The following is a 56,783-nucleotide window of genomic DNA, read 5'->3' on the forward strand; positions in this document are numbered from 1 at the left end:
AGAAAATCGCTGAGGCGGTCAAACTCTAACCATAGCGCCGCCAGCGTAAACAACATAAGCATGAACAAATCAAAAACTCTTTCGGCAATTACAGCGCCGAAGGATATTTGAAAGGGTATGCCTCTCATGCGTTGCAACACGGCGCTGCGGCTGACTTCACCCATGCGCGGCACTACAAGATTTGCCAAGTAGCCAATCATTACGGCGGCAAAGGCAGGTACAGCGCCTGCATGATAGCCCAATGGTTTGAGCATAATTGCCCAGCGAATGCCTCTGCTTAGGTGAGCTACGAGCGATAAGATAATGGATGCCGCAATCCATTCCCAACGGGCTTGCGATAGATTGCGCCAGAGTTCGCCAAAATCTTGGTTGCGGTAAAGTATCCAAAAAAGCCCAAGGGCTACGGCAAGCGTCAGGATGTATTTAAGCGTCGAGATAATCTTTGCGTTCATGTGCCTGTTTGTGTAAGGGCAACAAAGTTCGTTGTTTTTGCATCGCTACCAAATCCCAAGTACCGCAAGTACCGGGAAAAATCAATCGAAAAATTAGTTTTTTTAATTTTTTATTTGTATTTTAACAACATTCAACCGCTTTGTTACTTCCCTATCGGATCAACTGTAGCACTCTCGTGCTGCGCATATTTTTTTATATTTTTTCATAAACAGTAAAGACTATGGAAACTATGTTTTTTCCTTCTCCATTCTTGTTGTGGATACTTTTGGCAGCAGGTTTTGGCGCTGTAGTGACGTATTTGTTGTCGCAACAGCGATTAGCAGCTTTAAAGTTGGAGCTAGAGAAAATTCAGATGGAAGCAGATGAAATAGAAGATTTTGCTAATCGGAAAATCAGGGAGTATTCGCATCAACTATCAATCACTAATCGAAAATTAGAGGATTTGCAGCAAGAACTTTCGCTTTGTTCGCTCAATCACGAACAAGACAGGCAACGCCTTACAGATGAGATCCGACAGCTCAACATACAGCTTGCTGCCAGTGAAAACGAAATGAATATTATGCGTATTTATTGGGCGCGCAAAGAAAACGAGTGGAAGGCTGTACAAGAAGGTTTAAACGACTTACTGTCGGAAAAAGAGGCAATTATTGCTGACCTGCACTCATCGCTGGCGCGGCTGGCAGCAGAACAAGCCAACTACGAGTTGCGCCGGCAAGAGGAGCGCCCCATCCGCGAAGATGCCAATACGCACTCTTCTCTGCTGTAAATTGATGCTACTTCCTATAGCACTGCCGGAATGATCTGCCTGCAGCCAGACACTCGCAAAGGGCGAGCAGCCCATCTTGTCCTCGGCTGGCGTACCACTGCAATACTTCGTGGCGCGCAGTAAGGTAATTGAGATATACGTGGTTGGGGTTTTCGAAGAAAAGGCGGTTGGTAGCCAAACTGCTGAGCGGCGGTGCGTATGCGCCGCCATGTGTGATCATTTCCCATTCTTCTTCTGCCTGCGGAAAGCGGTTGTCTAAAAGCATGGCAAGCCCCTCATCGAACCATGCAGGTACCTGAAACGTGCGACTCCACCAGCCTATTCGCGCCATTAGTTCGGCGTGGCAAAGTTCATGTGCCAATACGTCGGGATTGATACCTTCCGGCTCAAGTACGATGTAAGCACCCGTTATGGCAAGGTGTGTGAGTCCTGTACGTGCATTGACTGCGCCAAAGTAACGGATAGCCTGTAGGTTATGTCCTGCAATTACCATAGGGCGCGCCTGCTGCTCGCCAAAAAAATTACTGATGCGCTTTCTCGCTTCCTCTAAGTATAGCAGCAAGGAGTCGCGCATGTCATCGGGCATTTCAGGACTTACATACACATTAGGAGCAATCAATTCTACAGCTTCGCGGCTGATATTCAAGCAGCGAAAATAGCCGGGTTTCAATACCACATAGATGCCCAATGCTACAGTGAGTATCAGCAACATAAACAACCATATGCGAACAAGCCATTTCAATGCTTTGCAGGATCGTTTAAAAGTGATTCTATGCTGTTCATAACCCGTTGGGTAGCGCCAACATTCCGACGGACGTAAGTTTCACAGGCAGTAGCAGCTTGTTGCCACGCTTCCGGCTGGTTGAGCAGATGAGCAGTAAGGGTTAAAAAATCACCTTTCTGCGCAATGGTGAATGCGCCACCCTGCTCTAGCAATTCGACTGCTTCACGAAAGCGCTTGTAGTTGCGGTTACCAAATATCACCGGTATGCCGAAGGCAGCAGGCTCGAGAATGTTATGCAAACCGCTTTTAAAGCCCCCCCCGATGTAGGCAAGCTCTCCGTAAACGTAGAGCCGATTGAGCAAACCTACATTATCTATCAGCAACACGCGAGCGCCGTAGATATGGCTGATCTCCTGCCGCTCGATTTTTGAATAGCGCACAGTTTTGAGTTGATGAAGCGAAGACTCAATTTTTTTCAGTATGTTTTCATCTATTTCATGCGGTGCAATAATGAATTTGCAATGGACTGCTAGTTGCTTAACATCGTTGCAAATCACCTCCCAGTCATCGGGCCAGAGGCTGCCAATGACTATCACTTTTTCTTCATAGGCAAACTTTGCAGCAATGCTTACAGGAGCGGCAACTTCTGCTATTTGCGCTACCCGATCAATGCGCGTATCGCCCGATACTTCTACGTGAGTAATGCCGATCTGTGCGAGCAGTTGGCGCGATGCCTCATCTTGCACGTGTATCTGACGGAAAAAGTACAGCATTTGCCTGTAAAATTTACCATAGGGCTTAAAAAACAACTGCGTTGGGCGGAAGATAGCGGAAATCAGCAGTACGGGGATATTTTGCCTGTGCAACTCGCTCAGGTAATAATACCAAAACTCGTATTTGACGAAGATAACCAACTCGGGGCGCACCAAGCTGATGAGTTGCTGTGCTGTCTGCGGATTATCTAAAGGCAGATACAAAGTCCAATCTGTGTGTTCATAGTTTTTGCGGATCTCATAGCCACTTGGCGAAAAGAAGGTAAGCAGAGTTTTATACTGTGGATATGTTCGCCGGAAGTTTTCGATTACAGGTCGGCCTTGCTCAAACTCGCCAAGAGAAGCACAGTGAAACCAAACAATCCGATGCGGATGTGCAGCAAACAATTGCTTCCAGAGTGAAGCCTGTTCTTTGCGACCGGTCAGGAAAGTTGCTGCCTTAGTGTTAAACCGAGCAGCTACATGCAAACCGATGCGATAAATGAGCAAAAACAAATTGTAAAGCAGCAATACACAAGGTAATTTTGTGGATGTTACAAAGTTAGTACAAGAACGACAACTTGAAAATCGGACTAATCATTATTGCCATGAAAAATAAAGCCCTTATCTGCCTGATTGCAGGAGCAATTACGCTCGCACAGGTAGCCTGCTCACCTAAAACAGAGGGGCAGCAAACAGCAGATACATCCGCAGAGGCAACGATCAGCCAGCCTGTGGCAACTGAAACTACTGCTCCGGCAGCTACCGAACAGCAGCCCGCCGCAGCATTTGCCGCTATCACATTCGACTCGCAAGAGTATAACTTTGGCACGATTACCCCTGGCAAAAAAGTGCGACATGCTTACAAATTCACCAATACAGGACAAGTCCCGCTGGTGATTTCGCAGGTGCAGCCCCAATGTGGCTGTACGGCAGCAGACTATACCAAAGAGCCTGTTCCTCCGGGCGGTCAAGGCGAAATAGTACTCGAATTTGACAGCAACGGCAGAGAAGGTCAGCAAAATAAGCTAACTACTGTGTTTGCTAACATCCCGGGCGGCAGCACGATCTTAGCCATGACTGGCTTCGTAGAGCCGCTCAGCGACGGCCGTCCTATCCGCAGGAATTAATTTCTTTTTTGCTTTGCCATGAAATACCTGATTGCAGGGCTGGGCAATATTGGTTCGGAATACCACGAAACGCGCCATAACATCGGTTTTATGGTTGTAGATGCACTTGCGCAACAGCAAAACGCTACTTTTTCCTTTGAAAAACTTGCGTACACCTGCGAGTTGAAATACAAAGGGCGCAGCATTTACCTCATCAAGCCGACCACCTACATGAACCTAAGCGGAAAGGCAGTTAACTATTGGTTGCAGCAATATAAGATACAGCCTGAAAATCTGCTAGTTATCGTAGACGATCTGGCGCTACCCTTTGGCAAAATGCGGCTGCGTCCTTCGGGCAGTAGTGCCGGACACAATGGTTTGAAGGATATTGAAGCTGTACTGGGTACACAAAACTACGCCCGCCTGCGTTTCGGCATTGGTAATAATTATCCTAAAGGCAGGCAAGCAGATTATGTATTGAGCAAGTTCAACGCAGAAGAAATGGCAGAGATGCCCTTTGCGTTGCAACGGGCGCAGGATGTTGTGCTTTCGTTTTGTACTGTAGGTCTGGCAGCGACTATGAACCAGTACAACCAGTAGCTGCATTGCTATTTTTGCGGAATCAGCACGAAAGTAGTCAGCCCCAGATCTTTTTCGAGTGCTTTATTGATCGCTACTAATTTGGTGCTGTCCAAATACCGGACGATCATTTGTGCCTTGATGATAATATCATTTGCCCCTATAAGTTCGGTTTCAATCGTTTTGCTATCATACCTCCACTTGCCTGTAGTGCCTTCTTTGGCTCCTGCGCCTTTGACCCAAAGCGTACCATCCTCGCGGAATTCGATGGCAAACTGCCCCATGTGATACATAAAAACCTGTAGGCTCTTGATGCGTTTTGCCATACCCGTAGTGTCTTTTAATTGTCCTGAAAGATAGGCGCGAAACACCGAATCTATTAGGCCCATCATCATGATGGTATCGTATCCCCAGCGATGACTGCTCAGCAGGGATTTATCGGCCTTTTCTTCTGCCGTATCGTAATACGAGCAAGAGGGAAACAGCGCAAACAGTAAAGTAGCTGCGACTAAGATAGGAACTATTTTCTTCATAGTACGGACGAATGAGATTGTAATGGCGCAAAATTAGACTAAAAAAAGACTCGCTGCTGCCAAAGGCAACAGCGAGAACCCAAACCTATTAATAAACCTAAACTTACAATCTTCGCCCGGACAAGAACACTTACCTCAGACTGCTAATTGTTTCTTCTAAAACATGTACGAGTAGTAGCCTTTCGTACCGTTTTTACTTACTCCTTTGATGATGACTCTGCCCCGGATGCGTTCGAGAATTTCGGCTAATTCTTCAGGCGATTGGATCGGTCGGTCGTTGATAGAAGTGATGATGAATCCTTCTTCGATACCCATTTGGCGCATCAAACCGCCTGTAATCTTACTGATACGCACCCCGCTTTCAATGCTGAGTCTGGTTCGCTCGGCCTTTGGTACCAATTCCAACTCAGCCCCGATGCGCTCTGCTTTATAGACTTCGCGTTTGAAGACAGAAGTAGAACCGTCTATATTGGTCAACTCTACCTGACGGTCATTTGCCTTCCCCCCGCGCTTGAAACGTACATTTACCTTATCCCCCGGCTTGTAATAGCTCAGTTGTTCGTCGAAACTTACCTTAGAGTCTATTGGCTTGCCGTTAATGCTTACTATTACATCTCCTCTTTGCAGCCCTGCTTTTTCGGCAGCACCTTTGGGTTCTATATACGTAATTACAACACCCGAAATTTCGTCTAAGTTCAAATCTTTGTAAACTTCTTCGGTAACATCAATCACATCTACGCCCAAAAATGCCTTCTGAACTTGTCCGTAACTTTTCAGATCGGAGACAACTTTTACCACAATATCCGAAGGCACGGCGAAGCCATAGCCGGCGTAAGAGCCGGTGCGTGAAAGAATGGCAGTGTTGATACCCACCAGCTCGCCGCGAATATTCACTAAGGCACCGCCGCTATTACCCGGATTGATGGCAGCATCGGTCTGAATAAACGACTCGATCGGGAACTGTGCATTTTCGAGAATGTTAATGCTTCGTCCTTTGGCACTCACAATACCTGCTGTTACGGTAGAGGTAAGGTTGAAAGGATTGCCAACAGCAAGCACCCAATCGCCCACTTGGACGGTTTCAGAAGAAGCAATGCGGATGGCGGGCAGGTTTTTTGCCTCAATTTTGAGCAGCGCAAGGTCTGTCGAAGGATCTGTCCCAACAACTTTAGCTTTGTAAGTGCGCTTGTTGTGCACTACTTCTATGTCCGTAGCCTTTTCAATAACGTGATTGTTGGTTACTATATAGCCGTCTTTGGAAAAAATCACTCCCGAACCCGAACCCATCACGCGGTCATAGCGGGGCTGTACATCGAAAAACAGGTCAAAAAATGTGTAGTTGCGCTGGTTGAGCGATGCTGTCTTGATGTACACCACGCTTTCGGTACTTGCTTTGGCAGCATCTGTAAAGCTCATCTGATCGGCACGCAGGCTGGAAATTTGCGGGCTATAGTCGGTAAAACTTACCGATTCTGTAGCATTAACCGAAGCAGGTTCAGCCCCACCGCTGCTGTTGCTCAGTCCACTCCACTGGAATAAATAAGCGCCCAGAAATCCGGAAAGGGTGCCTATCAGAAGGGTTTTGACAAATTGATTCATAGTAAGTGGCTTTAAAAATGACCTTGTGCATACGAAATTAGCTACCTAAATGTACGCCCCATTGGGGATTGTGTTGTACGGTATGCGTTAAATGTTGTTAAGAGTAATTTGGCATATGCTACAATGATATATGAGCAAAAAAGCGTGCGTTGTCCAAACCTTTCAATGTTCAGACAGCGTGGAAAATATATGATAATACCTGTCAGCATTTGGCATAGATGCTGCTAAAGGGCTATATAAGGAAAGATACAACAAAATCCGCAGATAGCGAAACTTATCATCAAAAGTTAGCAAACGCAAATTATCTCCATGAATTTTAACTTTGCTATGCTCCTCATCTACAGGCATGGAGCAGTGCAACTGTTGATCTATAATACACTAATTCTCTGATGCCCCGCAATTTACTTGCTGCCCTTATGCTGAGCAAGGATTGATCTGCCTACGTGTCTATTGAGCAGAACATTGCTCAATTTTTTGCATTAATTCGTTTTTTATTGCTTCAAAATCAAGGCTTTGCCATGAGGTTTCGATAGCCTCAGTTTGCATAACCCGTTGCATGATTTCGTCCTGAATTTTGCCGATGCGCAGTGCTTGGCTATATGGCAGATCTGAAAAAGTTACCATTGTGTAGAGCGGTAGCCACTCTTGGGGGAAAAGTTGATGCAAATGCGCCTCAATTTTTTTGCGCAGCAGAAACTTCGGATCGGCAACCGAGTCGCGCATTTCCACAAAATTCATCAATGCCAGGTCAGCAATCGCGTTGGCGTTAGCAATACGGGCGTGTTCGTAGTCTTTAAAAGTTGCTGCCCAGTTGCCATGATGCTTGTCTAACAGTTCGGTCAGGATTCGGCAGTCCTCGAAGCCGGCATTCATACCCTGTCCATAAAACGGAACGATTGCGTGGGCGGCATCTCCCACCAGTCCAACCCTGCCTCCGTAAGTCCATGGGCTGCAACGCACTGTAATCAGTGAAGAGGTAGGATTTTGCGCAAATTCTTCCAGCAAATTGGGTATCAAGGGTACAGCATCTGCAAAACTCTGTTGAAAAAAGTTTGTAATTTTTTCATCTGATGTAAGTTGTGCAAATGATGTTTCGCCCTCGAAAGGAAAGAAAAGCGTACAAGTAAAACTACCATCGCCGTTGGGCAGCGCAATCAGCATGTAGCTGCCGCGCGGCCAGATGTGCAGCGCATTTTTTTCGATGCGAAAGCCCCCCGTTTCCGTAGGCGGAATGGTGAGTTCTTTGTAGCCGTAGTCTATGTAGTGTTGCGAATAATTGAAGCGATCGGTACGCATCATTGCCTGCCGCACGGCAGAGAAAGCCCCGTCAGCGCCCAGCAAGATGGCAGACTGCACACTAACTATTTGGCCGCTTTGCGTGTGGCGCAGCGTGATGCGGTTGGTTTTCAGATCTATTTCGGTGCTGCGGTAGCCAAATTTGAATACCGCTCCGTGCTTGATTGCTTCGTTGCAAAGCGAAAGGTTAAGTATTCCGCGTGTAACAGAGTAGATAGCTCTGCCTGTGTTGTCGTAGGGCTGATAGGTCAGTTCGCCACTGGGACTGTGTATCATTCGCCCGTACATGGGGATGGCTATTTCTTTCACTGACTCGGTTATTCCTGCACTTTGGAGCGCTTTCCAGCCTCTGTCGCTAAGCGCGAGGTTAATTGATCTGCCGCGCTCGTAGCCTTTTTCGCGCGGATCGGGTCGTCCTTCAAAAACAGTTACCTGATAGCCGCGCTTTGCCAAAAGCAATGCCAGAAGCGAACCCACTAGCCCACCACCTAAAATTACCACTTCTTCTTTTGTTTGTTGCAACATGCCTTATCAGGATTATGTTAGTCTTTGGTTTCTTCAGTCCGTTGTTGGAAAAAGTTAATCCATGTTTTGGGAATCAGCGGTTTGATCAGCGGGACAAGAACAATGACTGCTAGTCCAATAAATACTAAGGGCAGGTAACGCTGCGGATTAGGCACGACAGCCCCGGCAAAGTAACCCAGCAATAGAAACGGAATTACCCAAAAAGTTGTGCTGATCAGGTTGTAAAAAGTGAAAGTATGATGCTTCATTGCAAAGCTACCCGCAAGAATAGGGGCTAACGTGCGCACAACAGGAATGTATCGTCCAATCAGGATCGTCCATACACCGTATTTGCGGTAATAGGCGCGTGCCAGTGCCAAATGCTTGCGTTTGACGAGATAGCTGTCTTTGTGCCGGAAGAGCCACCGCCCGCTGCGCATCCCGAAATAGTAGCCGAACTGATGACCGCCAAAAGCAGCCGTGTAGATCGCAAGCATCGTAAAAGGCAGCGAATGCGGCAACAGCCCCATCTGACAGAAAACACCTGTGAGAAACACCAGCGACTCGCCGGGTAACAAAAGGGCAAAAAAGACTCCATTCTCGGCAAAAATAATTGCCCAAATCAGTGCCAGTCCGCCATACAAGATAATGTATTCCGGATCGGTCAACCACCTGATAATTTCTGAAGCCCACTCCATAGAAGCTGATTGGAGGAGATGAAATAAAAAAACCTCCTAAACAGTATTAATTACAGCTTAGGAGGGTGCAATACATGCGAAATCCTGCCTGCAAAATTAGCCTCGATTACTTTCTGCAAGCAAAGACTGGCGATAAGCGGCCCGCAGACGCGTAGCACGCCTACGCACAGAAGGCTTTTCGAAGTACGTGCGCGAGCGAAGCTCTTTCATCACGCCTGTTTTCTCAAATTTCTTCTTGAAACGCTTCAGCGCTTTGTCAATAGATTCGTTTTCTTTGATGTTGATAATAATCATACTTTTTATGTCGGTGTAAATGTTTGCCGATGCCAAATGAGGGGCAAATATAGCTAATTAGCGGATTTTCTAAAAACAAAGCGCTACATTTTAAAAAAACTACTATCTTTCAGATTCGATTTTTATTGACCAACAGAAAACCTAAGCGCTACTATATTGGAAACACAAGTTTTACATTTTAGGGAATTAGGCGAACATAATCGTGCAAACGGTACTCTATTTATTTTCCATGGGCTTTTTGGGCTGTTAGACAACTGGCAGACCGTAGCCAAAACACTTGCAGAAGCCTACCATGTCATACTGGCGGATATGCGCAACCACGGGCGGAGTTTTCGCGCCGATAGCCTTCGCTATACCGACATGGCAACTGATATGGTGCAACTGATTGATTTTGTGCAACCCTTGCAAGCAACAGCAATCGGGCATTCGATGGGAGGCAAAGCGGCGATGCAACTGGCTGCCGATTTCCCCGATAAACTGAGCCGACTAGTAGTAGTAGATATAGCCCCACGTGCTTACCCTGTACACCACCAAAGTATCTTAGACGGACTCAATGCTGTACCGCTTGCAACGCTCCAAAGCCGTCAGGAAGCAGAAAATATCCTGAGCCAATACGGCATGGATACAGGCACACGTCAATTTCTGCTTAAAAACCTGTACCGCACCGAAGACAACCGCTTCGGCTGGCGGTTTAACCTGCCCGTAATCACTAAACAAATTGCCGAAGTAGGGCAGCCGCTGAGCTATCGGCATCCCATTGCGATACCGACGTTATTCATCAGAGGCAGTCGCTCCGGCTATATTACCGATGCAGATGCCGCGCAGATACCTGCCATTTTCCCTAACAGCCGCTTGGTAACTATTGCCAACGCAGGACACTGGGTACATGCCGAACAACCCACTGCGCTACTGGAAGCGCTGCTTTCTTTTTTGAAAACCTATGAAAATTGATCTCAAACAGCCTTATTGTATTGTTTACGCACTGCTCCGACACGAGTATCTGGGCTATCTGATAGATCCTTACGCAGTGCAGACAGATGCGGAAGGGCGGCTATCGCTTCGCTACCAGAAGTTGTCTTCTATGAATGTCGGCGAGTTTACCGATCAAACCGATCAAACTGACCGTGCGCTGATTCGCCTTTCGGAGGAGATGCATCCCGACTCGATAGCCAGAAGGTTTGCCACTAAAAAAATGACTACGCAGGACTTTTTCCTCAAAACTTATGACAAGGACAAAGGCAACCGACAACTGCAAGAGACGATCTACGAGGTAATGGAAAAGCACCGTGCTGCTTACCTGTCTAAACTGGCAAATAAGCGATTCTTTATCATGGCAACCGATGGCAACCCTGCACACAAGGAAATTACCTATATACACGAGCCGGTCGAAGTAAAAGCGCACTATCGCCGTCATCAAGAAGGGACAAGTTTTTTTCTCCAACTCTTCCACCAAGGCGAGCGCCTGCAAATGACACCTGCGCAGAGTGGTATCGTGATTTGTACCACCCCCGCATGGCTGCTGATCGGACAACGCCTCTATCATTTCAAGCAGCCTTTAGATGGTAAAAAATTGTACCCTTTTCTCAAAAAAGACGAGTTAAAAATTCCCCGACAGGCAGAAGAACAATACTTTAAAAATGTATTGCCCCAGTTTTTGGGCAACTTCCAAGTTACAGCAGAGGGTTTAGACATTCGCACCTACGAACATCCCCTGCAAACTACGCTGTACTTCGCCGAAATGCCCGAACCGGTGCAGGCAGAACTTTTTCAGGGGAGCGGTCAGGCTGCAACCACCGACTTTAAGATGCAGTTCGATTTGCATTTCCGCTATGGCAGTTTTAAGTTCCGCCCTGGACAGGAGCAAAGCTGCACGGTTTCGGTAGAATGCAAAGCAGGTAATTACATATTCCATAAGATTATCCGTCAACCTGAACAAGAACGCGCTCAACTCAAGTGGCTTGTTCAAAACGGTCTGGAAATTGGTACAGGTAAGGCTACCTTATCCGGTACAGAGGCGCTCGAATGGCTACAGGTGCAACAGTCCGAAGTTGCTGCAAGGGGCATACGGCTTATACAATCCAATCAAGACAGCAAAAAATATTTCATCGGCGAAAGCCATTTCGACCTGCAAATCAAAGAAGCCGGCGATTGGTTTGATATTCAGGCAAAAATCCGTTTCGGCGACTATGAGATTCCCTTCATCCAGATCCGTAAGTACATCCTGTCGGGAACACGAGAGTTCGAACTGCCCAATGGCGAACTGGCACTGATCCCTGAAGCGTGGTTTACGCGCTTTACCGATCTGATGCAGTTTTCCGAAGAAAGATCCGAACAGCCGATTCTGCAAAAACACCACATCACACTTCTCCAAGAACTGGAGCGACAAGAAATAGCTACAATCAACATGAGCCGCCGATTGGAGCAACTGCGCAATTTCGAGCAACCCCAAGACTACCCGCTGCCCAAACATTTCAAAGGACAACTGCGCCCTTACCAGCAAGCAGGCTATAATTGGCTCAATTTCCTGCGGGAATACAATTTTGGTGGTTGCCTTGCCGACGATATGGGCTTAGGCAAAACCGTGCAAACCCTTGCCCTTTTGCAGGCAGAAAAAGAACGATTTGCCGCCGAAGGCGCAACGCCTCATGCCTCGCTGCTCATTTTACCTACTTCGCTGATCTACAACTGGGAAATGGAAGCCCGCAAATTCACGCCTAAAATGCGGATCTTGAAATATACAGGCGTCTTTCGCTACAAAAACACAGCGATTTTCAATAAGTACGACCTGATTATCACCTCCTACGGTATCATTCGGCAGGACATTGATAACCTATTGGAAAAATACTATTTCAACTACGTCATCCTCGACGAGGCGCAAGCAATCAAAAATCCTGATGCGGCTATTGCAAAGGCTGTTCGTCGCTTGAACTGCAAGCATCGGCTTACGCTCACGGGAACGCCCGTCGAAAACAGCGCCTTAGACCTTTGGTCGCAAATGGCTTTTACGAACCCCGGACTACTGGGTTCACAGAGCTATTTCCAACAGCATTTTGTAGTCCCGATAGAAAAAAAGAACGACACAGCTAAGTTACACAAATTGCAAGCACTCGTGAAACCATTCATTCTTAGGCGACACAAAAGTCAGGTAGCCAAAGATCTGCCCGAAAAAATGGAGCAGGTACACTACAGCGAAATGACTGATGATCAGCAGGAACAATACGAAAAAGTCAAGTCCAAGTACCGCAACGAAATTCTGGAACACATAGAAAAAAACGGAATTGCCAAATCGCAGATACTCATATTGCAGGGTTTGACACAACTGCGGCAATTAGCCTGCCACCCACAGATGGTACAAGAGGACTACAAAGGCGATTCAGGTAAGATGCGCGACGTGATGTACCGATTGGAGAGCCTTGTTTCAGAAGGGCACAAAGTTCTGATCTTCAGCCAGTTTGTTAAGCATCTGGCGCTTTTGCGCAGCAGGATCGAAGCCGAAAAATACCAATATGCCTATCTGGACGGCAGCACCCGCGACCGACAGGCACAGGTAGAGAAATTTATGCAGCGTCCCGATGTCCCTGTGTTTCTATTGTCTATCAAGGCAGGCGGCACTGGGCTAAACCTCACTGCTGCCGATTACGTTTTCTTATTAGACCCTTGGTGGAATCCTGCTGTAGAGGCGCAGGCGATTGACCGCGCACACCGCATCGGGCAGGAAAACAAGGTGATAGTTTACAAGTTTATCACACAAAATTCGGTAGAAGAGAAAATTTTGCTCTTGCAACAAAAAAAGCGCAAACTGGCAGAAGGACTGATCTTTACTGAAGAAAGTTTTGTTAAACAACTGACCGCTAAGGATATAGATGCTTTGTTGGCATAGTGCGGAGGTTAGATGATGAGAAAAAAAATTTATGGTTTTTTGTGGCTGCTGTTCTTCACAGGAGCGGTGTTAGGGCTACGCGCACAACCCCAAACCGCGATTCCGCCGCTGCTTTCCGATAAAATCGCACTAGAGCTAATAGAAAAAGGGCTTCCCCTAATGTATGGCTGCGATTTCACACGCGCACGCCAATACTTTGCCCAAGCGCAGGCGCGTCACCCCGAACACCCCGTTACGCCGCTGCTCAATGCGCTGACGCTGTTTTGGCAACATATGCCCTTTGCCGACTTTGAGGGAACAGCCTTCAAGCAGCACGTCCTGTGGTTAGAAAAAACAATTACAGCCGCGCAGAAAATGCTGGATAACAATCCCGAAGATGTGGAAGGGGTTTTCTTCATGCTGACGGCGCGCGGTTTGCTCATGCAGCACTACAACGATCGGGGCGAAGCCATGCAAGCTGTTGGTGAAGCCAAACGCCTCTACGGACTGATCAAGCACGCATTCGAACTGCGCCTGCAAAACGTAGAGTTAAACTTGATGACTGGGCTGTACAGCTATTACCGCGAGTACTTCCCCGAACGCTATGCCGTTTACCGTCCTTTTGTTGTCTTTTTTCGCTCAGGGAGCAAGAAGGAAGGACTTGCTCAACTGGAAACCTGCACACAAAAGGCAATTTTTACAGCCAATGAAGCAGCGGGTTACCTGTCGCACATCTACCTGCGCTACGAAAATAATCACCACAAGGCACTGTTTTACAGCCGTCAGTTGGCCGAGCGCTTTCCCAATAACCTGCACTACGTTGCCTCCTTCATAGAAACTGCCATACTCACCAATCACTACGACGAAGCGGCAAAGATGCTGCCGCTATTGCAAAAAGCCGAGCGCCCGCTTTTCGTAGCGGCTGCCCATGTATTCAGCGGCATGATTGCCGAGTTACATCGCAAAGATCTTAGAGCAGCCCTCAAACATTATCAGGCAGCAGAAAACCTCCTGATCGCCGAAAAAATCAACTATGCCAATCCCTATAAGCTATACACATTTGCAGGATTGTATCGCCATTTTAAGCAGCAAAACAACCTGCCGGTAGCCCGACGCTACTACAAACAGGCAAAAGCATTGGATGACTATCAATATCTCAAACCGGATTTTTGATTTTTTAGTGAATGCTCGTTTCCTTTGCGTTTGTGTGAACAAATTGTAAATCAATATCTGACGAACCTACATAAATCTCTGCTGCATGATAAATCTTGTCCTGTTTGGTCCTCCGGGGGCTGGCAAAGGCACTCAAAGCCAAAAACTGATAGACAAATACGGCCTGATTCACCTTTCTACGGGCGATTTGCTGCGTGCCGAAATTGCGGCACAAACCGATCTGGGACTTTCTGCCAAACAACTGATGGATCAGGGAATCCTCGTTCCCGATGAGGTTGTGATCGGGATGATCCGCAACAAGATCAACGATAACCGCAATGCTAAAGGATTTATTTTCGACGGCTTTCCGCGTACAGTAGCCCAGGCAGAAGCCTTAGATAAAATGCTTGCCGAAAGCAATTTGGCTATTTCAGGCATGATCGCGCTGGAGGTAAGTGAGGCGGAGCTGGTAAAACGCCTGCTGCTGCGCGGACAAACTTCGGGCCGCCCCGACGACCAGAACGAAGAACTCGTGCAAAAGCGCGTACAGGAATATAATACCAAAACCCGCCCTGTAGCAGACTTTTATGCTGCGCAAGGTAAGTTCACGTCTGTTAATGGCATTGGAGAAATCGAAGAGATTTTTGCCAATATCTGCCGGATAATTGACAGTTGGGCTTAGCAACTTGCAGAGGCTTTTTAAATAGCCCCCGCCATCGACAATGAGTCATCCCGAAAATCGGTACAGAACACGTATTCAGGCGAATCACACAGATAAACACCGTTTTTTCAATTAAAAAAATCCGTGCAAACCTGCATAATCTGCCGCTATCAGCATGCCAAAATTTAGGGTGACTCATATGTTTTGCAGATTGGTTAAATTGGGTTTATGCTCACAAAGTCTTCCTGCAATGGCGATTATCAAGCAAAAAAAAGTACCCTACAAAGTAGGCGATAAACTCCACCGCTTTCTTCACAAGTACGGCAAAGAAACTGCTATCCCTTTGCAATACCACGATCTGTGTCGTTTCGTAGGCGCAACGGCTCTCTACGACCGTCAGGGAAACGACACCCTCTGGGAAAGTGTCTATTACTCGGAAAGCGATCAGGAATATATTTTTACCAGCCTGCGACAAATCTACGCACACCTCAAAATAGCGGGCAACCTCTCGGTGATCAATCATCTCTACATAGACCGCATAGACCTTTGTACCTATGGCAATACGAAGCCCTTTCGGGTGCGCATCGTCAACAAGGTGAACGATAATTTTGACTATTTCTACGTGAAAGTGGCCGATGCTTCGCGGATTTACGGCTTAGAACTGGAAGATATTCTCTCGCCCAATCGCGTGCGCTACTTGCTGCATAAGGATACCTTGATCGAGGAGCATATTCTGGGCATTCCCGCCGATCAGTTCATCCGTAATCATTTGACAGATGTAAACAAGATTCGCTTAGCCAAAGAGTTTGTCAAATTCAACGAGCGCTGTTTTGTGCGGCTGCTCGGCGATATGCACTCCAGCAACTTTGTCATTGACACTACGCCGGACTTCGAGGAAATGCACTACCGCCTCCGTGCGATTGATTTTGACCAGCAATGCTATGAAGGACGCAAGTCTATCTACATGCCGCAGTATTTCAAACAAAACAACCCGATCATCGAGTTGGGCTACGAGGTGCTGACTCCCGAAAGTGTGCGCCAATACCAACTCGAAGAACGCTCGCTGATGGCCAATCGGCTTCGCACCTCGCGTTATGTGCTCAAGGATATTATGGAAGTGATGCTGCAAGACGAACTGGCCCCGCAGGCGCATACCGACCAACTCAAAGAAGAACTTGCTCGCCATTATAAACAGCCGGAGTTTCTCAAATGCCGAAGCATGGGCGAGGTACTCAAAGTCAGCCTGAAACAATTATTTCGGTAGGGCAGAGTTCGACTCGATTGTTCTATCGTTGCCTTACTTTTGTACAAAACGGACTGATAACGATGCAACTGACACACGACCGCATGATTTTGTTTGCCACCCGCAGTTACAATCACATCTGCCGCAACCTGCTGGCAACCGGACAGTACGAGGAGGGCGAACTGGAAACCAATACCTTCCCCGACGGGGAGCATTACTACCGCATCTTATCCTACGTAGAATATAAAGAGGCAGTGCTCATCGGCGGCACTATTTCCGACACCGAAACGTTAGAACTCTACGACCTTGCCTGCGGGCTGGTAGAATACGGCGTGCGCAAATTGAACATTGTTATTCCGTTTTACGGCTATGCTACAATGGAGCGCAGCACCAAAGTCGGAGAAATCGTAACAGCCAAAACCCGCGCCCGTCTGCTCTCATCAGTTCCTCAGGCTTACTTTGGCAACCGCGTGATCTGCATTGATCTGCACGCAGAGGGCATTAGCCACTATTTTGAGGGCGGCATCCGTACGATGCACATTTATGCAAAACCCTTGATTATCAAGGCAGCTCGCGAACTGGCAGGCGAGGATTTCATTCTGGCATCTACCGATGCGGGGCGCGCCAAATGGGTAGAATCTCTTGCCAACGACATGTGCGTTTCAGCAGCTTTTGTCTATAAAAAACGCAGCAGTGGCTCGCAAACCCATATTACAGGCATTAATGCCGATGTAAAAAATAAAGATGTTGTGATTTATGACGATATGATCCGCACAGGTGGCTCACTAATACAAGCTGCCCGCGCCTACAAGGAAGCAGGTGCAAATAAAATTTTTGTAATTGCTACGCACGGGCTTTTCAACAACAATGCTGTTAGTAAGTTGCAACAATCAGGACTGATTGAACGTATCGTCGTAACTGATACGCACCCCAACGCTTTGCAATTCGCAGGTGAGTTCGTATATTTGGTAAGTGTAGCCGATCTGATAGGCGAAACACTCTTTTCGCTGGGTCGCCCGCAATTTTAGCAAATGATTGATTACGTGTTGGTGTGTGTGAGATAAGTGGTGCAGCAAAATGTAATCTATCCTTTAGGATGTGTAAGTAATTGATAGTCAGCAAGTAATTAATGCGCATCCCGAAGGGTGTATTACTTTTTAATTTGACTGAATACTTATGGCGCTGCCCATACCTGATGGTGTTTGATTAAACCGATTTTGTAAATATGATAAGCCCCGAACAGAATCTTCCTGAGCCTTTACCTGCGGGAGTGCTTCCTCTTTTGCAGGAGGAAGATGCAACGCAAATGCCTGCCTACGATTTCAACGACCGCGATGTGAGCTGGCTGGCATTTAACTACAGGGTATTGCAGGAAGCGAAAGATCCGAACGTTCCTTTGTATGAACGCATCAAATTTTTGGCGATTTACTCGTCTAATATGGACGAATTTTTTAAAGTACGCGTTGCTTACTTGCGCGGGCTGGCTACTTTGAAGAAAAAAACACAAAAGCGACTCTACTTTGATCCTGCCAAAATTTTGCAGCAAGTCAAGCGAATTGTGCAAAAACAGCGCACCGAGTACCTGCAACTCTTCCGCGACCTGACCGAAGAACTCAAACAACACAATATTTATTTCATTGGCAACGAAGATGTTACACAAGATCAACACGATTTTCTCAAAGAATATTTCTATACCTACGTAATGCCGCTGATGAACCCTACCTACATCCACGAGAATGTAGGTGTGGTTTTTCTGCAAAGCGATACCATTTACCACGCAGTCCGTTTTCCCGACAATGAAGGGGATTATGTCTATGCGCTGATTGAAATACCGACAAGTACACTGCCGCGCTTCCTGTTAATGCCCGAAATTGGCGATCGTTACTACATCATTAGCTTAGACGATGTCATTCGCCTGTTTATTCATCAGATGTTTCCCAAAGTCAATCCCGAAGAGGTTTACTCGATCAAAATGACGCGGGACGCAGAGTTGTACATCTACGACGAACATACGGGCAATCTGGTAGATAAGATCAAAAAAAGCCTTGCCAAGCGGAATTTGGGCGTTCCTTCGCGCTTTTTGTATGACAGCAGAATGCCAGACGACTTTGTGCGTACGCTCAAGCGAGCCTTAGGGCTGACCGACGCCGATTTGGTTTCAGGCGGGCGCTACCACAACTTCAGGGATTTGATGAACTTCCCCAACCCGTTTTCTCCCAAACTGGAAAACGAACCGATGCCTCCCCTGCGGATCAAAGAATTAGACGAGGCAGCAAGCATTTTCGAGGCGATCGAAAAACGCGACTGGCTGATCCACTTCCCGTACCAGACTTACGACTACCTGAGCCGTTTTCTGTGGGAAGCTGCTGAAAATCAGTATGTAAGTAAAATTCGCATTTCGCTCTACCGCGTAGCTGTCGGTAACTCAAAGGTAGTAAGCGCATTGATCCACGCCGCTAAATCGGGTAAAGAAGTAACCGTATTCATCGAAGTAAAGGCTCGTTTCGACGAGGAAAATAATATCAAGTGGAGCAACGAACTGGTGCGTGCGGGTGCAAAAGTACTCTACAGCATACCCGGACTAAAGGTTCACTCCAAAACATGCGTAGTAACCTATCGGCAAGGCGGCGTGCAAAAGCGTTATGCCTATTTTGGCACAGGTAATTTCAACGAGAAAACAGCAAGGATCTATGGCGATATTGGGTTGTTCACTGCAGACCCGCAACTGACCGACGAACTACTGACCCACTACGATTTCTTGCGCCGCAAAACCGAGCGCATTGACTCTAAAGAACTGCTCATTGCGCCCTATACCATGCGCAAGCAATTGTATAAGTTGATTCAGGCAGAAATTGATGCTGTCAAAGCAGGCGAAAAAGGTTATATCCTACTGAAAATGAACAGCATACAAGACCGTGAAATCATCGAAAAACTCTACGAAGCAAGTAATGCAGGCGTACAGATTGATATGATCATTCGCGGGATTTGCTGTCTCAAGCCGGGCGTGAAGGGACAAAGCGAAAATATTAAGGTTTACAGCATCGTTGATCGTTTTCTGGAACACGCCCGCTGCTACTACTTCCATAGCGGTGGTAAGCGATTGCTCTACTGCTCGTCGGCAGACTTTATGACCCGCAACCTGAGCGACCGCGTAGAAGTGGCTTTCCCGATCAAAAACGAAGCACTGAAACAGGAACTGCTCGACATCCTGAACCTACAACTAAGCGATAACCAGAAAAGCCGTATCGTAGATGCCCGATTCAGTAATAAGTATGTTAGGCGTAAAGGCAAGCCCCTGCGTTCGCAGATTGCCATTTATGAGTACTTGAAAAATAAGTATCCGCAGGAGTAAGCAATGACCTACCCCAACCCTAATAAACAAGTCCAATACCGCTGGCTGGGTCAGATCCCCTATCAAGCGGCATGGGACTATCAGGATGAGCTTTTTCAGGCAATCGTAGCAAAAAAAATTACTGCTCGTGCCGAAAATAGGCACATCCCGACGGATAACTACCTGCTTTTCTGTGAACACCCGCATGTTTATACGCTGGGCAAGAGCGGGAAAGAGTCGCATCTGCTGCTCGATGAGGAGCAACTTGCAGCCGTAGGAGCTACTTTTTTCCGCATCAATCGCGGTGGAGATATTACCTACCACGGACCTGGACAGCTTGTTGGCTATCCAATTCTAGATCTGGAAAATTTTTTTACAGATATTCACCAATACCTGCGTCTAATTGAAGAGGCTGTTATCCTTACCCTAGCGGAGTATGGTATCAAGGCAGGCAGAATTGACAAACTCACAGGTGTTTGGTTAGACCACGAAGCGCAGATCAATCCGCGAAAAATATGCGCCATTGGCGTAAAAACGAGCCGTTGGGTAACTATGCACGGCTTCGCGCTCAATGTTAATACAGACCTGAACTACTTTGGCTACATTGTCCCCTGCGGGATCAGCGACAAAGCTGTAACTTCGTTGGAGGCAGAACTGGGGTACGCTGTCCCCATGCAAGAAGTTGCCGAAAAGGTGCGTCGCCATCTGGCGGCACTTTTCCGGATGGAGCTTGTACTACCCGAGCCGCAGCAAGCCTAAACCTGACCGAATTACACCATGTATTTGATTTTCTGTGCGATTCGGTGAATTTTGCAGACCCATTTTAATTCCACACCATGAAAGCATATATCTTCCCCGGACAGGGTGCGCAGTTTCCCGGCATGGGCAAAGAACTCTACGAACAGCATGAGCAAATCCGCCAACTGTTTGAACAAGCCAATACGCTGCTGGGTTTCCGCCTGTCCGACATCATGTTCAACGGTACGGAAGACGACCTGAAGCAGACCAAAGTAACCCAGCCTGCGATTTTCCTGCATTCGGTAGCTGTAGCCAAAACTGTCGCCGATTTCAAACCTGATATGACGGCAGGACACTCTCTGGGCGAGTTTTCAGCATTGGTTGCCGCAGGTGCAATGAGTTTCGAGGACGGTCTGATGCTGGTTTCGCAGCGGGCACAAGCTATGCAACGCGCCTGTGAGATTAATCCATCTACAATGGCTGCAGTACTGGGTCTGGACGATGAAAAGGTAGAAGAGATCTGTGCGCAAATTACCGACGAAGTGGTGGTGGCTGCTAATTACAACTGCCCCGGTCAGTTGGTAATTTCCGGCTCATTCAAAGGCGTAGAGTTGGCTGGTCAAGCGCTCAAGGCTGCTGGAGCCAAGCGCGTATTACCTTTGCAGGTGGGTGGTGCTTTCCACTCCCCGCTGATGGAGCCTGCCCGGACGGAGCTGGCTGCCGCGATTGAGCGCACGCATATCGTCAGTCCGGTGTGCCCTATTTACCAAAACGTAGATGCAAAACCCTATACCGATCCGATACAGATCAAAGCTAATCTAATGGCGCAACTGACAGCCCCTGTACGCTGGACACAGAGCGTGCAAAATATGATTGCGGATGGTGCTGCCGAGTTTGTAGAATGCGGCCCCGGCAAAGTATTGCAAGGGCTTGTTAAAAAAATCAACAAAGACGTGGCTGCGGCTTCGCTGTAAGGAGTTCTACACAAATAGGCAGGCCGTATCCTTTGCAAAAAATCATAGTGTACTTTACAGTTAGAAAAGTTCAACCGCAAAGTACACTAAAACTTATTTGGGTATTACCTGCCAAAGGCAAAGCCAAGCGTGATGCCAAAACGGAAGGAAAAGTAGCCGAGGTTGGTCAGGAAGAAATCGTCTTCAGTAGCGCCGTTGTTGCCGCGGAATGAGGTTGCATTGAACGAAGGCCCGCCAAATACATCTAAGCTCACTTGATTTTTGAATAGCCATTGGTTGCCTACACTTACGCCGCCGCCAATCGAGCTATACCTTGCCGATAGATCTGACACATCTTTGTCGGTCAATCGCAGGTTTTGGTAGCGAGCAAAAGGCGCAACATAAAATCCGGCAGGAGTTACCTTGCTTTCAGATAAGTAAAAACGATATTCAGGCGTGATGCCAATACCGCGAAACTGTGTACCAAAAACAGATGAGCCGGTATAGTAGAAACCCAACTGCAAACTACTCTTGTCGTTGAGCACACGCTCGTAGAAAAACGAACCGGTGCGCACCACAGGACTGAGCAAGTTTACCTTAATCAGATTTTTTGGGGGGGTATCGCTTTCGCTTTGTGCTACAGCCTGTAAAGAAAGTCCTGCCAACAGCAGGCAAAGAAACGGTTTGTAAGTTTTCATAAAACACTTTTTTAAAATAAAAATTTCTTAACATGTGGTCATTCTCGCAGGGGAGCGCTGTGTGCGTGCCAAAGTTTACGCAGGCTATCTGCAATATGTACTGCATCAATCTTGCAATAATCGTACTGTTGTTCAGGCTCGCCGTGTGCAATAAATTCGTCGGGTATGCCTAAGCGCGTTACAGGCACCGAAATCTGATGCTCGCTAAACCATTCCAGCACCGCTGCGCCAAAGCCACCGGCCAGCGAACCATCTTCTACCGTAAGCACTGCCCTGTGTTTGGCTGCTTTGCACAACAGATCTGCATCTAAGGGCTTAACAAAGCGCATATCATAGTGGCTAATGCAGATACGCTCTTGTGCGAGCGCTTTTATGGCTTCCTGCACAAAATTCCCTGTATGACCAATGCTCAGCACTGCAATATGCTCTCCGCTGGACAATTCCCTGCCCTTACCGACAGGAATTTGTCGGAAAGGTTGCCGCCACTCGCGCAAAACTCCCTGCCCGCGCGGATAGCGGATTGCAAAAGGCTGCTGAATATCAGAGGTTTGTGCTGTATAAAGTAAATTTCGCAGTTCTACCTCGTCCATCGGTGCAGCTATCAGCAGGTTAGGTATGCAACGCAGCGAGGCTATGTCGAACGCGCCCTGATGCGTTGCGCCGTCAGCGCCTACCAGCCCTGCCCGATCAATGCACAAAATAACCTTCAGGTTTTGCAGGCATACGTCGTGGATGATCTGATCGTAGGCGCGTTGGGCAAAAGTTGCGTATAGATTGCAAAAGGGCAGCATTCCCTGTGCAGCCATTCCCGCAGCGAAAGTAACTGCATGTTGTTCGGCAATGCCTACGTCGAATGTGCGCTCGGGAAAAGCATCCTGCAAGCGCTGCATAGATGAGCCTGAGAGCATAGCAGGTGTAATTCCAACAATTGCAGGGTTTTGCGCTGCCAGTTCTGTGAGGCTTTCGCCGAATACGTCCTGGTATTTGGCAGGTTGCGGACGCACTTTGGCGCTCAAAACTGCGCCTGTGAGTTTGTCGAACTTACCGGGCGAATGCCAGAGTGTCTGGTTTTGTTCTGCCTGTTCCAATCCTCTGCCTTTCACCGTTCGGCAGTGGAGCAGGCGCAGCCCCGGTTGGTTGCGCAGCGCAGTCAGTTGCTCGACAAGTGCGATTACGTCGTGGCCATCTGCAATTCCATGATAGGGCACGGCAAGCGATCGGAAAAAGTTATCGGCTGGCACATTTCCTTTGTGCCACTGTTGCATTTGCTCGTGCAGCGCTCCGGTATTCGGATCAATAGAGATGCCGTTGTCATTAACAATAATGAGCAGATTGAGGTATCGTTGGTGTGTGGCAGCAGCATGGTTGAGTGCCTCGAAGGCCATTCCCGCCGTCAGTCCGCCGTCGCCGATGACTGCTGCATGCACCCGCCGGCGATTGCCTTGCAGCCACGAAGCATTTGCCATTCCCAACGCAGCAGAAATAGAAGTAGAGGAATGCCCTGTTCCGAAGGCATCAAAAATGCTTTCCGAACGAGTAGGAAAACCCGCAATTCCTCCCCACTTGCGGTTGTTGGAAAATTTTTCACGCCTACCCGTGAGGATTTTGTGCCCATAGGCTTGATGCCCAACATCCCATATCAGTACGTCGTCGGGGGTTTGCAGAACGTAGTGCAGTGCAACCGTCAGTTCCACTGTGCCAAGACTCGCCCCAAGGTGTCCGCCTGCACGGGATACCTGATCTATGATAAACAGCCGCAACTCGTCGCATACCTGCGGTAAGCGATTGACAGGCAACTGTCGCAAATCGGCAGGAAACTGAATATTGGTAAGTAAAGGAAATTGAACAGCAGTTTGCATCGGACAAAGTTACACGGATTTGCTATTGGTAGACATCAGGACTTAGCGCAGCGGCAACAACACCTTGAATACTGTTCCGATGCCCAGTTTGCTTTCTACTGTAATTGTTCCACCGAGCGACTCTACCTGCGTTTTGACTAAGTACAGTCCCATTCCTTTGCCTTCGGTGTGAGTATGCATCCGCTGGTACAGCCCAAATATTTTGTAACTGTCCGTATTTTCAAGATCTATACCCAAGCCGTTATCGGCCACCGAGATACTGCAAAAATCGCCTAATAGATCGGCTGATACAGCAATGTGGGGCGCTCTTTTATCTGATCTGTACTTGATTGCATTAGAAATCAAATTGTGTAGGATGCTATGGATGTAGCCTCTGACAGTGTGAAGTACGGGCTGTAAGGTGAAATCGTATTGTATGCTTGCATTTGCATGGGCTATGTTAGATTCCAGACCTGCCAGCACTTGCCGCATCAGGCTTTCCAGATCTGTTTTTTCGCGCAGTGTTTCCAAGCCATGCTTGGTCGAGATAATCAGGTTCAGATCTCTGATTACCTGATCCAGATTAGAGGCAGCTTTGTACAGATTTTCCAGTATTTCAGTGTTGAGCGGATCGTTAGGGCTGTTCAGGTTCATCACATTGACCAACCCCATGATCTGAGCAACCGGCGAGCGGATATTATGCGAAATAGTGTATGAGAATTGCTGCAAATCTTTGTGCTGACTGTTCAGAACTTTGATAGTGGACTCAAGGTCGCGCGTGCGCTCCTTTACTGTTTGTTCGAGGATAGCAGCCTGCTGCGCCACTTTCTGATTTTGCTCTTCCAGCAGGATATTTTTTTGTTTGATTTCCTCTTTGCGGCGCTCCAGAATCTGGTTCATCTTTTGGCGCTTGCGGTTGAGGCGCACCAGAAAAAACAGGAGCGGTACAACAACGGCTGCAAAAATTGCCCTGCTGATCTGCAAGATGTTGCGCTCATTTTCTGCGGCTTCTGCTTTTTTCGCCACGAGTTGTGCCGCTACTTCTTGTACGGCAGCAGCATTGACTTCGCGTATTTGCTCTAATTTTTTTTGTATATCAAATCTGTTCAGCGAGTCGCTTAGGTGTTTGTAGTCCTCGTGCAGCTTCAGCGCCCGTTGCCACTGCCCGCCGGCCTTAGCTTGTAAGTAATTTGCCCGTGCATAGCTAATCTTCGCCTCTTTGGTCAGACTATTGGCCGGCGCGAGTAGATTGACCTGCTGCATAAACGCTGCCATTTGTTGCGTATTGCCAAGTTTGAAATATATTTCAGCGATTGTGGCAGCCTCTACCACCGCGCGGCTGGTGTCCCTTTGTTCTATTGCCGAAAGATAGCTCATCTCTAACAGTGGAATGGCCTCAAAGTACCTACCCTGCTTAAAGAATGCTTTACCTATATTTCCCTTGGAGGTAGTGTACCATTGCTGCCGGTCGTACTGTTTAGCAAGGAGTGCGGCTTGTTCAAAGTAGCCTACCGCTGTGCTGTATTTTCCTCTGAAACTGTAGATACGCCCCAGCCGATTGTATGCGCGTAGTGTATGATTAGGTTCTGTGCGTTTGTCTTTGGCAAGAAACTCTTTTATGAACACCTCTGCCTGATCGTAGTCTTCTACATCGAAGTATAAGTTACCAATCTGATAACTCATCAGATTAGCCAGAGGATCATTTTTTAGCTGTTGATAAATGGCGAGCGCCTGCATTTTGTAGTGCAGCGCAGAATCGTATCGCTCGTTGATATGATAATAGTCGGATAAGATGCGCTGTGCGGCTGCTTTGCAATACTTATCTTGTATTTTTGTAGCCCATCGGAGGGCCATATGTGCGTAGCGAATAGCCTCTGTCAATTCGTTATCTTGGTAAGATTTGATAGCCAGCAAATGGTTACGGGCAAAGTTTTCTTTCCCTAAATCGGCAGGATAATACTTGGAAAGGGCGCTATAAATGAGTTTATTCATTTCGGCAGCGGCTATTGTGTCATAGTTGCCACCTGAGGCAATAAACTTTCCATAACCTGCTACGATGTCGAGTGCTTTTTCCCACATATAGCGGTCTTGCCCTGACACCTTTTGTAGGGTTACAAAGCCGATCAGCAAAAAAATGAATGAAAAAGTCCTACTCATAGATCGCAAGCGACTTGTACAAAAATAAGACTAATGCGCTAACAGCAAAGGATATGGCGAAAATAGATGTAAAAAAACTTGCAACACTGACAGGACATGCCGATAGCCTGTATGCGCTGGCCCCTGCTGAGGAAGCGGGTTGCTTCTATGCGGCAGGCAACGACGGGCTGGTTGTGCATTGGAGTCAGAGCCGGCCGGAGCAGGGCTACTTGCTTGCGCGGGTTGCCGGAACTGTTTACGCCCTCTGCTCGATCCCGACGGCAAAGATGCTTGTTGTTGGACAGAATAACCAAGGCGTTTATCTCATTCAAACTGACACGCGGCAGATCCAAGCCTCAGCCGCTATCACCGCTGCACCTATTTTCGATATTACATATGCTAACGAGCGTATTTATGTAGCCACAGGCAGCGGCGAACTCGTTGTGCTTACGGCCGATAACTTGCAAACGATTGGCAGGTGGCCAATTTCCGGCAATAGCCTTCGCTGTTTGGCTTTGCAATCCTCGCTGTCGCACTTAGCAATTGGCACGAGCGACCATCATATTTACGTGCTCAACTACCAAACCATGCAGCCCCTTGCGCGGCTCGCAGGACATACCAACTCGGTTTTTTCGCTGACGTATTCGCCTTGCGGCAGCTACTTGCTCAGCGGCAGCCGCGACGCACATCTGCGCATCTGGGACGTAGCATCGGGCTATGCGCTCAGGCAAAGCATCGTAGCGCATATGTACACCATCAATCACATTGCCTACAGCCCCAACGGTAAATGGTTCATTACCTGTAGTAAAGACAAATCCATCAAACTATGGGAAGCAGCTACGTTCACGCTGCGCAAGGTAATTGATCGGGCGCGTCATGCCGGGCACGGAACCTCTGTGAACAAACTGCTCTGGCTAAACGATCGGCAATTTGTAGCAGCTTCCGACGATCGTAGCCTTTCTATCTGGGAGTTTTCAGAGACAGAGATGCCGTAAAATGTGTAAAATTGAACTTATCGTTGAATTTTACGGCTTTTTCTATAATTTGCATTCCACATATTGCGTTGGATTAGATAACATCCATTTTTTACTGTTGCTAGTGCCGAGCGACCCCTCGTTATGAAAGTTACGCCGTTAGATATTCGTAAAAAATCTTTTGAAAGAGTAGCCTTTGGCGGTTACAGCAAGGAGGAGGTACACTCATTTCTCAATATCCTTTCACAGATTTGGGAGGATTATGTGGTGCGCAACAACGACCTTGAGACGAGGCTCAGCAATGCCCTTTCAGAATTAAACAGGCTTCGCGATCTGGAGTCTTCTTTTGTCAAGCACCTCAACAAATTAGAGGACAGCAACAATGCGCTGCGGGAAAACTCAAAAAAAGAAGCTGAATTGCTCATGTACGAAACGCGCATCAAAGCCAATCAGATTCTGGAAGATGCCCGCATCAAAGCAAGGGCAATGATTAAGGAAACTAATCAACGCGCCTATCAAACACTTTCGGATATGCGCGAAGAATTGCGCAAGTTGGATTATGCCTGCCGTATGTTGGAGCAGCAGCGCGATTTGCTGCTACGCGATATGCGGCAGTTGCTCGCCGATACGCAGGAAAAGATTGACCGCATGGAGGCAAACAAACGCACTGTTATCTACGAGGAAGAAATTCGCAAAGCCAACGAATTGATGCGGCAGCAAAACGCAAAAGTAAAACAAGATCTGAAGGAAATCAACGAGCTTGCGCAAACCCCTCAGATGCCGCCTATACAGCCACAGACCAACAACTATGTCACCGCCCAAGAGCAACAGCCAATTGCTACAGCCGACGATACAGGCCGGTCTTTTTTTGATACCCTATAAAATAAATCGTATTGTTATATGCCTGATGTTGATACCATAGCCCTCAAAGGGCTTGTTTTTTTTGCTTACCACGGCTATTACCCCGAAGAACGAAAAATCGGTAATCGCTATGGCTTAGATATACAGGTGCGCACCGATCTGCGCAGCGCTGCCGTTCACGACCGCCTCGCCGATACGATCAACTACGAAGAACTGTATGCCATTGCCAAAGAAGCAATGGAAAAGCCTGCCCGACTGCTCGAACATCTCGGCGAGCGTATCGTACAGCAGATTTTCAGTAGGTTTGACAGCGCTTCTTACGTCAAAATTACTATCCGGAAATACAATCCACCGATTGGTGGGGTATGCGATGCTGCTGAAATTATTCTGCGCCGAAAGCGACACCAATAAGCGTGCGTTGTATATTATTGCGTACAAAATCTAACAACGCTTATGCCAGTTCGAATTGCGATTTTCCCCGGCTCTTTCGATCCCTTTACCAAAGGTCATGAAGACATTGTGCGGCGCGGCAGCCACTTTTTCGATCATATCATTATCGGTGTAGGGCATAACAGCCAAAAGCAGCGCTTTTTTCCGCTGGAACTTATGCTGGACTGTATCCGCGAAACCTTTGCAGATACCCCCAACGTTTCGGTAGAGGCATTTCAGGGACTGACTTCACTTTTTGCCAAACAAAAAGGTGCGCAGTTTCTACTGCGCGGGCTGCGCAACACCACCGATTTTGAATACGAAAACTCTATTGCACAGGTCAATCGCCAAGTAGTACCAGGGCTGGAAACCGTTCTGCTCATCACCTCACCTCATTTGGCGTATATCAGCTCGACTATCGTCCGCGATATTTACCGATATGGACAAAATGTAGATGCCTACCTTCCTTACTCGCTGGAAGCGGTGAAAGAAAAATACGGACGCTAACGCGCACTTATTTCACCCCGGAGCGAAATACCGAGTTGCTCGCGAATCAGTTGCGGATCGGGTTCGTTGCCCAGCAGGAACATCATTTTGGTAATAGCGGCTTCCGGCGTGATGTCGCCTCCGCTAATGATACCTATGTTGTGCAGCAGTTTACTGGACTCGTACATACCGTGTACCACTGCTCCGCCGTTGCACTGCGATACGTTGAGGATATGCATACCCCCGTCAACAGCAGCCCTTAGCGCATGAATGAACCAGTCGTCGGTCGGGCAATTTCCCGAGCCGTAGGTTTCCATCACAATCCCGCGCAAGCCCGGTGTTGCAAGAAAATGCTCCAAGTACTTTTGCGAAATACCCGGAAATATCTTCAATAAGCCAACGTTTTCGTCCATTTTTGAAAAAATATCGAAGCGCCCTTCCGGATGCGGTAAAATCAGCGATTCGTTGTAGCTGATCTCGATACCTGCAACGGCAAGTGGCGGCAGATTTTCCGAAGCAAAAGCCGTAAAATTATTGCTTTGCACCTTTCGCGCACGGTTGCCCCGCAGCAATAAATTATCGAAAAAAATACTTACCTCCGGCACCATCGGAAAGCCGTTCTTGCTCTTCTTAGAGGCAATTTCTAACGCTGTAATAAAGTTTTCGCGTGCATCAGTACGCGGCACACCGATAGGCAACTGCGCCCCCGTCAAAATCACAGGCTTTGCCAGATTATCGAACAGAAAGCTAAGTGCCGAGGCTGTGTATGCCATCGTATCAGTGCCGTGCAGGATAACAAACGCGTCGTAGTCGTTGTAAAAATCATAAACCACTCGCGCAATATTCAGCCATTGGTACACCTTGATATCTGATGAGTCAATAGGCTTATCGAAACTGAGTAAGGTTAGCTCAAACTCAAAGCGGCGCAACTCCGGTACTTTATCTATGATTTGCTCGAAGTCAAAGGGTTTCAGATGTGTACCCGACTCGTCGTAGTCCATTCCAATTGTACCACCGGTGTAGATAACAAAAATAGAGGTATCTGCAACATATCCGGCAGCCGTACTGATGTTGACTGTCTGGTAGTAGTTAAGCATGTGTATAAGTTTGTCAGGGCGGCGAAAGTATCAATGTTTTTCAATAATTTTCCCCCCTGAAAGGCATTTTATTTTGCTGCCTTTTGTACAACCTATCCGCATACATCGCTTATGAACAAAGTAGTAGCCAACGCCGAGGCAGCCATTGCAGGCTTAGAAGATGGTATGACCCTTATGCTGGGTGGCTTTGGCCTCTCAGGTATCCCTGAAAACAGCATCCGGGCAATTCTGAATAGTGGTAAAACAGGTTTTACTTGCATTTCTAACAATGCCGGCGTAGACGATTTCGGGCTGGGGCTGTTGCTTCAAACCCGCCAGATCAAAAAAATGATTTCTTCTTATGTGGGCGAAAATGCAGAGTTTGAGCGCCAACTGCTGGCAGGCGAACTGGAAGTAGAACTTATCCCGCAAGGTACGCTGGCAGAGCGCATTCGTGCGGGCGGCGCAGGTATACCCGCCTTCTACACCCCCGCAGGCGTAGGCACGGAAGTAGCGCAAGGCAAAGAAGTCCGCGAGTTTCACGGCAAACTCTACCTGTTGGAAGAATGGCTTCGCGCCGATTTTGCCTTTGTCAAAGCATGGAAAGGCGATACGGCAGGCAATCTGATTTTCAGGGGAACAGCACGCAATTTTAACCCAATGATGGCAACGGCTGCAACAATCACTGTGGCAGAAGTAGAAGAACTCGTTCCCAAAGGCGCTTTAGACCCTAATCAGGTTCACACGCCGGGTATTTATGTGAAGCGCATTTTTCAAGGTAAAGATTATGAAAAGCGCATCGAGCAACGCACCGTAAGAAAATAGCAAAGATGAAATTCTTCCCGCAGGCATCTACAGACCAGCGCCGCCGCTTTCTGAAACGCGCCGCTACAGCGCTGGCAATGGTATCTCCATTTAGCAACTGGGGAGCAAGTCTCGCTGCGAAAAATCTCGATCGGGTATTGCGCGAAGCAAGTACCCAGCCCATAGATACAAGCATCCGCGACGAAGAATTCTGGTATCAGATTAAGCAGGCTTTTACCGTTTCGCCCAACCTGTTGAATTTGAATAACGGCGGCGTATCGCCCCATCCGCGCGTAGTGCAAGAGGCAGTAGAGCGCTACAACCGCCTCTCTAACGAAGCGCCGAGCTACTACATGTGGCGCGTATTGGATGCAGGGCGCGAGCCCCTGCGGGCGCGGCTGGCAGAAGTAGCAGGCTGCTCAGCCGAAGAAGTAGCCATCCAACGCAACGCAACTGAAGCGCTGGAAACGATCATCTTTGGCTTGCGCCTCCAAAAAGGCGACGAGGTAGTACTGGCGCGGCAAGACTACCCGAACATGCTGCACGCATGGCGGCAACGCGAAAAACGCGAAGGAATTGTCCTGCGCTATGTCAACCTCGAGCTGCCGATTGAAAATAAGGATGAAATCGTGCGGCAGTACACCTCGCTGTTTACCGCCAAAACCAAAGTCGTTCACATTACGCACATCATCAACTGGTCGGGGCAAATACTACCCGTGCGCGAAATTGCCGATATAGCCCGCGCACGAGGTATTGAAGTGGTAATAGACGGAGCGCATAGTTTCGGGCTGCTTAATTTTCAGATTCCCGAACTTAACGGCGACTACTTCGGCACCAGCCTCCACAAATGGATGACAGCGCCTTTTGGCAGCGGGATGCTCTATGTCCGCAAAGAAAAAATCCGCGATCTGTACCCGCTCTTTGGCGCACAAGACCCTGAAAGCGAAGATATTCGCAAGTTTGAAAATCTGGGTACGCGTCCTTTTGCCAATGAACAGGCGATTGGGCAGGCAATAGATTTCCACTGGATGATCGGTGCAGAACGCAAAGAAAAAAGATTGCACTATTTGAAAAATTATTGGGCAGAAAAAGTATTAGACCTGCCTAAAGTGCAAATACACACATCGCTCAAGCCGGAGTTTGGCTGTGCGATCGGCCTGTTTTCCATCAAAGGAAAAACCGTAGCAGAGGTAGATAGCGCACTTTTCAGCCAATATAAAATACATACAACCGGGATTGAGTGGGAAAACATCAAGGGCGTGCGCGTAACACCAAACGTTTACACGACGACCCGCGACTTAGACCGCTTGGTGAACGCCATTCGGCAACTCGCACAGACATGAACCCACCGGAAGCTACGCGCAGGGAGCAAACCAGAGGCAGCTTCAGGAAGTCCGCATCAATCAGGCCATACAGAACCGGCAGCGGGCGGCAGGTGAAAAACAATCGGACGATATTATGGCCATTGGGCTGCAACCCTGAATTTTGGCAGCGCTTTTGCCCTCTTACGCATGACAAAGGGTAAAACTGCACTCCAAATCCTTATGCTCTATATGCTCACTTTTCTATCGCTGCATTTTTGGCTGATCTTAAGCAATTTGTTCCATCCTATTCACATCAGTTTGTGCGAAATGCAACACAATGCATCTGCGCAGCAAATAGAAATTACCCACAAGATTTTTATTGACGACTTGCAGGACGCATTAGAGAAGCAATTCAAAGTGCGAACGCACCTATCAACTCCAAAAGAACATCCGGACGCAGAAAAACTGATCGAACAATACCTGCAACAGCAGTTTCAATGCAAAATCAATGGACAACCACTACGTTGGAAGTATCTCGGGCGCGAATATGAGGTAGATGCCTGCTGGATCTATCTGGAAGCCGTGCAGCAAATGCCGGTACAGTTAGTAGAAATCCGCAACGGCGTTCTTTTAGAGCTTTTCGATGATCAAATCAATTTTGTCCATTTCAAAGCCAACGGCGAGCGCAAAAGCCTGCGCCTCAGCCGCGACAACGATCGAGGGATGTTGCGATTTTAAGTAACTCTGCACATGACAGCAGCGCCCGCAATATGCAAGGTGGCAGCATTCCTTGATGTCCTACAACCGAATCCCCATGATGCAAATGTCATCGCGCTGGCTTTCCTGCCGGCGGAACTCGTCAAAAATTTCGCGCAGTTCTTCTGCCTGCTGCTCGACGGGCAGGTGTGCAAGCGCCATGAGTAGTTCTTTAACCGCCATGCTGCCTAACTTTTCGCGGTTCGGGTTGGGCTGGTCGGCGAGTCCGTCGGAGGTGAGGTAAAGCATCGTACCTACAGGAAGCGATACGACACTTTGTTCAAAACGCACTTCGCTGTTGCGCTGTTTGCCGCCGATGGATTGCCTGTTGGGGCGCAACTCAACTAAACGATTTTCGGAAGCATTACCTCTTGGCCTAACGGCATACAGCGGACGTTTGGCTCCGGCAAAAGTTACTTCGTTACCTTCAATCAGACAGAGGGCGATGTCCATGCCGTCATCGTGGATGCCGTTGTCGGTTTGTAGCGTCCTGCATAACTCTTCGTGTACCTCTTGGAGAATTTCAGCAGGCTGGACAATGCGGCGGCGGGCAACGATCTCGGTCAGGATGCTATGCCCGATGGCAGACATGAGCGCCCCGGGAACGCCGTGCCCCGTACAATCTGCTACGGCTACCCACCTACGGTTACCTTCGCGGTGGCACCAGTAGAAATCGCCCGAAACAATGTCCTTGGGCTGATACCAGATGAAAAATTGATCAAACAATGCTTGTAAATCCGATTCGGCAGGTAAAATAGCCTTCTGGATGCGCTCGGCATAGCGGATGCTGTTCACGATCTGGTCGTTGCGGCGGGCAATCTGGCGGCGGGCTTCATCCAAGCGGTCGTAAGCGCGGGCATTGTCAATCGCTACAGCAAGGTAAGTTGCAAGGGCGCGTAGGAAATCTACATCTGCCGTCTGGTAGGCATTGCGGCGGTAGCTTTGCACCGTAAATACGCCGATGGTTTTGTTGTTCAGCGTCAGCGGCAGATAAATAGCAGAAAGCGGCTGCTCGGTGTTGTATTCCATGTGCTCATCTGCCACATATTCAGGGGCTTCCTTAGTAAAATCGTTGATAACGATTTCTAACTGATATTGGAAACAAACGGCGGAAAGGCGTTTTTGACCCACTTCAATTTCATGATAAACAAGCGGCATTGCCTCGCCGTTGCGGAAGCCATAAAACGCCAGCCTACGGCTGCTTTCGTCATAAATTCCAATACGAAAGAGGGCGGCTTCTACCAGTTCGCTTACGCCTGCAAAGGCTTCGCCGACTACTTGTTCGCTGTGCAGCTGGGCGGTGATGCGATGCCCGATTTCGCTGATAGTGCGTACGTTGTGATAGGCACGCTCTAATTGGTTTTTCTGGTTGGCAATTTGTGCAGTTCGTTCTTCTACGATGCGTTCTAATCGCTCATTCTGCTTTTCTATGCGACGCACGCGGGCGCGATAGGTAACTAACCCCAGCCCGATAAGCGAGAGCGTACCTGCCAAACGAAACCACCATGTTTCCCAGAAAGGCGGACGCACGCGCACCAACAGTTCAGTCGGCAGGCTCCATCCTTTGGGGCCCAGCACGCGCAGGTAGAGCGTATAGTTGCCGGGCGCAAGTTTGCCCAACGTGATCTCACTTTCAGTTGTCGGCTCCGACCATTGGCTGCTCGCAGGGCTAAGGCGGTAGCTGAACACAGGCGCTGCCTGATAGCCAAAGTTTGGCGAGGCAAAAGAAATACGCACATTGGCTGCCTGATAAGGAATAGTCAGTTCCTGCAAGCCGTCTAAGGGAATCTGCACCTGCACAGTGTCCGCTTGGTAATTGGCATAGCGGAAAAAGGCGCGAGGCAGCGAACGACCTGCGTACAAATCAGCTATGGCAGAGCGGATGCTCACCAACCCTTGCGATGTACCGATGAGCAAGTCGCCTTCGGGGCTGATAAGCGCCTGCGTGGTATATTGAAGCGCCGAAGCGGGTGAGACAATGCGATAAGGCACAAAAAGCCCGTTTTTGCGGTCAAACTGCATCAGGGTTCGTTGGGTAAATACCCACATACGGCCTTTGCTTGCGCGGATGTCCTGAATAGCTTCGCCCAGCGCTACGTGGTCAAAATGGTAAGTGCGAAAATGCTTTTGCTGTGGCTCCCAAAGCGCCACCCCTGCAAAAGTGCCTACCCAAAAACTGCCTTGTTCGTCGGTGAAAAGGCTTTTGATGCTGTTGTGGGGCAAAGAGTTAGGATTGCCCGCCTCGTGTCTGAAACTGATGAAGCCGTCGTTGCCGTCCCAGCGACTCAGTCCGCCGCTGGCTGTTCCCACCCAGATAGTGCCTTGCCCATCTTCGGCGATGCAGCGGATGTGGTTGTCGGCAATGCTTTGCGGACGCTTGATGTTGTGGCGAAAAACTAACCATTGGTTGGGTAAATCCCCTGAGCAGTAAAGCCCGCTTTCCTGCGTTCCGACCCAAATGCGCCCTTTGCTGTCTTCAAAAAGCGTGGTAATGGTTCCCTCTTCGGGACCTTCCCAACCCGGACGGAGGTATTGCCACTGTTCGCTGCGGCGGATATAGATGCCTTGCTCGTTGGCAATCCAGAGGCTGCCGTCGCACGCGGGAAGTAGGGCGCGGATAGTGCCCTGCGGCACTTTTTCTATACGTTCCAGTACCTCGCCTGTGCTATTGATACGGAATAAGCCTTTTGTTGAGGCAGCCCAATAGTTGCTGCCCTGTTGTGCCATTGCTGTTACCTCGCCAATTTGTGAGTGAATGCTGAAATAGTTGGCTTCGTTTTTCCATGCTGCCAGCCCGCCGCCTGCTGTGCCTACCCACAAAATATTGCCTGAGTCGGTGGCAAGGGTTTGGATAGCTTTGCCCTTTGCAAGGCTGTATTCGCTTTTGGTATCTTCAATGGTTTGCCAGCGGCTGTCGTCAAAATAGGCAAGTCCGCCTTGTTTGGTGCCTGCCCAAATCCGCCCGTTTTCGTCGGAGGCAAGGGAAGCTACGTAGTTATTCGGCAGTCCGTCGGCTTCGGTGAAGGAGCGGACGCTGCCTGTGCGGGTATCTATGCGGCGCAGGCCCTGCAAGGTAGCTACCCACAGATGTCCCTTCGCGTCTTTGAGCAGACGGATGACATAATCGCGCTGAAACTGGCGCGGATAGAGCGGATAGGAAACAAAAACCTCTTCGGCGGGCGAATAGACTTGTACGCCCTGCCCCAGCGAGGAAGCAACGATATTGCCATCTGCATCGGTTGTGATGCTGTAAACAGCGCTCAGCCCTTGTGTGTAAGCTCCCTGAAACGGATAATTGAAAAAAATCTGTTTTTCGGGGTCTATGCGCGAAACTCCTATTCCAGTACCCATCCAAATGTGGCCGGCGCGGTCTTGGACAAGGCTGAAAATGCTGTTGTCAGCAAGCGAAAGCACGTTTGCCGTGTCATGCTGAAAGTGTGTAAATTGTTCGGTTTGCCTGTGGAAAAGGAAAAGCCCCGCGTTGGTGCCAATCCAGAGGCGCTGTTGTTTGTCTTCCAAAAGCGCACGAACCTCCAGCGACTTGCCGGGCAGCAGTGTAAAATTGCGGATACTGCGCCCGTCGTAGCAGTCTAACCCATTTTGTGTGCCAATCCAGAGATACTGGCGGCTGTCCTGAATGACAGCCATCACGTTGTTGTGGCTCAGTCCGTTTTCAATATTGACCGATAGCCGTGCATCAATTCCCCACTGTGATTGTTGCGCTTTGCCGGCTATGCTTATCAGCAGCCATGCAGCGAAAAAGAAGTAACCCCTTGCTCTCATAAGGCAAACGTTTCGTTAGAGTAATACCATAGATGACGTAGGTATTAATATAACGAAAAAAAGTTTGAATTGCATCTTTTGAAGAGAGAAAATTTTTTGATCTGTGAACTGAAAAAATTTAGCCCCCTGCAAGAGGCATAAGCCCAAACAATCGGTTAGTAGGCACAATGATCACAAAAACATCGTACTTTTGTAAGTAGCTAAAGCCCGATTAATATGCTTGAACAACCCGAATACATGACTCCTAAGCAGATTGTTGCTGCATTAGATAAATATATCATCGGGCAGCACGATGCTAAGCGCAATGTTGCTATTGCACTGCGCAACCGCTGGCGGCGAATGAATGCGCCGGCTGAGATGAAACGCGAGATTGTGCCGAATAACATTCTAATGATTGGTGCTACAGGCGTAGGCAAGACCGAGATTGCTCGTCGTTTAGCCAAATTAGCCGATGCGCCTTTTGTGAAAGTGGAAGCCTCGAAATTTACTGAGGTAGGCTATGTAGGGCGCGATGTGGAAAGCATGGTGCGCGACTTAGTAGAGCAGTCTGTAAATATGGTCAAAATGCAAAAGCGCCAAGAAGTACAGCAAAAAGCGGCAGAAGCGGTAGAAGACATCATCTTAGATGCGCTGATTCCGCCTGTAAAATCTAAGCGAAGTCAGCCCGAAGGTGCAATTGGCTTTCAAATCAGTGATTCGGAGGTTGAACTCAACGAACGCACCCGCGAGCGTTTCCGCGAAAAACTGCGCAACGGCGAACTGGAAGATCGCAAAATCGAAATCGAAGTTGAAAACAATAATGTCGGCATGAGCATTGTCGGTGGTGCGATTGATGAGGTCTCTATGATGAATTTGCAAGAGATGATCGGCAACATGATGCCCAAAAAGAGCCGCAAACGCAAGGTTACTATTGCCGAAGCACGCCGCATTCTTTTAGACGAAGAGTCCGCCAAACTGATTGATATGGACGAAGTAAAGCAGATTGCTTTGCAGAAAGCCGAAAATTTAGGTATTATTTTCATTGATGAGATTGATAAAATTGCTTCGTCTTCGGGCAAATCGGGAGGGCCTGATGTGAGCCGCGAAGGCGTACAGCGCGATCTGCTCCCGATCGTAGAAGGCAGCGCAGTGAATACCAAATACGGAACCATCAATACTGACCATATCCTGTTCATTGCTGCCGGAGCATTCCACGTATCCAAACCCTCCGACCTGATCCCTGAACTGCAAGGGCGCTTCCCGATCCGCGTCGAGTTGCAGAGCCTCACCAAAGACGACTTTTATCAGATTCTGAAAACCCCCAAAAACGCACTGACCAAACAGTATCAATCGTTGCTGGCAGCCGAAAATGTAGATTTGACTTTTACCGATGATGCGCTGGAAGCAATCGCAGAAGTCGCATTTGCTATCAATTCGGAAGTAGAAAATATTGGTGCGCGCCGCTTGCATACCGTGATGAGCCACCTATTGAACGAGTTTTTGTTTGAAGTTCCTGATACTATTCCGCCTAATTCCAAGCTGGCTGTAAATAGGGAAATGGTAGAACAGCGACTGAGTTCGTTGGTCAAAAACCGCGACTTGAGCAGGTATATTCTGTAGTCGGGTACCGGCGGCGTTTTTAATCGGATATTTAATCTGCAAGAAAGAATTTACAGCCATGCCTACTACAATTTTGCTGTTCCTTTTCTTTCTTGGCTTTCTACTGCTCTACACGGTTTTTGCCGTTTATGCGGAGCGAAAAATGGCGGCCTTTATACAAGATCGCCTCGGGCCAATGGAAACGGGCTATTACGGTCTGCTGCAAACAGTAGCAGACCTGCTCAAAATGCTGCAAAAGGAAGATATTGTCCTGCGCAGCGCCGATGGCGTGCTGTTCAGGGCTGCGCCCTTCGTCATATTTGCCTCTGTATTTACAGGTTTTTGCTTTATTCCGCTTGCCCCACAGGGGATTGGTTCGGACAGCGCTACCGGTATTTTTGCACTGATGGCAATTATTTCCTTAGATGTTATGGGCATCCTGATGGCTGGCTGGGGGAGCAACAGCAAGTTTTCTATGATTGGAGCCATACGTTCTGTTGCACAGATCGTTTCGTATGAAATTCCGCTTGGGCTGGCTGTTTTGTGTGTAGCTGTTTGTACGGGTACGCTCAACTTGCAGCAAATGGCATGGCAGCAGGGAATATTTGCTGCCGATAGTGGCGGATGGGGCGGCTTTTTGCAGTGGAATATCGTTCGCTATCCTTTGCTATTGCCTGTATTCCTGATTTTTTTCATTGCTTCGCTGGCAGAATGCAATCGCGCCCCTTTCGATCTGCCCGAAGCCGAATCGGAACTAATTGCGGGTTATCAGACAGAATATGCAGGTTTTCGCTGGGGGCTGCTGATGCTGAGCGAGTACGGCATGATGCTGCTCGTGAGTCTGCTCGCGGCAGCGCTGTTTTTGGGCGGTTGGAATACTCCGCTGCCGAACATAGGTGCGCTGCGCCTCGCCGACTGGACAAGTGGCGTACCCGGACATCTTTCGGCATGGCTGTGGGGCGCTGTGTGGTTGCTTAGCAAGGGGCTGCTGCTGGTAGGTTTGCAAATGCTGGTGCGCTGGACTTATCCGCGCTTGCGGATAGACCAACTCATGTCGCTTTGCTGGAGATACCTCACACCTGCGGCTTTGCTGTTGTTGTTGCTTTGCAGCCTGATGAAATTGCTTTGATTAGATTAGTAAGCCCATTACCAGAATATCATCCAACTGCACCTCTTCACCCATCCAGTCCGCAAGATTTGCAGCAAAAGCGCCTTCCTGCTGCACAATAGGAATGCTGCTGATGCGCTCGCAAAGGCTTCGGAAATGCTTGACCATGTATTTTTGTCGCTTGTTGCCGCCGATCTGGTCTGCATAGCCGTCGGAAAAGAGGTAGAGTATATCGCCTGTCTGAACGGTAATTGTCTGTGCAGTAAAAAGTCGCTCGGCTTCTTTTTGGAATCCGCCAATAGACTGTCGGTCGGCTTTGTATTCTGTTAGTACGCCGCTGCGCACCAAGTAAAGCGAGTTGCGGGCGCCAGAGAACTGTACAGTGCGCTCCAGCGGATCGTAGGAGATCAGGCACATGTCCATACCGTCGCTGTTCATACTTTTTTCCTGTTGTAGCGCCAATCTGATATACCGGTGCATTTCATTGAGGATCAGTGCGGTGTCTGCAACCGGTTGCCGAGCAGCGATATTGTCCAAAAGCGAAGATCCTAACATGCTCATCATCGCGCCCGGTACGCCGTGTCCGGTACAATCTACTACGGCTACCATAATTTTCCCTTGCTTTTCGGTAAACCAGTAAAAATCGCCGCTCACAATATCACGCGGGCGATTGAGAATAAATGCTCCGGAAAAAAAGCGGGATAATATTTTTGTATCGGGAAGCATAGCATCTTGGATGCGGCGGGCATAGCGGATGCTGCTTTCGGTATTTTCCTTTTGCAGGCGAATCTGATCGCGTTGACGTTCTATTTCTTTGTTTTGCAGTTGCACCTGTGCCAATGTACGGCTCAGGGCGCTGTTTAACTCGAACAGTTGCTCGTTGGCACGTGCCAGTTCGTCAGATTTTTGCCGGATAATTTCATTTTGATTTTTTACCTGTGCCAGCGTCGCTTCCAATTCCGCATTGGCATTGCTCAACTCCTGTGTGCGAGCGGCAACCTGCTGCGTCAGGTATGCCTTTTCATTGGCGATAGCCCGTATTCGCCACTCGCCAACCAGCCAGATAAGTAGAATAGCTAACACGACATAGAGCGCATAAGCTACCATAGAGCGATACCATGGAGCTTTGATAGCAAAATGATATTGTGCTTCGCTGCTGATATTGCCAAATACATCGCGGGCGCGAACGTGAAAGACATAGTGTCCCGCTGCCAGATTCGTATATTCTTTGCTACGGCTATCATTCCAAGTCTCCCAATCGGTTTCCAAGCCATCTAACTTGGTTTGGAAGTAAGTTGCATACGGACTGTTGAAGGCTGTGGCGGTAAAATCGAAGCGGATGCGGTTCAGTTCATAAGGTAGGTCAGGACTGAAAATAGTCCCCTGCTCGAGTACTGCCAACCCGTCTTTATCGGCAAAGTTGCCATTAAAAATAACAGAGTCTTGGCCTATGCTTACGCGGCGAATCAAGGTTTGAAAGGTGAAATCGGTAGAGATATCGCTTCTGCGCTCGTAGCGATAAATGCCGCCAATGTCGCTGAACCAGATGGCGCTGCTATCGCCCGTGTAGAGCGCCTGTACGGCATGTAAATCTTGCAAGCGATTGAGTGAGCCGGGTTTGTAATCGAATCCTTTATCGGATTTTTGCAGAAATCCTGCCTCGATTTTGCCTTTGTTTGTAGAAAACAGCCAGATGTTGCCCTTGCGGTCTGGGGTGGGCAGGAGTACCTTTCGCCCTTCGCGGTTGAAAGGCGTGTCAAATGCCTCATCGGGAATCAGTTTGCCACCTTCGTATTTGTAAATGCCGCGTTCGGTGGCTATTCGGATCTGTCCGTTGATCAGCATCAAATGATTGTCATTCAGCGAAGGCAGTCCGTCGGCAAGCCCCAGCCTTCGGATTTTGGGCTGCATACCGAACCTGTAGCTGCTGCCTTGCACAAAATCAATCAGATAGATCCCATTATTGAGCGATGCTGCCCAGATATTGCCATCTTTATCTTCTTTGATGTGGCGAATGTCGTCGCGCAGTCCATCAAATCGCCCCTCATCAATCCAGTTGCCGTTTTTGCGGTAAATGCTGCGCACGCTGTAGGCCGAGCCGACAAATACACGATCGGGATCTATTTTCGAGCGTTCAAAACAGAAAATATTAGGTGGGGTTTCTTCGTTGCCAACGTCGCTCACTGCATCGCCGCGCAAGAGCTTCACGCCCATGAAAGTGCCTACGAGCAGGTCTTTATCTATCGGGAGTAGCGCCCAGCAATCCAATTTGAAGCCTGCAACAGCCTCAAATTCAGTATCGTAGAAGCGGCGGGTAGCAGCGGCATGTGTCAGTTCGCGGGGTGCGAGCCGGAAAAGCCCGCTCAAAGTAGCCACGTAGAGCCTTCCCTGATGCTTGGTAATCGCATTGACTGCGCCTTTGAGTTGCTGAAACTGTTCGTTGTAGAGTTGAAATTCAGAAGGATACTCCATGCGGGCGATGCCGTTGTACATGCCTATCCAAAGCCCGTTTTGTCCATCTTCGGTAAAAGATAGTACAAAGTCATCTGCTAGGCCGTTGCGTTTGTTGTAAATAGCCTTGAGTTTGCCTTTTTCATCCAGCATCAGTACGCCAATTCCCAGCATGCCGATCGCCAGCGTTTTATTTTTGCCCGTGCCTATCCACGCGGCGTTGTAGCTCCTGAAGTCGCGCAGTATTTCGTCCGCTTCCGTATTCCATTTGACTATTTTGCCTTGTTGGGTGGTGTAAAGTCCCATGTTTTGTACGCAAATCAGCAGTTCGCTGTCGCCCCAAGGCAGTACTTGGCTGATCAGCGCGGCAGAGAGCGCCTCTGTATCTTTGACGGGAACCAACCTGCTGCCTACCCACTTCATCAGTCCGTATTCGCTTTTTTGGACGTAGAACTGGTCGCGTACCGCATAGCCAAAGGTGAAAAATGTAGTAGCAGGTACCGTCTGTAGGTAGGCTTGTCCTTTGTTTTCTTTGAGGATAAAAATAAATTCATCAGTTTGAAAAAACACCCCTTCGGTGAGGCAATTAACTGTCCATACATCTCCAAATGCGCGTTTGTCCTCTGCCAGCAGAGTGTGCAGCGGCTGGTAACGCATCTGTCCGAGCGAGTCTGCCTTCAAATAGCCAAAATGTCCCGCACCACCGGCGTAGATGCGTCCGTTTTTGTCTTTGGCAAGCGAGCGGATTACTCCGCCCGTTTTGATGAAGCGCCATTCGCTGCCGTCGTATTCCAGAATGCCATTGTCGTTGCCAAAATACAGGATGCCGCGATTGTCTTGCACAACTGCCCAATTTGCCAGTCCGGCTTTATATTCTTTAGGGAGAAAGTTTTTGATGAAGGGCATTCCACGCTCGTTGTTTTGCCCATGTAGCAAAAAGACGATCCCCCAGAGTATAGTCAGAAGTGAAACAAAGCGCTTGATCATGTTTAAAGTTAGTATCCAAATAACTGCTCGTCAAATTTAAATTTATGGCGGGAATTTGCTAACTTTAATCTATTGTTTTCAACAAAGACCTAACATCAAACTTTATGAACCAACGATTTAAAGTCGGTATTGTCGTGCTTGCATTGGCAGCGACAATCTTCAGTTGCGGAGGCTCAAAGTCCGAAGGAAAAATGGAGGAAGGCGAGAAGGTTGGGATTACGAATGCCCTCGACAAGATCCAAGACATGGCAAATGCAGTAGAGCAATCGCAGAAAAATGCAGAGCAAAAGTTGCAAGAGCGCATTAGGCGCGGCGATACTTTGGCTATTCCCTACGCCGAGCTTGCCCGTTTCATTCCCGATGCTATTGATGATTTCAAATCGGAGACAAGCGAGCTAAGAGGCGAAACCACTACTACAGCCGGTATGAGCGTTTCTACTGTCCGCAAAAAACTTGTGAACGGGGACAGCTATATCAGTTTTGAACTCACCGACTATAACAGCGGCGCAAATGCTGCGGCGCAGGGCGCATTGGCGATGTTTAGCATGGCCGCTGAAATTTCGATGGAAAACAACGAGATGAAGCAAGTAGGCTTTAAGCAAGGATCTGAAATTAAAGGCTCAATTACTTTGCAGAAGAACAGACAAATAGCAGAGTTGGCAGCAGTTATTGCCGGCAGATTTTTAGTCAAGGTAGAAGCCAACAATCAAACAGACATAGAGGGGATCAAAGACTATTTCCAGAGGCTCTCACTCAACGAGTTGTCTGCCCGCTGATCGTGAGCGGAGAAGACTCAAACGCAATCTGTCGTTTAGAATGTGAGTTATTAATCGCAGCAGTGCAGTATAAGTTGCATCCCTTGCGATTAAATTTTGCGCTACCCTTTCAGCCATTTGCTGTTTTTGACGATGGGGAAGGGGTAGTTGCCGCCCAATTGAATGCCGTAGCTTTGCAGTTCGCTGCGGTTCAGGTCGCCGACGACGTGAACGGTCGCGGCAGGAACAGGTTTCAGCACAGGCAGCCAGTGTTTGACAAACGCACCTTGCGGGTCATACTGTTTGGCTTGTTTGAGGATGTTGAAGTAGCGGTTTTCGCGCGGGTCATTGCCGATGCCTGCCACATAGTTCCAGTTGCCCCAGTTGCTGCAAACGTCGTAGTCCAGAAGGGCATGCTCGAAGTACATTGCGCCCCATCGCCAGTCAATTTTCAGGTCTTTGACCAGAAAACTTGCCGCGTTTTGTCTGCCGCGATTGCTCATAAAGCCCGTAGCTGCCAGTTCCTGCATATTGGCGTCAATAAACGGAATGCCCGTTTTGCCGTCCACCCATTTTTGGAAAAGGCTTTCGTTTTGCACCCATTGCAGGCGCGCGTCTTGCTTAATTCCCCCTTTTTTGAACAGGCGCGTACCGTATTTGAGCGCCACAAAACGGAAATAATCGCGCCAGATGAGTTCAAAAATCAGCCAGTAGGTGCTATCATTTTTGACTTTTTTTGCTTCGTATTGCTGCACTTGGTCAAAAACGTAGCGCGGCGAAAGGCAGCCCAGCGCCAGCCAGGGCGAAAACTTGGACGAAAAATCAGCGCCCAGCAATCCATTGCGGGTTTCCTTGTAAACTTTGAGCAGGTCTTGTTTCCAGAAATACTGTTGCAGCCGTTCCAGTGCCGCCGTTTCACCGCCTTTGAACGTTACCAAAGCGCGGCTGTCAGGTTCAGGCGCTTCCAATCCCAAATCTTCCAGCGTCGGGATAGCGCCGATTTCCACCGTAACGGGGTTCAGCTTGGCAGGAACGGGGAAAATATCGCGCACGCGGGCAGCTTTTTCGGTCTGCTTGCGAAATTCGGTAAACACATCGGGCAGCAACTCAATATTGCGGAAAGGAATATCATCCACGTGGTACAGCGTGCTTTGCCAAAAAGTAAACATCCGTGCGCCGCGTTGCTGTAAAACGCTTGCTACGGCAGCCTCATCAGCTAATTCTTCGGAAGTTACTTCCTGTGAGGCGTAGAGTAAGGTAGCGCCGGTTGCGCTTTGCAGTTCGGCAACCGCTTCGGCGGGTTTGCCTATGCGCACAACCAAATTGCTGCCGATGCCTTGCAGCCGTTGGCGCAGGTCGGCGATAGCTTCCAGCAGGAATTGTGCCCTTCGCGCCCCCGTTTTGGTAAAGCCCAATTGGGTAGGCTCAAATTGACGCGGGTCTATGCAAACAAAGGGAACGACATTTTTTGTGCGGACAGCGGCTTTGTAGAGCGCTTCGTTATCGTGCAGGCGCAAGTCGTTGCGCAACCAGACCAGTACGGTATTTTCCATTGCAGGTAATAACCGATGTGCAATGGAATTGTTACGCATGGGTTGATTGATTTACCTTAAACGATAACCAGTTATACACAGTAGCATCCGAAATGCGAAAAAACATTTAGTTTAGCTGTATATAAATCACGCTTGACACAGAAAGGCGAAACTATTTGAGAAAGCTGCGCAAGAAAGAACGCGACCAAAAATGCTATATTAAGATTTCTGTCATTCCTTAGATGCAGGCTTATCTGCACAGACCATCGTCGAGGTTTTGTAAATTTAACTATCACGAAAAGGACATTGTTAAGTTGTTAGATAATTTAGACTTGCGCTATACGCAAATACAAGCGCTCATATACCGTTCACAAAAGTCCTGCATATGGTTAGATATTGCAGGCGGCGTGCAATGGCTAAAATCGTTAGCAACGCTACGTTTCAGAATAACAGATTACGCGTGCAACGATTGACTTTAATTTGCCCGCAAAACACTTGCGCTTGTATACATTACCGTCAATACCGATCAAAGAAATACCTCTTTGAAGGACAGCAAGGCGAACAGTACGCACATGTAGCACACGGCAGGTATTCCGAAATGCTATGCAAAAAACTAAGATTAACAAGCAAGTCGGCATACCCGGCTTACGCCATAGTTTTGCTACACACCTATTGGAAATAAATATAAGAACTACTGGGACATAACGCCATCAAAATAACACTTCGTTATACACATGTAAGTAAAAAATACGTTTCCAACATTAAAAGCTCATTAGATACGCTGGAATAGCCTATGAAAGGTTTTAATAAAGTAACGCTTATTGGACATGCAAGTGATATCCCTGATGTAAAAACACTTAGTAATCAGTTAAAAGTAGCTAAGTTGATATTAGCAACCAATGACAGCTACAAAGACGAACAGGGGCAACTACATACCCAAACTGATTGGCATACAGTTATTTTTGGCGAAATATGGCAGATATTGCTGAAAAATATATCAAAAAAGGCAGTTTTTTGTATGTAGAAGGCAATCTCAAAATGCGAAGCTACGAAGACGAGTCAGGAAAAAAGCGTTATATTACCGAAATAATAGCAGAAGAAGTCTTGCTTTTAAATAAGAAATCATAGCTGTTGCCTTATGCGCATTTTGTATTGTCGGTTGGATTGGCGCAAGTCATATTGCTATTGCGCAGGTTGTATTGCCGCAATGCGCATTTTGTATTGTCAGCTGCTTCAACTATCTGTTCATCCAATAGTTAAAGTGTTTTTTAACCTAATTTGTTTAAAAGCATATCAATGCTTATTATTGCTGTAAGGATATGCGCTGATTGCGTATATTAACTAGTTGCCTGCCATTTTAAAGAACGACAAAACGAAAAACTGAATTATAGATGAAATTTGTAAATCCTTATGAAGTCTTAGAACTTGACACGCCAGACAACAGCGAAGTCAAAAAGGCTAAACGTAGAAAACTAACCGAGTTTGACTTATCGGATGATGGAAGTATTGAGTTTAAGAACCTCAAAATCTACAAAGCAGACTTTTTAAAGGCTACTGACGAGTTAGACAACGAACAGAAAAGCCAATTTTATTGGAGTATCAAAAACAACCCTGAATTAAGTAATTTTCTTAGTTCAGGAGATACTTGGTTTTTTGCCAACTACCAAACACACCGAATTTTTAGCAATCCTGATTTTATTGAGTTTGTAAGCCCATATTTTGCCTACCAATATAACAAAGTCATTTTTCAGACCTTTAAAGAAGGTAAGACAAGCCTACTAAAAAAACTTGTTGCAAATCCAATCTTAGTAAGCCCTAACCAAACAGACAAGGCATATCAAAACCTTAGAGAATTTATTAGCAATCAAATACAGGAATTACACCAAATCCGAATAGATATTGAAAACGAAGAAACTAATTATCAAGAAGATAGTGTAGAAGATGTTTTTTCAGATTTGCAAAAAATGATAAAAATCAATATTTACAACATCTTACCTAACTACTTTCAATCACAGCGTAATGATATTGCTCAAAAATTACGCAATATTTCAGTGGCAGTTTTTAATAATCTAAACAGTTCGGAAGTTGCTTTGCAAATTATAGAATTTGCTTTGAAACTAAATATCAATAATTTGACAAAGCGAAATCTTGAAAAGGACTACAATCAAATTGCTGAAATTCATAAAGAACGAGCAGAAGCAGAAAAGTATGCCCCTATACTTCTAAAATATGCTCTTGCCATTCGTCAGTTGCAAGAATTGATACAAGGAACTGAAAATAACAATAATGTTAGTAATCTTGTATCAAAAGTAAACAATCTTGTTAATATTGATGATTTGAATGAACAGCCTGATGTATTTGATGAAATACGTGAACAAGTAGCATTAGCAATTATGGCTTTATCGGTTGCAGTTTTTAACGAACATAGCGACCTTGAAACAGCAACCTCATTGATTAAAATTGCTCAGAAGATCAATGTAAGTGATAATGAAACGAAACAACGAATTAGAGAAGCAGCAAGAGATTTACAAGAAATTGAGCGAAAAAGAACAGCACATCAAAGAGAAGAATTGAACCAACTTATTGGTGTTATTTCAAATATAAATTTGCAAATACGCATACATAGTGCATTGGCAGTTAATCAAGATAAAGTAAAAGAATTTCTTGATAACTTGTTTTCACGAAATAACCTTGCTCAAATTGCAAGTTTCAGTCATTCTGATTTGAAAAGAAAGTTAGTTGATGAATTACTTGAACTTTGCGAAAGTTTACAAACTAATTATGCAAGAAGCTTTATTGCAAGATTATCTGAAATTGGCAAAAATGATTATTCTTTGAAAAGTCATATAGAAAATTCAGTCGATAGGGCAGGCAGAAAAATACAAGGAGAAGCATTAAGAGTTATGCAACAGCAACAAAGTCAAGCATCAGCCAACAATTCAAGCAGTTGTTATATTGCTACTGCCTGTTATGGTGATTGTGATGCACCCGAAGTAATGGCTTTTCGTGATTTTAGAGATAGGTTTTTGCTGAAAAATATCTTTGGGAGATATTTTGTAACAATTTACTATTACTTTTCGCCATTTTGGGCTGAAAAATTGAAAAACAGACCTAAAATTAATGCATTTGTGCGTAAGCATATTTTAAACCCAATTTATCAACGAATTAAAAAACAGAATAATGCAGACATATAAATTTCCTGAGAGTGAGAAAGTGTTTTTGGATATGCTCAACCAAATTTTTGAGATTGAGAAAAAATTGGAAAAAATCCAAGAAGCCAACACTATTTCACGAAATCTAACAAATTTGAAAAATTTGTTTGAAACTCGTTTGTACGAAAAAAGTCAATCAGGTTTAACGGTTCATAATCCATTGGGCGAAGCCTACGACCAAACTCGTTTAGACTGCGAAGCAAGTATAGCGGGAGAAAGTACCGAAAATTTGGTAATAACGGAAGTTATCAAACCAATTATCAGACTTAAACAAGGCGGTTTAAACCAAATTGTTCAAAAAGCAGTCGTTGTGGTTCAATCTAAAAATTCAATTTCTTAATTCAAAAACAATTCACGATTATGGAAAATATGATAAACTTTGGCATTGACTTGGGGACTACCAACTCAGTTATTGCCAAATTTGTAAAAGGTGAAGTACAAATATTTAAGCATCCGTCTACTTGGAAAGAGACCCTTCCTTCTGTCGTTGCTTTTCGCAAAGACAGAGTTTTTGTGGGCGATAAAGCAAAAGAATTTGCTGAAAAAGACCCCAAAAATGTGATTTCACGTTTTAAACGTAAAATGGGAACTTCCGAAAGTTATAAAATTCCTGTACTCAACCAATCCAAAACACCTATTGAACTCTCGGCAGCGATTTTAAAGGAGTTGAAAAATTTTGTTCAGACAGGCGAAGTATTAGATAGCGTTGTAATAACTATTCCTGCATCTTTTGACACAATCCAATCCAATGCCACCAAAGAAGCAGGGCTACAAGCAGGTTTTAAACAAGTAGTTTTATTGCAAGAACCTATTGCAGCAAGTTTGGCTTATGCAAATAAAAAGAAAGACAAAGAATTAGCAGACGGACAATGGTTAGTTTATGATTTGGGTGGTGGCACTTTCGATGTTGCCTTAGTAAAAATAAAAGAAGGGGAAATGAAAGTTCTTGACCACGAAGGCGACAATTTCTTAGGCGGAACAGACTTTGATGATGAAATAGTTCGTAAATTAATTATCCCAAAATTAGAAAAGGCAGGTAAGTTTTCCGACTTGGAAAGCCAAATGACAAGTGCATCAGGCAAGTACAATGGAAAATTTTTAGCATTTCGTTTTTTAGCAGAGAAATTAAAAATTGCATTATCCTCTCAAACATCAGAAGAAATCAACGTACAAATTACAGATGAAGAAAGGAATGACATAGACGAGTATATTACAATTTCTCGATCAGAGTTTGAGAATATCATAAAACCAAGCATAGACTCAACTATTGAAATGGTAAAGAAGATACTTGTTCGTAACTCTTTGAGCTCAAAAGATATACAGTTTGTGTTAATGGTGGGTGGTTCTACTTTTATTCCTTATGTTCGCAAAAGAGTAGAAGAAATGTTGCAAATTCCTGTAAATTGTGATATAGACCCCACAACAGCAGTTGCTATTGGTGCCGCCTATTACGCAGGTACAAAACCAAAATCTTTTGAGACAGACGAGAAGGAGAAAAAGAATGTAAGCCTAAAAATAAAAATGGCTTACGAAAAAGCAAGTAAAGAAAAAGAAGAATATTTTGCTGCCAGAATTGAAGGTAATACAGCAGGTTTAACTTACAGGATTACAAGAGAAGATGGCGGTTTTGACACAGGACTAAAACCATTGGCTAAACAGATAAACGAAGATTTACCTTTGGTAGAAAATGCCTACAATTTCTTTAAGTTTGTGGTTTATGATACTCAAAACAACGTTGTGGAAACAGATGCTGAACTTATTGGTATCAATAGCGGGTACGGTATCACAGGACAGCCTTTGCCTAATGATATTTGCCTTGAAGTTGATGACTTAGAATTAGGCAGAACAAAACTTGAATTGATTTTTCAAAAAAATTCCGTTTTACCAATTCGCAAAACAATTACAAAACCACTAAACAAAACACTTGTAAAAGGTTCTAACGAAAGTGTAAGAATTTCAATATTAGAAGGTTCACACTTGGCATTGCCCGAAGCAAATCTAAGCATTGGTTTTTTAGAAATTAAAGGAAACCAAGTAGTTAGGGATATTTCAAAAGGTTCGGATATTGAAATTACGATTGAAATTTCTGAAAGCAGAGATTTAACCATTTCAGCCTATTTGACAATGGCAGACCAAGAATTTAAACAAATTTTCAACCCAAAAGAAAGGCATACGCCTATCAACGTTTTAGTTGAGCAAGTGGAAGAACTTTCTGAAAAATTGGAAACTGAAATTTTGGAAGCAACAGAAAGAGAAGATTATGAAACCGCTAAAAATTTGCAGTCTTTGAAAAAACAAATGACTGAAATTCAGGAACAAAGCGAAAAACTAACTAATGACGACATTACAGACAATCGTTATCAATTAGAAGACCGCAAGCGAAAAATTGCCCAAGAAATTGATAATGCAACCAAAGACAAGAGAACACAAGTAGCCAAAAATGACTATTTGGAAACAAAAGAAAAATGTGAAAAACTCATTAATGACAATGGTAACGACTATGAAAGAAAAGTTTTTAACGATATAGTTTCTCGTGAAAAGGCTTTTTTAAGTTCAAGTAGTCCATTGAAAATTCAAGAAGCAACAGACGAATTGCATACTTTGATTATTCAAATTCTTTGGCGAACACCAGAATTTATAGTAGGTATTTTCAAAGACCTTGCACAAAATCAACGAGTACGTATGAATGACCAACAACAAGCAGGAATATTGATAGAAGCAGGAGTAAGAGCAATCAAAGAAAACGATTGGGAAAGATTAGGGGAAGTAAATCAACGACTTCTTAATTTATTACCCAAATCAGTTCAAGACCAAGTTAAACAAGGTAAAATAGGGTTCTAATATGAAAAACATAGAATTTAGAAAAATCCTCTTCAAAGGTGCTTTTTTCGTTATGGCTTGTGACGGAGAAGTTGCAGAAAGCGAAGTTGCGGAGATGAAAGAAATGCTTACAAACTCGCCATATTTTGACAGTTTAGACCACGAAACAGAGTTGAAATTAGCGTTTACAGACTTGAAACAAAATGGCTCAAAGTCAATACAGATGTTTTTTCAAACTTTGGAAAGTTCAGATTTGTCTGAACGTCAAGAGTTACAAATGGTTGAAGTTCTTGTAAGAATGGTACAAGCAGACAACAAGGTAGATGACAACGAACTTGTTTTTATGCACAATGTTAAAAACCGACTGAAAAAACTCTCAGACGAGAAACTAATTGTGCATTTTCCAAGACACATAGACATTTTACTTGATTTAGGTAAATTTAGTGCTAAACCGTTACAAACCAATTTGGAAACAATAGACTTAAACGCATTTGATAACTTAAATCTAACGAACTGACAAAGTGTGGAAAAAGCAAAAACGGCAGGCAACATTGCATTGGCAAAAGCGGGGCAGAAGTGCTAATTTAAACATTTGTGCTTTCTATAAACAGAAGTGCTTTACACAACTTTTGTGCTTTTAAGCCCCCGCCTTCGCCAATGCTTTTCCGTTGTGGGCTATTTTAAAGAACGAAAAACAAACCGAGAATGTCAGAAATAAGAATAAACTCTATCAAGATTAAAAACTACCGCTCTTTTGGCGAAGAAAAAGAGTTTACATTTCCAAACAAGAACTACAAAAAGCCCATTGCGATAGTTGGTTACAATAACTCAGGAAAGACAAATTTGATGAATTGCTTGCTATTGGGGACAGGGACTAAATTTATTTCAAAAGAGACATTTGATATAACTGATTTCCATAATCTTAAAATAGGAAATATCCCATATTTTAATATCAATATTAGCAGTAGTACAGAGAGAAAATATGATGGAAAACTTGCGTCTTTAAATGGAACTCACGAGTTAGTAATTCAGACTGATGGGCAATCGGTTGAAGGGGCTAAACTACAATCTAAATATCCTGATGGAAAAGACAATTATCAATCATTTGGGGCAAATAAATACTTTAATATTTTCTACATCAATTTTCATAATATCAAAGATGAAATTAAAACTCAAAGAACAAGTTGGGGTAATTTGACATCATTTTTAGCCAAACACATAAAGAAAATTGTTGATACTGATGGTGAAATGGCTAAAAAACAAGAAACCTACGAACAAGAAGTAACAAAGGCAACGGATAAAGTTCTTGAAAATTCCCAACTCAGTGCTTTTATAGACAAGATTAAGGAAAACTACTCTACCAATTTGCGAAATAATTATTGTGATGTGAAATTTGGTTTGCCCGACTATGAAGATATTTTTCTACAAATGATTTTTAAGGTTGGCTTGAATGGCGACAATGCAAATTTAATCCCTATTGACCACTTTGGAGATGGCTATATCTCAATGTTTGTAATGGCTGTTATTCAGGCTATTGCAGAAAGCAGTACAGATGATAAGTGTTTATTTCTGTTTGAAGAACCTGAAAGTTTTTTACACGAAAACCACCAAGAGTATTTTTACAAGACAGTTTTATGTAATTTAGTGGCAAATGAACATCAAGTAATTTATACTACTCATTCGGACAGAATGGTTGATATTTTTGATACCAAAAGTATTATTCGGATAGAGTTTGACGAACAAAGCAAGCAAACTGTTAAGAAGTATAATAATGTTGGTGAGTTTTCGCATACAATGCCAACAGATGATAAGGGAAAAGAAATCATATCTTTTGCTAACTTCAATAGTTATATTAAGTCAATAGAACCAAACTTAAATAAGATTTTATTTAGTCGCAAAGTTGTGTTAGTGGAAGGCCCAAATGATATTTTAGCCTATAAAATTGCTACTGAAAAGGAAGTAGAGAAGGTAACAAATAACAGAAAATATGCAGAAACTTACCTTAGTTTTCTAAATATTGCTTTTATTGTGCATCACGGCAAAGCAACAGCTTATTTGTTGATTGATTTATGTAAGCACTTTGGATTAGACTACTTCGTAATTAACGATTGGGATTTTGACAATGATTTTGTAGATGAACTTAATAACTGTCAAGATGAAAATGGCTTAGCACAAAAAGAATTTCATAAGACTTATGGGCATAAGGACAAAACTGAGAAAACTAATAAGTCTATGATTACAACAAATTGGAAACTTCTAAAAAGTGCAGGAATTGATAAAATTCACTTCAACATTCCTAAACTTGAAGTAGTTTTAGGCTATCAATCAGACGACAAAGACAGTTTAGGCATACTAAATACCATTCAGGCATTGACAGATTATCCTAAAACTTTTTTACCTACAAAGTTGAAAGAGTTTTTAGAGTTGGACAAATTGATTGCCCGAACAACCAGCGTAAGTACAACAGAAAACAGCGAACTTGAAGATGAACTACCATTTTGAAAAATAAAAACAGCCCACAACATTGCATTTGTGGCAAGGCGGGCAGACGTGCTAAATGAAACATTTGTGCTTTCTATTGGCTTTTGTGCGTGTGGAAACGATAGTGCTACAAAGCCCGCCCTGCACAAATGCTTTTCCGTTGTGCGTGATTATGCTACTAAAAACTATAAACATTAATTTTAAACGTTTAAACGAAATGAAGAAGATTTCTCTTTTTTTCTTAATCTTTATGGCATTGAAAATCCAACTTAATGCTGAGGTTTTCAACATCGCTAATGGTGATGTGACAGGTTTGATAGCCGCTATCAATGCCGCAAACGCCAACAGTGAAGCCGATATTATCAACTTGGCTAACAATGGAATCTACAATCTGACCGCAGTGAATAACACCATTTCCAACCCTAACATTGGAGGAGGAAATGGACTGCCTGCTATCATCAACAGCTTTTCGGGGACAGGGGCAGATATTACTATCAACGGAAACGGAGCGACTATTCAGCGAAATACAACAGCCGATTTGCGTATTTTGGTCATCTCTGGAGGCGGTACGGAAGTGGTCATCAACAACGTAATCTTCAAAAATGCCAAAGCCACTCTCAACGGCGCTTGCATCGCCGCTATGTGGAAGAACGTCAAATTGACTATCAATGGCTGTACCTTTGAAAACAATGTATTGACTCCCGTAGGCTCTAATACCGAAGACGGCGGCGGAGCTATCCTAATTCATGAAGGCTTTTTGACCGTTACTAATACTCTCTTCAAAGGAAATACTGCGCCCAACGGCGGAGCTATCAAGTGCTTACTCTCTAATATGACCTTGACCAATTGTACTTTTGAAAACAACCAAACCACAGGCACAGGCAACAATGGAGGGGCAGGCGTGATAATAGATGGAGCGAAATTTGATGGCGCTGCAAGAGAGATTAACATCACACTCTGCAAATTCATCAACAATACTGACATCAAGCAAGGTGGGGGGCTGTTTTACTATACCTACGGCAACACTATCGGTGTAGTGGATAAGTGTTATTTCAAGGGCAATACCTCACCTTCGGGCGGCGGCATGCACGCGGGAGTGGATAACAGTAGCAATAACAACCTCACTATCAGCAACACTACTTTTGATGGTAATATTGCTTCGGGAGCTGCAGGAGGTTTGAACATTTATTCGCCCAATGTCACAAATTTTACTGTTATTATCAATAATTCTACTTTTGCCTTCAACCGAGCCAATGGCGGCACGGCAGGCGGCGGGGGAGGGGTAGCTAATTTCGGCAGTACGCTTTCGTTCAATAACTGTACGATTGCCAAAAACTCAACTAATGCCTTTGGTGGGGGAATCGCTGGACATGGAGGCTCTATCACGCTCAAAAACAGCATTATTGCGGAAAATACCGCCACTAATAATTTTGGGGCTTATGGGGTAAATAACATTCAAAGAAATTGTGCCTCAGGTGGCTTTCAAGCAAATCCAGCCCCTTATTTTATCAATGGAGGCAACAATTTAGAGTGGCCTCAAAGAACCGACCTGACAAACAATGGTTTATGTACCCCAAATATTACGGTAGCAGACCCCAAATTAGATGATGCTGTAAAAGACAACGGCGGTCCTATTCCAACTCTGGCAATCTTGTCAGGAAGTGCTGCTATCAATGCTGGTGCGAGCTGTACGATTACTGACCAGCGAGGCGCTGTTAGAGTGGGAAACTGCGACATTGGGGCTTTTGAGTTCGAAGGGGTGGTTACAAGTCTATTTGATAATACAATAATAAAAACAAGACCTATCGTGTTTCCTAATCCGTCTTTTAATTGTGAATTGAACATCAAAGTACCACAAGAAATGATAGGCAAAAAAGTTAGTATCAAACTTATCAATTTACAAGGGCAAGAAATAACGAATAAGTTTCACACAATTACAGAAACAGAGTTTAAATGGAGTGTAGAAAACCATTTACAAGGTGTTCATGTTTTAGTCATACAATCAGACCACAATCAATACCATTATAGAATTATACTTAGCGAAAAATAACCACGCATAACATTGGCTTGGCGACAAGCGGGGCTGAAGTGCTAATTTGTAGTGAAGTGCTTTTTATTTGCTTTTGTGCTTGTGTGAAGTGCAGTGCTTTTAAACCCCGCCTACGCCAAGCCTTTTCCGTTAGCGGCAAGCATTGCGGACACGGCAGACACGACAAATACTAACTTTCCAAAACAGGCAAACAATTGAAAGAAAAAATCATATTTAATTGGAGTGGTGGCAAGGACTCTACTTTGTGCTTGCATAAAATCTTGCAGACACAGCAATACGATGTAATGTGTTTATTGACCAGTATCAGCGAACAATATCAACGAATTTCAATGCACGGTGTAAGAGTTGACCTGTTGGACACTCAAGCAAAAAGTATCGGCCTGCCTTTAATAAAAATGCAAATACCCGAAATGCCGACAATGGAAATGTATGAAAAGGTGATGACAACGACTTTGACAGATTTAAAAACTAAAGGGGCTACAGCATCTGTCTTTGGCGATATTTTCTTAGACGATTTACGAAAGTATAGGGAAACTAAACTATCTGAATTAAATTTAAAAGGAATTTTTCCATTGTGGGGAATCTCCACCGACAAACTTATCCGAGAATTCATTGATTTAGGATTCAAGACAATTATTACTTGTGTAAATGATAAATATTTAGACAAAAGTTTTGCGGGGAGAATAATTGATAATGATTTTTTAAAGGATTTGCCCGACAATGTTGATCCTTGCGGGGAGAATGGAGAGTTTCACACTTTTGTTTTTGATGGACCAATTTTTAAAGAACCAGTTCCATTTGAAAAAGGAGAAATTGTTTACAGAAAATACATGTCAGCAAAACAAAAAGAAAATTCAACTTATAACTGTAACACCACTGACAAAGACAATGCGGATAATCCCTTTGACAGTGGCTTTTGGTATTGTGACTTATTATTACCGCAGAAAGTTTCACAAGATCAGTATGCAAGCCGCTAACAGCACACTTGCAATAGGTGAGGTTTCGTAATCCGCAGACAGTTTTGTGGTAGCCCAGAGTTCAGTTTTCCGAATGAAAATTTGTGGTGAAAAGCCCGCCCATCGCAAATCTGCAAAACGTTGTGGGCAGGCATAAAGAACGAAAAATATAAAACCAAAATCCAAAAAAATGATTAGAAGCTATCTCAAAACTCAATTTTGCGTATGTATGTTATAGAAGTGAGCTTTATTTGATTATCTATGGATTTAACAGATATGCAGTGGGAGCGCGTATCGGTTGTCTTTGAGCAACCTCATGCAGGAACTGGTCGTCCACGCAGAGATGCCAGAGAAGTACTCTGGCGGGATTCTTTGGGTGCTGCGAACAGGTGCAGCATGGAAAGATTTGCCGGACAGATATCCGCCCTATCAAACCTGCCATCGCCGCTATCAGCAATGGGTAA

The 56,783-nt window shown here is 45.9% G+C and carries 47 protein-coding genes; 32 read left to right on the forward strand and 15 right to left on the reverse strand.

Annotation, left to right across the window (positions count from 1 at the left end):
* Window positions 1–452: lysylphosphatidylglycerol synthase transmembrane domain-containing protein (locus tag ACWIP2_RS02005; protein ID WP_448518221.1), on the reverse strand; the 452-nt coding region annotated here is incomplete at its 3' end.
* A 221-nt stretch (window positions 453–673) separates the two neighbouring features.
* Here ACWIP2_RS02005 and ACWIP2_RS02010 point away from each other — a divergent pair.
* Window positions 674–1,219 (forward strand): hypothetical protein, encoded by a 546-nt coding sequence (locus ACWIP2_RS02010; RefSeq protein ID WP_448518222.1) that lies wholly within the window; start codon window positions 674–676, stop codon window positions 1,217–1,219.
* Between the two features lie 7 nt (window positions 1,220–1,226).
* Here the strand turns inward: ACWIP2_RS02010 and ACWIP2_RS02015 are convergent, their stop codons facing one another.
* Both ACWIP2_RS02015 and ACWIP2_RS02020 read right to left on the reverse strand, forming a co-directional pair.
* The gene (locus tag ACWIP2_RS02015) at window positions 1,227–1,931 is read right to left on the reverse strand and encodes a hypothetical protein (RefSeq protein WP_448518223.1); all 705 of its coding nucleotides are present in this window, start codon (window positions 1,929–1,931) and stop codon (window positions 1,227–1,229) included.
* A gap of 26 nt (window positions 1,932–1,957) precedes the next feature.
* Entirely contained in the window at window positions 1,958–3,226 is a 1,269-nt protein-coding gene (locus ACWIP2_RS02020) for a 3-deoxy-D-manno-octulosonic acid transferase (protein ID WP_448518224.1), read from the reverse strand.
* A 77-nt stretch (window positions 3,227–3,303) separates the two neighbouring features.
* On the opposite strand from ACWIP2_RS02020, the gene ACWIP2_RS02025 reads away from it, so the two are divergent.
* Both ACWIP2_RS02025 and pth read left to right on the forward strand, forming a co-directional pair.
* A complete protein-coding gene (locus tag ACWIP2_RS02025) occupies window positions 3,304–3,825 on the forward strand; it encodes a DUF1573 domain-containing protein (protein WP_448518225.1) in 522 nt (173 codons plus the stop codon).
* 18 nt (window positions 3,826–3,843) lie between these two features.
* The gene (pth, locus tag ACWIP2_RS02030; protein WP_448518226.1) at window positions 3,844–4,404 is read left to right on the forward strand and encodes an aminoacyl-tRNA hydrolase; all 561 of its coding nucleotides are present in this window, start codon (window positions 3,844–3,846) and stop codon (window positions 4,402–4,404) included.
* 8 nt (window positions 4,405–4,412) lie between these two features.
* Here pth and ACWIP2_RS02035 read toward each other — a convergent pair whose 3' ends face one another.
* From ACWIP2_RS02035 to rpsU, 5 genes are all read right to left on the reverse strand, one after another.
* On the reverse strand, window positions 4,413–4,916 hold the full coding sequence (locus ACWIP2_RS02035) for a hypothetical protein (protein ID WP_448518227.1): 504 nt from the start codon (window positions 4,914–4,916) through the stop codon (window positions 4,413–4,415).
* Between the two features lie 156 nt (window positions 4,917–5,072).
* A complete protein-coding gene (locus ACWIP2_RS02040; RefSeq protein WP_448518228.1) occupies window positions 5,073–6,515 on the reverse strand; it encodes a Do family serine endopeptidase in 1,443 nt (480 codons plus the stop codon).
* 447 nt (window positions 6,516–6,962) lie between these two features.
* On the reverse strand, window positions 6,963–8,336 hold the full coding sequence (locus tag ACWIP2_RS02045) for an FAD-dependent oxidoreductase (protein WP_448518229.1): 1,374 nt from the start codon (window positions 8,334–8,336) through the stop codon (window positions 6,963–6,965).
* A 17-nt stretch (window positions 8,337–8,353) separates the two neighbouring features.
* Window positions 8,354–9,013: a DedA family protein gene (locus ACWIP2_RS02050; RefSeq protein WP_448518230.1), complete on the reverse strand. Its 660-nt coding sequence runs from the start codon at window positions 9,011–9,013 to the stop codon at window positions 8,354–8,356.
* A 96-nt stretch (window positions 9,014–9,109) separates the two neighbouring features.
* Window positions 9,110–9,307 carry a 30S ribosomal protein S21 gene (rpsU, locus tag ACWIP2_RS02055; protein WP_448518231.1) on the reverse strand — a complete coding sequence of 66 codons (198 nt, stop codon included), beginning with the start codon at window positions 9,305–9,307 and terminating at the stop codon, window positions 9,110–9,112.
* Window positions 9,308–9,463: 156 nt separating this feature from the next.
* Between rpsU and ACWIP2_RS02060 the strand changes: the two genes are divergently transcribed.
* The 9 genes from ACWIP2_RS02060 to fabD all read left to right on the forward strand — a co-directional run bounded on the left by ACWIP2_RS02060 (window position 9,464) and on the right by fabD (window position 21,265).
* Complete coding sequence (locus ACWIP2_RS02060; RefSeq protein ID WP_448518232.1) at window positions 9,464–10,258, forward strand: alpha/beta fold hydrolase; 795 nt, start codon at window positions 9,464–9,466, stop codon at window positions 10,256–10,258.
* Window positions 10,248–13,187, forward strand: a complete 2,940-nt coding sequence (locus ACWIP2_RS02065) for a DEAD/DEAH box helicase (RefSeq protein ID WP_448518233.1) — start codon at window positions 10,248–10,250, stop codon at window positions 13,185–13,187. Before ACWIP2_RS02060 ends, ACWIP2_RS02065 begins: the two co-directional genes overlap by 11 nt.
* A 15-nt stretch (window positions 13,188–13,202) precedes the next feature.
* Window positions 13,203–14,339, forward strand: coding sequence for a tetratricopeptide repeat protein (locus tag ACWIP2_RS02070; protein WP_448518234.1), 1,137 nt, complete (start codon window positions 13,203–13,205; stop codon window positions 14,337–14,339).
* Between the two features lie 85 nt (window positions 14,340–14,424).
* Window positions 14,425–15,000 (forward strand): adenylate kinase, encoded by a 576-nt coding sequence (locus ACWIP2_RS02075; protein WP_448518235.1) that lies wholly within the window; start codon window positions 14,425–14,427, stop codon window positions 14,998–15,000.
* Between the two features lie 229 nt (window positions 15,001–15,229).
* Window positions 15,230–16,243, forward strand: a complete 1,014-nt coding sequence (locus ACWIP2_RS02080; RefSeq protein ID WP_448518236.1) for a hypothetical protein — start codon at window positions 15,230–15,232, stop codon at window positions 16,241–16,243.
* 62 nt (window positions 16,244–16,305) lie between these two features.
* On the forward strand, window positions 16,306–17,250 hold the full coding sequence (locus ACWIP2_RS02085; RefSeq protein ID WP_448518237.1) for a ribose-phosphate diphosphokinase: 945 nt from the start codon (window positions 16,306–16,308) through the stop codon (window positions 17,248–17,250).
* A gap of 197 nt (window positions 17,251–17,447) precedes the next feature.
* The gene (gene ppk1 / locus ACWIP2_RS02090) at window positions 17,448–19,574 is read left to right on the forward strand and encodes a polyphosphate kinase 1 (RefSeq protein WP_448518238.1); all 2,127 of its coding nucleotides are present in this window, start codon (window positions 17,448–17,450) and stop codon (window positions 19,572–19,574) included.
* A 3-nt stretch (window positions 19,575–19,577) separates the two neighbouring features.
* Window positions 19,578–20,312, forward strand: a complete 735-nt coding sequence (lipB, locus tag ACWIP2_RS02095; protein WP_448518239.1) for a lipoyl(octanoyl) transferase LipB — start codon at window positions 19,578–19,580, stop codon at window positions 20,310–20,312.
* Between the two features lie 77 nt (window positions 20,313–20,389).
* Complete coding sequence (gene fabD, locus ACWIP2_RS02100; RefSeq protein WP_448518240.1) at window positions 20,390–21,265, forward strand: ACP S-malonyltransferase; 876 nt, start codon at window positions 20,390–20,392, stop codon at window positions 21,263–21,265.
* Window positions 21,266–21,369: 104 nt separating this feature from the next.
* On the opposite strand, the gene ACWIP2_RS02105 is transcribed toward fabD, so the two are convergent.
* The 3 genes from ACWIP2_RS02105 to ACWIP2_RS02115 are packed head-to-tail and all read right to left on the reverse strand — an operon-like array spanning window position 21,370 to window position 25,937.
* Entirely contained in the window at window positions 21,370–21,942 is a 573-nt protein-coding gene (locus tag ACWIP2_RS02105) for a DUF3575 domain-containing protein (RefSeq protein ID WP_448518241.1), read from the reverse strand.
* A gap of 38 nt (window positions 21,943–21,980) precedes the next feature.
* The gene (locus ACWIP2_RS02110) at window positions 21,981–23,801 is read right to left on the reverse strand and encodes a 1-deoxy-D-xylulose-5-phosphate synthase (protein ID WP_448518242.1); all 1,821 of its coding nucleotides are present in this window, start codon (window positions 23,799–23,801) and stop codon (window positions 21,981–21,983) included.
* 42 nt (window positions 23,802–23,843) lie between these two features.
* Window positions 23,844–25,937 (reverse strand): ATP-binding protein, encoded by a 2,094-nt coding sequence (locus ACWIP2_RS02115; protein WP_448518243.1) that lies wholly within the window; start codon window positions 25,935–25,937, stop codon window positions 23,844–23,846.
* 53 nt (window positions 25,938–25,990) lie between these two features.
* Here ACWIP2_RS02115 and ACWIP2_RS02120 point away from each other — a divergent pair, with 53 nt between their 5' ends.
* From ACWIP2_RS02120 to coaD, 4 genes are all read left to right on the forward strand, one after another.
* Window positions 25,991–26,911 (forward strand): WD40 repeat domain-containing protein, encoded by a 921-nt coding sequence (locus ACWIP2_RS02120; protein ID WP_448518244.1) that lies wholly within the window; start codon window positions 25,991–25,993, stop codon window positions 26,909–26,911.
* A 123-nt stretch (window positions 26,912–27,034) separates the two neighbouring features.
* Window positions 27,035–27,772, forward strand: coding sequence for a DivIVA domain-containing protein (locus ACWIP2_RS02125; RefSeq protein ID WP_448518245.1), 738 nt, complete (start codon window positions 27,035–27,037; stop codon window positions 27,770–27,772).
* An 18-nt stretch (window positions 27,773–27,790) separates the two neighbouring features.
* Complete coding sequence (folB, locus tag ACWIP2_RS02130) at window positions 27,791–28,162, forward strand: dihydroneopterin aldolase (RefSeq protein ID WP_448518246.1); 372 nt, start codon at window positions 27,791–27,793, stop codon at window positions 28,160–28,162.
* 42 nt (window positions 28,163–28,204) lie between these two features.
* On the forward strand, window positions 28,205–28,687 hold the full coding sequence (gene coaD, locus ACWIP2_RS02135) for a pantetheine-phosphate adenylyltransferase (RefSeq protein ID WP_448518247.1): 483 nt from the start codon (window positions 28,205–28,207) through the stop codon (window positions 28,685–28,687).
* Here coaD and ACWIP2_RS02140 read toward each other — a convergent pair.
* The gene (locus ACWIP2_RS02140) at window positions 28,684–29,763 is read right to left on the reverse strand and encodes an asparaginase (protein ID WP_448518248.1); all 1,080 of its coding nucleotides are present in this window, start codon (window positions 29,761–29,763) and stop codon (window positions 28,684–28,686) included. The genes coaD and ACWIP2_RS02140 overlap by 4 nt on opposite strands.
* Before the next feature lie 111 nt (window positions 29,764–29,874).
* On the opposite strand from ACWIP2_RS02140, the gene ACWIP2_RS02145 reads away from it, so the two are divergent.
* The 3 genes from ACWIP2_RS02145 to ACWIP2_RS02155 all read left to right on the forward strand — a co-directional run bounded on the left by ACWIP2_RS02145 (window position 29,875) and on the right by ACWIP2_RS02155 (window position 32,588).
* Window positions 29,875–30,567 (forward strand): CoA transferase subunit A, encoded by a 693-nt coding sequence (locus ACWIP2_RS02145; protein WP_448518249.1) that lies wholly within the window; start codon window positions 29,875–29,877, stop codon window positions 30,565–30,567.
* A 5-nt stretch (window positions 30,568–30,572) separates the two neighbouring features.
* Entirely contained in the window at window positions 30,573–31,889 is a 1,317-nt protein-coding gene (locus ACWIP2_RS02150; RefSeq protein ID WP_448518250.1) for an aminotransferase class V-fold PLP-dependent enzyme, read from the forward strand.
* Window positions 31,890–32,099: 210 nt separating this feature from the next.
* Complete coding sequence (locus ACWIP2_RS02155; RefSeq protein ID WP_448518251.1) at window positions 32,100–32,588, forward strand: DUF6702 family protein; 489 nt, start codon at window positions 32,100–32,102, stop codon at window positions 32,586–32,588.
* Between the two features lie 60 nt (window positions 32,589–32,648).
* Here ACWIP2_RS02155 and ACWIP2_RS02160 read toward each other — a convergent pair whose 3' ends face one another.
* The gene (locus ACWIP2_RS02160) at window positions 32,649–36,389 is read right to left on the reverse strand and encodes a two-component regulator propeller domain-containing protein (protein WP_448518252.1); all 3,741 of its coding nucleotides are present in this window, start codon (window positions 36,387–36,389) and stop codon (window positions 32,649–32,651) included.
* 216 nt (window positions 36,390–36,605) lie between these two features.
* On the opposite strand from ACWIP2_RS02160, the gene hslU reads away from it, so the two are divergent.
* Both hslU and ACWIP2_RS02170 read left to right on the forward strand, forming a co-directional pair.
* The gene (gene hslU / locus ACWIP2_RS02165; protein ID WP_448518253.1) at window positions 36,606–37,988 is read left to right on the forward strand and encodes an ATP-dependent protease ATPase subunit HslU; all 1,383 of its coding nucleotides are present in this window, start codon (window positions 36,606–36,608) and stop codon (window positions 37,986–37,988) included.
* Between the two features lie 58 nt (window positions 37,989–38,046).
* Entirely contained in the window at window positions 38,047–39,096 is a 1,050-nt protein-coding gene (locus ACWIP2_RS02170) for a complex I subunit 1/NuoH family protein (protein ID WP_448518254.1), read from the forward strand.
* Here the strand turns inward: ACWIP2_RS02170 and ACWIP2_RS02175 are convergent, their stop codons facing one another.
* Window positions 39,097–42,513 carry a SpoIIE family protein phosphatase gene (locus tag ACWIP2_RS02175; protein WP_448518255.1) on the reverse strand — a complete coding sequence of 1,139 codons (3,417 nt, stop codon included), beginning with the start codon at window positions 42,511–42,513 and terminating at the stop codon, window positions 39,097–39,099. It abuts the gene before it with no gap.
* 104 nt (window positions 42,514–42,617) lie between these two features.
* Here ACWIP2_RS02175 and ACWIP2_RS02180 point away from each other — a divergent pair, with 104 nt between their 5' ends.
* Window positions 42,618–43,289, forward strand: coding sequence for a hypothetical protein (locus ACWIP2_RS02180; RefSeq protein ID WP_448518256.1), 672 nt, complete (start codon window positions 42,618–42,620; stop codon window positions 43,287–43,289).
* Between the two features lie 101 nt (window positions 43,290–43,390).
* On the opposite strand, the gene ACWIP2_RS02185 is transcribed toward ACWIP2_RS02180, so the two are convergent.
* Window positions 43,391–44,860: a DASH family cryptochrome gene (locus tag ACWIP2_RS02185; RefSeq protein WP_448518257.1), complete on the reverse strand. Its 1,470-nt coding sequence runs from the start codon at window positions 44,858–44,860 to the stop codon at window positions 43,391–43,393.
* Between the two features lie 733 nt (window positions 44,861–45,593).
* On the opposite strand from ACWIP2_RS02185, the gene ACWIP2_RS02190 reads away from it, so the two are divergent.
* The 10 genes from ACWIP2_RS02190 to ACWIP2_RS02235 all read left to right on the forward strand — a co-directional run.
* Entirely contained in the window at window positions 45,594–45,824 is a 231-nt protein-coding gene (locus ACWIP2_RS02190) for a single-stranded DNA-binding protein (RefSeq protein WP_448518258.1), read from the forward strand.
* On the forward strand, window positions 45,773–45,928 hold the full coding sequence (locus ACWIP2_RS02195) for a single-stranded DNA-binding protein (protein WP_448518259.1): 156 nt from the start codon (window positions 45,773–45,775) through the stop codon (window positions 45,926–45,928). Before ACWIP2_RS02190 ends, ACWIP2_RS02195 begins: the two co-directional genes overlap by 52 nt.
* Window positions 45,929–46,191: 263 nt before the next feature.
* A complete protein-coding gene (locus tag ACWIP2_RS02200) occupies window positions 46,192–47,994 on the forward strand; it encodes a CFI-box-CTERM domain-containing protein (RefSeq protein ID WP_448518260.1) in 1,803 nt (600 codons plus the stop codon).
* A complete protein-coding gene (locus ACWIP2_RS02205) occupies window positions 47,981–48,352 on the forward strand; it encodes a hypothetical protein (protein ID WP_448518261.1) in 372 nt (123 codons plus the stop codon). The genes ACWIP2_RS02200 and ACWIP2_RS02205 overlap by 14 nt, the downstream gene beginning before the upstream one ends.
* A gap of 20 nt (window positions 48,353–48,372) precedes the next feature.
* Window positions 48,373–50,853, forward strand: a complete 2,481-nt coding sequence (locus ACWIP2_RS02210) for an Hsp70 family protein (RefSeq protein WP_448518262.1) — start codon at window positions 48,373–48,375, stop codon at window positions 50,851–50,853.
* A gap of 1 nt (window position 50,854) precedes the next feature.
* Window positions 50,855–51,349, forward strand: a complete 495-nt coding sequence (locus ACWIP2_RS02215) for a tellurite resistance TerB family protein (RefSeq protein WP_448518263.1) — start codon at window positions 50,855–50,857, stop codon at window positions 51,347–51,349.
* Between the two features lie 188 nt (window positions 51,350–51,537).
* Window positions 51,538–53,334: an ATP-dependent nuclease gene (locus ACWIP2_RS02220; RefSeq protein WP_448518264.1), complete on the forward strand. Its 1,797-nt coding sequence runs from the start codon at window positions 51,538–51,540 to the stop codon at window positions 53,332–53,334.
* 229 nt (window positions 53,335–53,563) lie between these two features.
* Entirely contained in the window at window positions 53,564–55,363 is a 1,800-nt protein-coding gene (locus tag ACWIP2_RS02225) for a choice-of-anchor Q domain-containing protein (protein WP_448518265.1), read from the forward strand.
* Window positions 55,364–55,557: 194 nt separating this feature from the next.
* Entirely contained in the window at window positions 55,558–56,340 is a 783-nt protein-coding gene (locus ACWIP2_RS02230; protein ID WP_448518266.1) for a Dph6-related ATP pyrophosphatase, read from the forward strand.
* Window positions 56,341–56,662: 322 nt separating this feature from the next.
* Window positions 56,663–56,783: transposase (locus ACWIP2_RS02235; RefSeq protein WP_448518267.1), on the forward strand; the 121-nt coding region annotated here is incomplete at its 3' end.

This window comes from Rhodoflexus sp., assembly GCF_053489755.1.

Excerpts from the sequence above, each read along its gene's own strand:
- ACWIP2_RS02010 (WP_448518222.1), top strand. The coding sequence starts at position 674 with ATGGAAACTATGTTTTTTCCTTCTCCATTCTTGTTGTGGATACTTTTG.
- ACWIP2_RS02015 (WP_448518223.1), bottom strand. The coding sequence starts at position 1,931 with ATGTTGCTGATACTCACTGTAGCATTGGGCATCTATGTGGTATTGAAA.
- ACWIP2_RS02025 (WP_448518225.1), top strand. The coding sequence starts at position 3,304 with ATGAAAAATAAAGCCCTTATCTGCCTGATTGCAGGAGCAATTACGCTC.
- pth (WP_448518226.1), top strand. The coding sequence starts at position 3,844 with ATGAAATACCTGATTGCAGGGCTGGGCAATATTGGTTCGGAATACCAC.
- ACWIP2_RS02035 (WP_448518227.1), bottom strand. The coding sequence starts at position 4,916 with ATGAAGAAAATAGTTCCTATCTTAGTCGCAGCTACTTTACTGTTTGCG.
- ACWIP2_RS02040 (WP_448518228.1), bottom strand. The coding sequence starts at position 6,515 with ATGAATCAATTTGTCAAAACCCTTCTGATAGGCACCCTTTCCGGATTT.
- ACWIP2_RS02045 (WP_448518229.1), bottom strand. The coding sequence starts at position 8,336 with ATGTTGCAACAAACAAAAGAAGAAGTGGTAATTTTAGGTGGTGGGCTA.
- ACWIP2_RS02050 (WP_448518230.1), bottom strand. The coding sequence starts at position 9,013 with ATGGAGTGGGCTTCAGAAATTATCAGGTGGTTGACCGATCCGGAATAC.
- rpsU (WP_448518231.1), bottom strand. The coding sequence starts at position 9,307 with ATGATTATTATCAACATCAAAGAAAACGAATCTATTGACAAAGCGCTG.
- ACWIP2_RS02065 (WP_448518233.1), top strand. The coding sequence starts at position 10,248 with ATGAAAATTGATCTCAAACAGCCTTATTGTATTGTTTACGCACTGCTC.
- ACWIP2_RS02070 (WP_448518234.1), top strand. The coding sequence starts at position 13,203 with ATGAGAAAAAAAATTTATGGTTTTTTGTGGCTGCTGTTCTTCACAGGA.
- ACWIP2_RS02075 (WP_448518235.1), top strand. The coding sequence starts at position 14,425 with ATGATAAATCTTGTCCTGTTTGGTCCTCCGGGGGCTGGCAAAGGCACT.
- ACWIP2_RS02080 (WP_448518236.1), top strand. The coding sequence starts at position 15,230 with ATGGCGATTATCAAGCAAAAAAAAGTACCCTACAAAGTAGGCGATAAA.
- ACWIP2_RS02085 (WP_448518237.1), top strand. The coding sequence starts at position 16,306 with ATGCAACTGACACACGACCGCATGATTTTGTTTGCCACCCGCAGTTAC.
- ppk1 (WP_448518238.1), top strand. The coding sequence starts at position 17,448 with ATGATAAGCCCCGAACAGAATCTTCCTGAGCCTTTACCTGCGGGAGTG.
- lipB (WP_448518239.1), top strand. The coding sequence starts at position 19,578 with ATGACCTACCCCAACCCTAATAAACAAGTCCAATACCGCTGGCTGGGT.
- fabD (WP_448518240.1), top strand. The coding sequence starts at position 20,390 with ATGAAAGCATATATCTTCCCCGGACAGGGTGCGCAGTTTCCCGGCATG.
- ACWIP2_RS02105 (WP_448518241.1), bottom strand. The coding sequence starts at position 21,942 with ATGAAAACTTACAAACCGTTTCTTTGCCTGCTGTTGGCAGGACTTTCT.
- ACWIP2_RS02110 (WP_448518242.1), bottom strand. The coding sequence starts at position 23,801 with ATGCAAACTGCTGTTCAATTTCCTTTACTTACCAATATTCAGTTTCCT.
- ACWIP2_RS02115 (WP_448518243.1), bottom strand. The coding sequence starts at position 25,937 with ATGAGTAGGACTTTTTCATTCATTTTTTTGCTGATCGGCTTTGTAACC.
- ACWIP2_RS02120 (WP_448518244.1), top strand. The coding sequence starts at position 25,991 with ATGGCGAAAATAGATGTAAAAAAACTTGCAACACTGACAGGACATGCC.
- ACWIP2_RS02125 (WP_448518245.1), top strand. The coding sequence starts at position 27,035 with ATGAAAGTTACGCCGTTAGATATTCGTAAAAAATCTTTTGAAAGAGTA.
- folB (WP_448518246.1), top strand. The coding sequence starts at position 27,791 with ATGCCTGATGTTGATACCATAGCCCTCAAAGGGCTTGTTTTTTTTGCT.
- coaD (WP_448518247.1), top strand. The coding sequence starts at position 28,205 with ATGCCAGTTCGAATTGCGATTTTCCCCGGCTCTTTCGATCCCTTTACC.
- ACWIP2_RS02140 (WP_448518248.1), bottom strand. The coding sequence starts at position 29,763 with ATGCTTAACTACTACCAGACAGTCAACATCAGTACGGCTGCCGGATAT.
- ACWIP2_RS02145 (WP_448518249.1), top strand. The coding sequence starts at position 29,875 with ATGAACAAAGTAGTAGCCAACGCCGAGGCAGCCATTGCAGGCTTAGAA.
- ACWIP2_RS02150 (WP_448518250.1), top strand. The coding sequence starts at position 30,573 with ATGAAATTCTTCCCGCAGGCATCTACAGACCAGCGCCGCCGCTTTCTG.
- ACWIP2_RS02155 (WP_448518251.1), top strand. The coding sequence starts at position 32,100 with ATGCTCACTTTTCTATCGCTGCATTTTTGGCTGATCTTAAGCAATTTG.
- ACWIP2_RS02160 (WP_448518252.1), bottom strand. The coding sequence starts at position 36,389 with ATGAGAGCAAGGGGTTACTTCTTTTTCGCTGCATGGCTGCTGATAAGC.
- hslU (WP_448518253.1), top strand. The coding sequence starts at position 36,606 with ATGCTTGAACAACCCGAATACATGACTCCTAAGCAGATTGTTGCTGCA.
- ACWIP2_RS02170 (WP_448518254.1), top strand. The coding sequence starts at position 38,047 with ATGCCTACTACAATTTTGCTGTTCCTTTTCTTTCTTGGCTTTCTACTG.
- ACWIP2_RS02175 (WP_448518255.1), bottom strand. The coding sequence starts at position 42,513 with ATGATCAAGCGCTTTGTTTCACTTCTGACTATACTCTGGGGGATCGTC.
- ACWIP2_RS02180 (WP_448518256.1), top strand. The coding sequence starts at position 42,618 with ATGAACCAACGATTTAAAGTCGGTATTGTCGTGCTTGCATTGGCAGCG.
- ACWIP2_RS02185 (WP_448518257.1), bottom strand. The coding sequence starts at position 44,860 with ATGCGTAACAATTCCATTGCACATCGGTTATTACCTGCAATGGAAAAT.
- ACWIP2_RS02190 (WP_448518258.1), top strand. The coding sequence starts at position 45,594 with ATGAAAGGTTTTAATAAAGTAACGCTTATTGGACATGCAAGTGATATC.
- ACWIP2_RS02195 (WP_448518259.1), top strand. The coding sequence starts at position 45,773 with ATGGCAGATATTGCTGAAAAATATATCAAAAAAGGCAGTTTTTTGTAT.
- ACWIP2_RS02200 (WP_448518260.1), top strand. The coding sequence starts at position 46,192 with ATGAAATTTGTAAATCCTTATGAAGTCTTAGAACTTGACACGCCAGAC.
- ACWIP2_RS02205 (WP_448518261.1), top strand. The coding sequence starts at position 47,981 with ATGCAGACATATAAATTTCCTGAGAGTGAGAAAGTGTTTTTGGATATG.
- ACWIP2_RS02210 (WP_448518262.1), top strand. The coding sequence starts at position 48,373 with ATGGAAAATATGATAAACTTTGGCATTGACTTGGGGACTACCAACTCA.
- ACWIP2_RS02215 (WP_448518263.1), top strand. The coding sequence starts at position 50,855 with ATGAAAAACATAGAATTTAGAAAAATCCTCTTCAAAGGTGCTTTTTTC.
- ACWIP2_RS02220 (WP_448518264.1), top strand. The coding sequence starts at position 51,538 with ATGTCAGAAATAAGAATAAACTCTATCAAGATTAAAAACTACCGCTCT.
- ACWIP2_RS02225 (WP_448518265.1), top strand. The coding sequence starts at position 53,564 with ATGGCATTGAAAATCCAACTTAATGCTGAGGTTTTCAACATCGCTAAT.